This is a genomic window from Arthrobacter sp. MAHUQ-56, assembly GCF_019710585.1.
GTDB lineage: Bacteria > Actinomycetota > Actinomycetes > Actinomycetales > Micrococcaceae > Arthrobacter.
Genome location: NZ_JAIFZQ010000018.1, coordinates 55,911 through 113,581, shown reverse-complemented (window position 1 = coordinate 113,581; position 57,671 = coordinate 55,911). Strand labels below are relative to the sequence as shown.

Sequence of the window (57,671 nt, the reverse complement as noted above, 5' to 3'; positions counted from 1 at the left end):
TGAACTCGACGATGCTCACTTCGGCGGCGTCGTGGGCGTCGTCATCTTCGTCAATCGCGTCGTAGAACAGGTTGACGCCCTTGACAAGCTCGCGGATGTTGTCTCCCATCATCGATCCGCTCGTGTCGAGGCAAAGCGCGACGGGGACGCGCGGAGTCGGGTTCTCGACGAGGTCGTCGGCGCCGATGTTGAGTGCCATGGGATTACCTTTCATTTGATGTGCGCGCTTAATCGTGGATCAGGAGCTCAGCCACGTGACGAGGCGCTGCCAGAAGCTCTTCTTCGGCGGCGCGGCTGAGTTAGCGGAGGAGGGCGACGAACCCGGGGCTGTGCGCGGCGGGCGCGAAGCAGTCGATCGCAGTGGACATGGTTTCTTTGTCGCGGTCTGATGAGACTTTGGAATATCGAGCCCTTTGGATCGGAACCACCGCTCGTGATCGAAAGTGATGAAGGGCTGGTGACACTCGGCACAAAGCCGCGCCGGGTTGAGTTCCGCTGCCTTCTTGACGCACGCAGCGCAGCGCCCGTAAGAGAGTCCGGTCCTCGCTGTCAACGTCTTGCAGTCCTTGCACGGAACCGCTTGACAGTTTGAGCATCGACCATCGACCAGGTACGTCTGGGCAACTTCCCTGTTGCAGTTCTCGCACGTCGCGTAGTTGCGCTTGCGGTTGCAGTCCCAGCAACGACCGTCCTTCAGTACGTCAGCAGGCCTTGGTTTGCCGCAGTCGGCGCATCTAGATTTGCTCTGATTGCAGTCGTAGCAAAGGCTGGGTGCGTGGTAGGACTGGCTCTCTTCGTCCCACCTGCCGACGATTGCGCTCGGCCGCTTACACTGCGGACAGACGCAGATGGGTGTGTCAGGACGGAATGCACGGAATCGAAAAGGGTAGACATCGTTCGACATAGGGTCGAAATCGTCGTTGCCACCGAAGAAGTCGCGGTATTCGCGGAATGCCGCGAGCCACTCGTTCGCTGTCGGGCGACGATCGAAGCGCGAGCCGCCCTGGCGCTGGAACGTGTGCCAGAACAGGCGTTTGATTTGAAAAGGGAGGTGGCTCCACATGAACTTCCAGTTCCCCTCGGGCTGGTCCTGGTCGGACGCTCCCTGGAACTGGAATGCGAACTTTCCTTCCTTGATTAGGGGTGCAAAGTCGCCACCATCAGCTCCGGCGCGCGCGTAGGGGAACTGACCCGTGATGAGAATCATGAAGAGCATCGTTGCGATCGCAAAACGTTCCTCCTCGACGGTGCGCAGCGCGTCAGCGTAGTCGCCCGTGATCGTGGACGCCGTGAACATCGCGGTTCCCACGGGGCAGGGGTACCCTTCCACTTGCCATGAGTCCGCATCGATGATCCAAACGTTCTTATGCTCGTCAACCATGAGATTCTTCGGATTGATATCACCGAGGAGGATGTTCAGCGAATGCAGGTAGGCAACCTTTTCCAGGAATGAGACGCAAACATCTACGAGGTCTGCTTTGGTCCAAGTCGGATACATCCTTTTGAACCGAGCAGGACGCATGATCGTCGCCTGGAGCTCCTTCCCAGTCGCTCGGGGCATGGCGTAGCCAACGAAGTCACCGTCACCATTTGTGATGATGTGCGAGGGAAAGCCAATGCCTTGCGTTTCAAGTTCGTGCGAAAGAAGAAGTTCGAGCTTTGCCTTGCGATGTTCGGTTCGATGGTCCTTATCGAAGATCTTGACAACCTGACTGGGATTATCTCGCACGGCATAGACCGACCCCTCACCGCCCTCGCCAACCAAGTCGCCCAAGACGAGCGCATGACGCGAATGCAGTGACACTGCGATCACCTGGTCACCCGACTTGGGGATGACGGCGTCTCCAAGCAGCTGATCCTTCGGCTTGAGCGTCGTCACACGCTTGAAAGCTCCGTCCGCTCGTTGCGAAGCGGGCCTCGTTGCCGCCCTGGTGTCGCGCCTGCCTCCAGGCCTCGCGTCGATGTCGGCGACGCCAAACGTGTGCTTGAACTTGTCCAGCAGAGGCGCCAGCGCCTCCACTTCGGCATAGTCTTTGGCCTTCGCAAGCCCCTCATCGACGTGCCGCGTAATCCGCGCGAGCTTTCTAGCGCCACGTTCGTACAAGTCCTGGTCGGTATCCACTGCAATCCGACCATTCACATCTACCGTGCCTGCCACAAGCTGACGCTTCGCCTCGGCCGCGAGCAGTCGGATGCGCAGCCGCAATGTGATGTCGTTGGTCAGCAGGCACATGTCGTACCGGTCGCTGAAGTGCGTGAAGAGATCGACGAATAGGTCGTCTGCATAAGGGTTCGATCCGTCACCAAGGTCCTTGCGAATGAGTCCGTGGGCTGCCGCGGACTCCAGCGCCGTGAGCCATTGGCCAGCACGACGCACTGCGGCCGCGCGCTCCTCAGTGAACAGCGAGGCATCCAGGCTGCTCTGCTTGGAGAGTTCATCGATCACCTTGGACGGGACGACGATGCCGTTGCCCTTTCGGATGGCGACATCCTTGCAATGCTCGAAGAGCATCTTCAGACCCGCTGAGCGTGCAGTATCGGTGTCCATGAAAACGTTCGTATCGATGAAGAGCCGGCGGCCGGTCTCGACGAAATCCTCAGGCGCAAGAACGGATGCGACGAGGTGTTCCGCAGAGCGTCGAGTCGGGGTTTCACCAATCGGTGGGCGTGGTGTTGGCAGATGTCCTGTCGCGGGCACCAGTGACCGTGGATTCGCCACCTCACTCCTCTCCTTGACCGCTAGCGCGGAACGTAACGTTACTGTGGAAGCCGGCGGCCGAACGAGAAGAGAACTCGGTGAGCAGTTCTGCCGCCCTTTCCTGGCTCACCTGACGGGCACGCTGGAATGCAACCAATTCTTCGGCGGGGATGCGGTGGTGCGTCCCAACTTTCACAGCTTCGATGCTGCCTGATTCGATGAGCTTCATGAGCGTCGCGCGAGAGACACCGAGCAAGGTCGAAGCTTCTGTGGTCGTGTATAGCTCCTTGACGGGAACGACGACGGCACCCGATCCATGCTCCGATTCAAGGAGTCGCAGAATATTCTCTGCACTCCCGCGCGAGATCGTAAGGGTTACTTGTACGTGATCGCTAGTCCCTCGGAGCGCGCGGCGTAGCACGTCGATCGAGTCTTCTTCCTGCCCGGTCATGCCGCCTCCATTGCCATAACTGCCGCTAACTGCTGTAACCGTAACATATGTGCTGCATCTGCAAAGGGCGCGGCGACAAAGTCTGCGAAGCATCGCGCACTTACTTTGCATGAGCAATCGCAACGCCAGAGAAACCCCACCCGAAGCGCTAGTCACCCTTCCGCGTCATGTGGACGTCTACAACGACAGGGACGTGGACCTGGTGGCCGCCAAGTGGGTGGCCCAGCGCAACCACAACGGCCTGTACTCGCACCTGAAGCCGGCCGCGGATGTGTTCAGGGAACGCATGAAGCAGGCCGTGCTCACCCAACTACGCCCTGAAGAAGCAGGAAGCCGCGGACCTTAAGCTCACCGACGGGGACGGACCCGGGCTCAAGGGCGTCACCGCCGCCGGGTCCGGGGTCGTGCGGGAGAAGAAGAAGGGCACCTTCGGGGAACTCATCGAGCACATCAACAAGCTCTTCGAAGGCGTCGGGATCAGCGACGAGGACCAGATCAACGTCATCTCCTCCGTCATGCGCCACGCCGAAAACAACGAACAGCTCCAGCGCGAGGCCATCGCCAACGGACCCGTCGCCTTCGCCGCCTCCCCCACCCTGCACGAGGCCATCAAGGAAATCGTCTACGTCGCCGGCGAAGGCCACCAGAAGGCCATCAACGCCCTGCTCGAGATGGCCGACAACGGCGGGCTCGTCCACGTCCTCCTCCGCGGCGGGCTCCAGCAACGCCTCCGCGATCGAGCCCAGCAGGAAGCCGCCGAGGTCGGCTGAGTCTCCCACAGTGCAGGAAGGCCCCGGCTCCAAAAGGAGCCGGGGCCTTCCTGCGTCGAGCCCAGTGCAGACAAGTGTGAAATCTCTTTGGCCAACTATCTTGGAATCTCACAGCAGGTGCGCGCCATGACATGGATAAACCAGATGGTCCTTTATGCTCCCGTCGTGGTTCCGGATCCGCCTCCTTTTGCTCGCCCTGAGATTTAGAGGCGGCCCAGTCGTGACACTAGGGGCTCGATTCTCCAACTGCCCCGCACTGTACGGCCGGAACGTCTCGCGATGCCGAGGGTTTATGTCCCACGTCGGTAGCGAGCCGCCGATGACCTGACACAGGCTGGGCCGTGCTCCAATTCCGGCCAGAACGGAATGAAGGTGCAGGGTGGAAATGGGGGCGCTCCATCCCCCTCACATGTAGCTGTCACCTCTAAGTAGCTCAGATGTTCCCGGGTCTGGCAGGGCATCGAGAGCGAGCTGCAACCTCGAGCGACGTTCAACCGCACTCCGGGTTTCTAGATCGGAGCGGCTCATGCCGCAGAGCGACTGCTTCGTTCGTCGTTTGCCCAATGTGAGCTAAGGGCTGCAACTGCTAGTTCGCGTTGACAGGTTCTTCTTCCGCAGGAGCTCCGGTCTCTGACGTTGCGTCCGCGAAAGGCCACTCGTCTCGTTTCATATAACCGAGAACCACCGGCGGCAGGCCGAGTGCTGCAGTCATTTGAGTGAAGAACTGACGGATGTAGGGGTAAGCGATGAAATAGACATTGGTCTCAATCCAAGCCGAAACTGTTGCGGCATGGACATTTAGCTCCCCAAGAACATTGAACGCCACGATGTGGTTGGCCCGGATAGTTGTCGCGTTGTCTTCGTCCTGGCCAGCAAAGCAGCTCAGGATGTGTTCCAGTCGAACCAACAGGACGTCCGCTGCGGGATCGTAGGCGAAGCCGGGCTCGCCGCGAACTAGCCTCACGGTCATGTCAGCGGCAGCGCTTTGGACAGGCCCGGCATGGACTTCATCCAGACGGACTTCCACTGGTTCGGTCGCGGCTACGAGGGCAGCTACGTCAGAGGGGTTTACGGCAGCGTCCTCCGGCTCAGCGTGGATCCGCAGCAAGGTCACAATATCTCCGATTCAATTTGCTAGACATGGGCGGCCGCCCCCACAAGGTCGTAAACAGCTGTTACGGCCTTCTGGGCACGGCCGCCCGCGCTAACGCGGACGGCTGGCAAAACGGTTTGGAACTTCGGCTGAACCGAAGGCAACTTGATCGAGGCTTGATGCCATTCAACAGTTGTGTGATCAGGATTGCGCATCAAGCAATTCTCAATCTGGGTCATCAGCTCAAGGCTTGGAAGATCTTCTTCCAAGTCAAGTGCGCGGGCAGACTTGAGCCAGGCGGCAATTTCCGTCCACGCCCATATCTTCATCGAGCCGGCACCGATGTAGTCAAAGGGCACCGGAAAATCCTTGGCCATCGTCCACTTTCGCGCCCCTTCGCGGCTGACGCCGGCGCGTAGAGCGATGTCCGATATACCGACCAAGTCGCGGTGCACACCCACGACTTTAAGACCGTTCAACTGCTTTTCCAGGCGGTGGGCGACATCGATGATGTCGGCGACCGCACCGTTGCGCTCAACGAAAGCAGTCACCGTGATCATGCCATCAATCGTTTCCCAGATCGTGTCGGGGAATTGTTCGGCCAGGACGTTTTCAGTGGCTTCAGAGTCTAGATCGATACCGGATACGCGCAGAGTTACTTCAACCATTTTCGCTCCCCAGATCTATAGCTTTCCCTAACTATCGCACAGGGAGTTGGCAACTGCCAACCGACTATCCGCCATCCTTGCGTACAGTCCCGTAACGATTCATCCGTACTCGAAGTGCGTCACGTTGTGTCTTCAACGCACCCAGCCGGGCACCCAGCCGCTCAACTGTTGCATCCTTTGGGGGCAGATCCCTGAGCGTGAGCTCGGCTGTCCGAAGTTGAGAACTTGCGCTTCCTAGCAGCTGGGAGGAGGCGACGTCGGCGCCATCGGCGCCCAAAAGCTCACCAACCAGATCTTTAGCATGGTCGAAGCTCCGGTTGGCCTCATCGAAGGCCGCCTCCGCCTCGGCAAGCTGCTCGGAGGCGAGCTCCAAGATTTCAAGCATGTGCTGCTCTGCGTCGTCCCGGTCCAGAAGAGCGCTGGCCGCCTTGAGGAGCCTCGCAGCGTCCTCCAGCGCGGTCTCTGCCCGACCGAGAGGGCCGCTGAGGTCACCATGTTCACACCGCTTGACCTTCTTGCGGGATGTACGCGCTACGTCTTCCGCGCCCTTGCCGGTCGAAAATACCCGAATCTTGTGGTTCGGATCAGCGCCCGGGCAAATCAAGGTCAAGCCACCGTGACTTGTCGCCTTCTCACTGGACCACCCGAGACGCCGGGCCAGGTCCAATGTCTCCTCCCACTCCTTATTCGGATGGGTCCAAACGGACTCTGCCACTCCGCCCCCTCCGGTGGTCCAATGAAACTTGTACATCCTGGTTTTGGCATAAGCCGCGACTTTCCTGGCCGCCGTGAGTTATCACGGATGCCACGTCAATTGCCAACCTAACTTGTCATACATGCCGACTATCTTGGCAACTAGAAACCGAGGACCAACTAGGTTGTCCAAAGGACCAAATAGGTTGTCCATCTACAGGAATACTAGAAGTCCCAGTCCTCATCCTCGGTGTTGACGGCCTTGCCGATCACGTAGGACGAACCGGAGCCCGAGAAGAAGTCGTGGTTCTCGTCCGCGTTCGGGGAGAGCGCCGAAAGGATGGCCGGGTTCACGTCGGTGACGGACGCCGGGAACATCGCCTCGTAGCCCAGGTTCATCAGCGCCTTGTTGGCGTTGTAGTGCAGGAACTTCTTGACGTCCTCGGCCAGCCCCACGCCGTCGTACAGGTCGTGGGTGTACTGGACCTCGTTCTCGTACAGCTCGAAGAGCAGCTCGAACGTGTAGTCCTTGATCTCCTGGCGGCGCTCCTCGGACACGGTCTCCAGTCCGCGCTGGAACTTGTAGCCGATGTAGTAGCCGTGCACTGCCTCGTCGCGGATGATCAGGCGGATCAGGTCGGCCGTGTTCGTGAGTTTGGCGCGTGAAGACCAGTACATGGGCAGGTAGAAGCCCGAGTAGAACAGGAAGCTCTCCAGCAGCGTGGATGCAACCTTGCGCTTCAGGGGGTCGTCGCCCTGGTAGTAGTCCATAACGATCTGCGCCTTCTTCTGAAGGTTCTCGTTCTCGGTGGACCAGCGGAACGCCTCGTCGATCTCCTTGGTGGAGGCCAGCGTGGAGAAGATGGAGGAGTAGCTCTTGGCATGGACCGACTCCATGAATGCGATGTTCGTGTAGACGGCTTCCTCGTGCGGGGTCAGCGCATCCGGGATCAGGGAGACAGCCCCGACGGTACCCTGGATGGTGTCCAGCAGGGTCAGCCCGGTGAACACGCGCATGGTGAGCTGCTGCTCGGCAGGCGTCAGCGTGTTCCAGGACTGCACGTCGTTGGACAGCGGCACCTTCTCCGGCAGCCAGAAGTTGTTGACCAGGCGGTTCCAGACCTCCACGTCCTTGTCGTCCTGGATGCGGTTCCAGTTGATGGCCTCGACGTGGCTCAGAAGCTTGACCTTTTCGGTCATGTCATCCCCTCATTGTTGGGTGGTTCTCTAAGTTAAAGCGTACGACGGCGGGCGGTCGCCCGCCGTCGTACAGGCAAGATTTAGTTGAAGATTAAAGTGCGCAGGAGACGCAACCCTCAACCTCGGTCCCTTCCAGCGCGAGCTGGCGGAGGCGGATGTAGTAGAGGGTCTTGATGCCCTTGCGCCATGCGTAGATCTGGGCCTTGTTGATGTCGCGGGTGGTGGCGGTGTCCTTGAAGAACAGCGTCAGGGACAGGCCCTGGTCCACGTGCTGGGTGGCAGCGGCGTAGGTGTCGATGATCTTCTCGTAGCCGATCTCGTACGCGTCCTGGTAGTAGTCCAGGTTGTCGTTGGTGAGGTACGGCGCCGGGTAGTAGACGCGGCCGATCTTGCCTTCCTTGCGGATCTCGATCTTGGCCGCCACCGGGTGGATGGAGGACGTCGAGTTGTTGATGTAGGAGATCGAGCCCGTGGGCGGGACGGCCTGCAGGTTCTGGTTGTAGATGCCGTGCTCCATGACGGAGGCCTTCAGCTCGAGCCAGTCATCCTGGGTAGGAATGTGGTGGCCGGCAAAGAGCTCGCGGACGCGCTCAGTCTCGGGCAGCCACTCCTGCTCGGTGTACTTGTCGAAGAACTCCCCCGACGCGTACTTCGAGTTCTCGAAGCCGCCGAACGTCTGGCCGGTTTCGATCGCGAGCCTGTTCGAAGCACGCAGGGCGTGGAACAGCACGGTGTAGAAGTAAATGTTGGTGAAGTCCAGGCCCTCTTCGGAACCGTAGTGGACCCGCTCCCGGGCCAGGTAGCCGTGCAGGTTCATCTGGCCCAGGCCGATGGCGTGCGACTTCGCATTGCCCTCGGCCACGGACGGCACCGAGTTGATGTAGGACATGTCCGACACCGCGCTCAGTGCGCGGATGGCCGTCTCAATGGAAGCACCGAAGTTCGGCGAATCCATCGTCTTGGCAATGTTCATGGACCCGAGGTTGCAGGAGATGTCCTTGCCAACGGTCTGGTAGGTGAGGTCCTCGTTGTAGATCGAGGGCGTGGAAACCTGCAGGATCTCCGAGCACAGGTTGCTCATGGTGATCTTGCCGGCAATCGGGTTGGCCCGGTTCACGGTGTCCTCGAACATGATGTACGGGTAGCCGGACTCGAACTGGATCTCCGCGAGGGTCTGGAAGAACTCGCGGGCGCTGATCTTGGTCTTCTTGATCCGGGAATCGTCCACCATCTCGTAGTACTTCTCGGTGACCGAGACGTCAGAGAACGGCATGCCATAGACGCGTTCGACGTCGTACGGCGAGAAGAGGTACATGTCCTCGTTCTTCTTGGCCAGCTCGAACGTGATGTCCGGGATGACGACGCCCAGGGAGAGCGTCTTGATGCGGATCTTCTCGTCGGCGTTCTCCCGCTTGGTGTCCAGGAACCGGTAGATGTCCGGGTGGTGGGCGTGCAGGTACACGGCACCGGCGCCCTGGCGGGCACCGAGCTGGTTGGCGTAGGAGAAGCTGTCTTCGAGGAGCTTCATCACGGGGATGACGCCGGAGGACTGGTTTTCGATCTGCTTGATCGGAGCGCCGTGCTCGCGGATGTTGGTCAGCGACAGGGCAACACCGCCGCCGCGCTTGGAGAGCTGCAGCGCGGAGTTGATGCCGCGGGCGATCGACTCCATGTTGTCTTCGATGCGGAGCAGGAAGCACGAGACGAGTTCGCCGCGCTGGGCCTTTCCGGCGTTGAGGAACGTGGGCGTTGCCGGCTGGAAGCGGCCGTCGATGATCTCGTCCACCAGGTGGGTGGCAAGCTCCTCGTTGCCGCGGGCCAGGTGCATGGCCACCATGCAGACGCGGTCCTCGTAGCGCTCCAGGTAGCGCTTGCCGTCAAACGTCTTCAGCGTGTAGGAGGTGTAGAACTTGAACGCGCCCAGGAAGGTCTCGAACCGGAACTTCTTTTTGTAGGCGCGGTTGAACAGGTCACGGATGAAGTTCATCGTGTACTGGTCCAGCGTCTCGCGCTCGTAGTACTGGTTCTTCACCAGGTAGTCGAGCTTCTCCTCCAGGTCGTGGAAGAACACGGTGTTGTTGTTCACGTGCTGCAGGAAGTACTGGTGGGCTGCCTCGCGGTCGGCGCCGAACTGGATCTCGCCGTTGGGACCGTACAGGTTCAGCATGGCGTTCAGCTCATGGTAGCCAAGGCCCTTGAAGGCGGCCGGCATCTCGGGCTTCTGGGCCCTGGTTACTTCTGTGTCTGCGACAGTCGTGTCCAAAACGTGTCCAATCCCTTGTTTACGCGGGCCACGTCTTCTGGCGTGCCCATTAGTTCAAATCGATAAAGGTGGGGCACCTGGCATTTGGCGGCGATGATGTCCGCTGCCAGGCAGTAGTTGTCCCCGAAATTCGTGTTGCCGGCCCCGATGACCCCGCGGAGCAACTCCCTGTTCTGCGGGTTGTTCAGGAACCGGATGACCTGCTTGGGAACGGATCCCTCTCCCCCGGTGCCGCCATACGTCGGCACCACCAGCACGAACGGCCGGGTGGCAAGAAGGGGTGCGTCCTTCGCATAGAGCGGGATCCGGGCCACCTCGCGGCCCAGCTTCGAGACGAAGCGGCTGGTGTTCTCGGATGCCGAGGAAAAGTAGATGAGCCGGCTGCTGGTTCGGACCGGTTCCGGGTCACTTTGCGGACTGGCCGGCTGTGACACACCCACGCGCTGAGCCGCGTGCAGTGAAGCCGCCTGTAGTGAAGCCACGTGGTCCTGCTGCGCTGTGGGTGATGCCATGGGAGTCACCTCAGCTGGTTGACGGTTGCCGGATGGAAAAATGTGGCTCCTAGGCCACGGAGGTGACAGCGGAGAGGGCAAGTTCCTCGATCTTGTCGGGGCGGAAGCCTGACCAGTGGTCCTGGTCCGTGACCACAACGGGTGCCTGCATGTAGCCAAGTGCCTTCAGGCGCTCGAGGGCCTCGGCGTCCTGGGAGATGTCCACGCTCTGGTAGGTGATGCCCTTTTTGTCGAGAGCACGGTAGGTGGCGTTGCACTGAACACAAGCAGGCTTCGTGTAAACCGTTACGGTCATTGTCGCTGTCCCCTTAGTCGAAATCTTCGCTGGTTCGGTGTCCCCGTCCAAGCTGTATGTAGATACTACATGTAGTGCAGGCGCCTCTTCGGAACCCCAAGATGATGTATTACAAGTATGTCATTTAATGCACCTTTAATCCACAGGGAGTAGCCTTCAAAATGTCCGGAATCCCGGCGTTTTTGCGGACGGAATCCACATCCTGTGGAGTACTTAGCCACATTTAACGGCCAGCGTGTCGCGGAAAAGACGGCGTGTCGCGCCTCGGCCTGGGCGCCCCGCAGGCACCAAAAAGGGGCCCCGGAGTGACCTCCGGAACCCCCATGGGTGACTAAACGCACGCCCGGGCGAAGATGCCAAGGCGGCAGGGCCCGCTAGAGCGGGGCGGGCCTGCTGCAGAGGATCTGCTCCACCCCCATCCGCCCCTCGGCAAAGCTCCGGAGGGCACCCACCAGGTACAGCCGCCACACCCGGACGACTTCCGGACCCATCATGGCCTCGGCGCGTTCCTGGTTTTCCTCGAACGTGGCGTACCAGGCTTCCAGGGTGTGCACGTAGTGCCTGCGCATTCCCTCGACGCCCTCCACCTCAAGGCCTGCGCCTTCCAGGAAGTCCAGTGTCTCCCCCACGGGACGCATGTGCATGTCCGGGGCGATGAAGGACTCGATGAAGGGGCCGCCGCCGGGGTGCCGGCCGCGGCGCGACATTTGCTGGACCAGGACTCTGCCGCCCGGCACCAGGTTGTCGAACAGCGCCCTGGCATAGATGGGGTAGTTTTTCTGCCCCACATGCTCCCCCATTTCCAGGGAGGCGACGGCGTCGAAGGGTCCGTCCGGGATCTCGCGGTAATCCTGCACCCGGATCTCCACCCGGTCCTCCAGTCCGTGCTCCCTGATCCGGCCGTCAATGAAGGCCTTCTGTTCCGCGGACAGCGTGACACCCACAACTGTGGCGCCGTAGTGCCGTGCGGCGTGCAGGCTCAGGGAACCCCAGCCGCAGCCGACATCCAGCATCCGCATGCCGGGTGTGAGGCCGATCTTCCGGCACACCAGGTCCAGCTTGTCGCGCTGGGCATCCTCGACGCCGTATCCAGGCCCCGGAGCCTCGGTCCAGTAGCCGCTGGAGTAGGCCATCTGCGGGTCCAGGATCAATCCGTAGAAATCGTTGCTGAGGTCATAGTGGTGGCTGATCGCCGCACGGTCGCGGATCAGGCTGTGCAGGCGTCCGGAGACTTTGGCCTGCGTGGCCGGCGGCGCGGGCGGGGTGCCCAGTGCGCCGGCGGCCCGGGCGATCCTTCCGATGCCGGCGATTACCGCGGGGGTGGGCCGGATCCCGGACAGGCGGCGCCGGCGCACCACCTCCCACAGCTGCTGCAGGGCCGAATTGAGGTCGCCGTCGATGTCCAGCTCACCGGTAACGTACGCCTGGGCTGCGCCCAGTTCCCCCGGGGCCCACAGGAGGCGCCGGATGGCGTCGGGGCTGTTGAGCCGGACCACGGGAGCGTCGGCGGGTCCTGCCTCGGAGCCGTCCCAGACCTTCAGGCGGACGGGCAGGTCCCCGCCGACCACGGGCCGGAGGGCATCGGCGATGGTCTCCGCCAGGGCGGCCGTCACAGCGCGGCCCCGCGCCCGGGTGCGCTTCTCTTCCGGTCCAGCACGATCTGCTGGACATCCAGGTAGCCGGACGCGAAACCTGCCCTGGAGTAGCAGAGGTAGAACAGCCACATGCGCTGGAAGACTGCATCGAAGCCCAGCTCCGAAACCTCTTCCTGCCTCTCCATGAAGCGCTCCTCCCACAGCCGCAGGGTCTCGGCGTAATGCTCCCCGAAGGCCAGCCGTTCGCGCACCTGCAGCCCGGTCTGTTGCTCGGTGACTTCCTCGATGGCCCGCACCGAGGGGATCACCCCGCCCGGGAAGATGTACTTGTGCACCCAGGTGTATCCGGTGCGGGTGGCCAGGAGGCGGTCGTGGGCGATGGTGATGGCCTGGATGGCCACCTTGCCGCCCGGCGCCAGGAGCCGTTCGATGGTCTGGAAATAGGTGGCCCAGTACTGGTAGCCCACGGCTTCGATCATTTCGACCGAGACCACTGCGTCGTACTCGCCTTCAACGGCGCGGTAGTCCTTGAGCTCGATCGTGACGGCGTCGGTATACCCGGCCTCGGCGACCCGTTTCCGGGCGAGTTCCTGCTGTTCGCTGGACAGCGTCACCGAATAGACGGTGGCGCCGCGGGCGGCGGCGCGCAGGGCCAGCTCGCCCCAGCCGGTGCCGATCTCCAGGAGCCGGGTTCCGGGCCCGACGGCGGCCTTGTCCAGCAGGCGGTCGATCTTCGCCTGCTGGGCGGCGGCGAAGCCGTCCCGGTCGGAGTTGCGGACGGCACCTTCCGCGGACGGGAACAGTGCGCTGGAGTACGACATGGTGGGGTCGAGGAACGTGGCGAACAGTTCGTTGGAGAGGTCGTAGTGCCTGGAGATGTTGGAACGCGTGTTCTCCAGGGAATTGCGTTCGCTGCGTGGCTGGCGCGGCAGGAACAGGGCGCGCAGTTTCTGCAGCGGCTCCGGGACCAGGGTCCCGGCCCGGGCAGCAAAGACTTCAAGGAAAGCGGTGAGGTTGTCCGCGTCCCAGTCGCCTGCCATATAGGACTCGCCGAATCCGATCAGGCCCCCGTCGCCGAGGCGGCGGGCGAAGTCACCGGGCCGGTGGATGGTCATAACGGGCGCGCCGGCGGGCGCGGATCCCAGGACCTCGCCGTCGGGGTACCTTACCTCCAGCGGAAGATGGCGGACCGCGGCCTTGAAGATGCCGGCGGCAATGCGCGCCGCAACGTCGGCCCTGAATCCGGCCGGAAGCGCTGCGATGCCCGGCCAGACCGCAGCATCGATGACCGCGGGAGGGCGCGGCACTGTGTACGGGACGCTCCCGGAGGCGGCCGCCGTCGTGGTTCCGTTGTCGTCCGTCATTGTCATTGAACTGCCTCCTGTGAAGGGTGGTGTGGTCTTGCGACGACGGGCAGGCGCCGTGCCCAGAGTTTAACGCCCTGCACCCTGATCAGGGCGGATACCAGCAGTGGCGCGGCCGGCACGGCGCATGCCGCAGCCAGGATGTTGCGGACCGTGGCCGGCCGGCGCGTGCCATCCATGGTGGCGACGAACGGCCGGTGCCCAACACGTTCCAGGACGATCGAGACGGCGAGCCGTTCGCCGGGGGCGGGCAGCTTCATCCGGTAGTGCCCGTCGACGTCGTTGAAGGGCGACACGTAGAACGCTTTCGGAACGGAGGCGCGCCCCGCGGGGTCCGTCTGCAGCAGGTAGCAGTGCCGCTCGCCGTAGGTGTTGTGGACCTCGGCCACCACACACTGGAGCTCGCCGCTGGAGCGGTAGCACCAGAACAGGGTCAGCGGGTTGAAGACGTAGCCGAACACCCGTGCGCTGGCCAGCATGTGGATGGGACCGCCGTCGGGCTCGATGCCCTGGGTTCGCAGGTATCGCTCCACGTTGGACCGGATGCTGGCGTCCGGATCGCCGAGATGGTCGGCGGCGCGGAAGACCGCCAGGGGCCGGAGCGGGAGCGGCAGGCGCGGCAGGCGGTCGACGTCGACAAACCAGCTGTAGCTGCGGTAGGTGAAGGCGTTCTTCAGCGGGGAGTGCCGCACGTGGGCGATCGAGGTGCGGTAGATGGCTGCACTGGTGGACATGGTGCGCCCGCTGCTCATGCAGCCTCCCCTGCGGACAACAGTTCCCGTTCGCCGTCGCCGGAGCTGTGCTGCGGGTCTTGCGGCCTGGCGGCCGGCCAGGTGCGTCCAAGCTTTTCGGCCGCCCGGACACCGGAGAGCGCGCCGTCCTCATGGAAACCCCAGCCCAGGTAGGCCCCCGCGTACGCGATCCGGCCGTCGCTGAGGGCGGTGATGGCCTGCTGGGCCTTCAGTGATTCCGGGGTGTACTGCGGGTGCTCGTACACCATTCGTTCGAGGACAGCGTCATCGGAGATCAGCTCCGACTCCCCCAGGCTCACCAAATAGCGCCGGCCGTCGCCGGGCACCAGCCGTTGCAGCCGGGTCAGGTCGTAGCTGACCAGGACCTTGTCCGGGCGGGCGTCGCAGGATGGCAGCCGGTAGTTCCACGAGGCCTTGGCGTTGTCCGCTGCGGGCAGGACAGCCGGGTCCTGGTGGAACACCGTGTGGTTCACCGAGTACGGCATCCCGCCGAGCGCTTCCTTCTCTCCGGGCGTCGCGTCGGCCAGGAACCCGAGTGCCTGGGCGGGATGGGTGGCAATCACGACGGCGTCAAAGTGTTCCAGCCCGTCCGCGGTTGCCAGCTCCACTCCTTCGGGAAGCCGCCGGATGGCGGTAACGGAAGCGTTGAGCCGGACGTCGTTCAGCGTTGCGGCGAGCTTCTCCACGTACCGGGCCGAGCCGCCGGTGACTGTTCGCCACTGGGGAGAGCCCTTGATACCCAGCAGGCCGTGGTGGCCGAGGAACGTGAAAAGGTACCGGGCCGGATAGGCCAGGGCGGTGGTGGGATCGCAGGACCAGACCGCACTCACCACGGGGGTCATGAAGTGGGAGATGAAGTACGGGCTGAATTTTTCCCGTTCCAGAAACTCGCCAAGCGTCAGTTCCGGGACCTCCACCTCAGTGCTGATGGCCGACGGCGGCGCCGCCTTGAGCAGTTCGCGCGCCTTGCGGTAGAAACGGGTGACTTCCAGCAGCATCAGCAGGTAGCGGCCACGCAGCAGGCTGGACGGCCGGGCGATGATCCCGCGGGCGCCCCCTCGTGCACCGGCGTACTCCAGCCCGCAGCCGTCGCAGCGGATGGACATGCTCATCTCGGAGTCCTGGGTCTCCACGCCGAGCTCGGCAAACAGCCGCAGCAGGGTGGGGTACGTGCGCTCGTTGTGCACGATAAACCCGGTGTCGACGCCGAGGACAGTCCCGTCAGGCTGCGGCATGTCGTGCGTGTGGGCATGGCCGCCCAGCCGGGAATCGGCTTCGAAAAGGGTGACGTCGTCCTCCCGGTTGAGCACGTAGGCCGCCGTTAGTCCTGCCACGCCGCTGCCGATCACGGCGATGCGCCGGCGTCCTCCTGCACTTGCTGCTGGATTGGATGACAACTGATGCTCCTCTGCTGAACATTTGCCAGTGATGGTTATACAGAGGGCAATTCGGCACACGGTGGCCACCGGATGGGTGCGGGTTGCAGCTTCTTCGCCGGAAGGCGGCGGAGTACTGTGGGCTGGTGGTGAATCCGGTGCATCTGAAAACCCTGCTGGAAGTGACACGGCTGGGAACGTTCGCGGCGGCGGCCGCGACGCTTGGTTATACGGCCTCCGCTGTTTCCCAACAGATGACGGCGCTGGAACGGGAGACGGGCGTAACCCTCTTCCAGCGTTCGGCGCGCAGCGTGGTCCCCACGGAAGCCGCCGTCGTCATGACCCGCCATGCCGCCAAAGTGCTCACGGACATCGAGGCGCTGATGGCCGCCGCGTCCAGGGCGAAGGACACCGAAAGCCAGGAACTGCGGCTGGGGATCTTTCCCAGCCTGGCCACCTACGTCCTGCCCCGCATTTTGAAGAACCCCGCGTGGAAGAACCTGGGCATCGACCTGCGGGTGTCCGTGGCCGAGCCCGGCCAGACCATCCAGGGCCTGCGCACGGGCGGTGACCTGGACCTGGCCGTCGTGTTCCAGGTGGGACAGACCGGGTTCGCCTGGCCCAACACCATCAACCGGCAATGGATCGGCGACGACGACTTCCGGGTGGTGCTGCCCGCGGGCTGGGGCTTCCGCGCCGATGCGAAGGTGGCCGCGGACCACCTCTCGGAGATGCCGTGGATCATGCACCACCCCGGCACCAGCGACGCGATGGTCATCGAACGGCTCTTCGCCGGCTGCAACCTGCATCCGCGGGTGGTGGCGCACAGCGACGATTTCCACGCGAGCCTGGAGATGGCCGCCGCGGGCCTGGGTGCCGCCCTTGTCCCGGAACTGGCACTGCGGAACAAACCGCAGGGAATCGTGGTGCTGGACGTGCCGGAAATCCGGTTGGCACGCAACGTCTTTGCCCTGCTGATCAACGACAGGAAGACGGCCAGGGTACAGCTGTTCGTGGATCTGCTGGCAGAAACACTCGCCGGGATGCGCACGGCGGTGAATTAGGCCGGAACGCTGGAATGGTCTGCACTTCGGGTCTATGTTGAGACTATGAACAAGGTAGCGAGCCAGCACTTTGGAGAGATCGAGCTCAACCACGGCCGGGATCACTTCATCGCCGCCAAGCACGAGCTGCGCGGCCACCCGCTGGAACTCGACCTGAACATCACCGCCCACGACCACTTCGATGAAGCCGCACTCCGCAAAGTGGACTACCGGCTGCGGTTCCTGCCCGAACTAGTGGACGAGGTGCGCGACATGATCGCCGAGGAACTGGAACAGGAAGGCACCAGCCCCCAGGAGTACCTGCACTTCCACTGCAATGCCCTCAAGGACGAGCACCTGCAGAAGGTCTTCGGTGTCCAGGACCGCAGCCAGCTCACCAACGAGGTCTTCCTGAAGGCGCTGAAGCTGGGCCACGTGGGCATCTACCCTGGCCAGCCGGAGCGCTACTTCGTCATGGACTTCACCCTGGGCGAGCACTTTACGGACGAGGTGCTGGTGGCTTCGGCGGATGAAGACGGCGTGGTGGACGACGAGATCGTCTGGGAGTCCTGAACCCGCCTTTTAAAGCACGACGCCGGCTGGTCACCGAGGTGACCAGCCGGCCTTCGTTTCTCTGCCTGCTTACTTCGCTGCTTCCAGCAGGCCCGCGCGGACTGCCTCGGTCGCCTTGACCAGGTTGCGCAGGGACTCTTCCGTCTCGGCGTAGCCGCGGGTCTTCAGGCCGCAGTCCGGGTTGACCCAGAGCTGGCGGGACGGAACGTGCTTCACCGCGGTGGCGAGCAGTTCCGTGACCTCGGCTTCGCCGGGCACACGCGGTGAGTGGATGTCGTAGACACCCGGACCGACGCCGCGGCCGAAGCCGTGGGACTCGAGGTCGTGGACGACCTCCATGCGGGACCGGGCCGCTTCGATCGAGGTCACGTCGGCGTCCAGGCCGTCGATCGCGTCGATGATCACGCCGAACTCCGAGTAGCAGAGGTGCGTGTGGATCTGGGTGGCGTCGGCGGCTCCGGCGGTGGCCAGGCGGAAGGAGTCCACGGACCACTTCAGGTAATCGGCGTGGTCTGCCTTGCGCAGCGGGAGCAGTTCACGCAGGGCGGGCTCGTCCACCTGGATGATCCTGATGCCGGCGGCTTCGAGGTCGGCGATCTCGTCACGCAGGGCCAGGCCAACCTGGTTCGCGGTCTCGCGCAGCGGCTGGTCGTCGCGGACGAAGGACCAGGCAAGGATGGTGACCGGACCGGTGAGCATGCCCTTCATCGGCTTGGCGGTCAGCGACTGTGCGTATTCGGCCCACTTGACCGTGATGGGGGCGCTGCGGGTCACGTCACCCCAGAGGATGGACGGACGCGTGCAGCGGGAGCCGTAGGACTGCACCCAGCCGTGGACGGTGACGTCGAAGCCTTCCAGGTTCTCGGCGAAGTACTGGACCATGTCGTTGCGCTCGGGCTCGCCGTGTACCAGGACGTCGTAGCCCAGCTCCTCCTGCAGGTCCACGACGCGCTTGATCTCGTCCTTCATGAGCTGCTCGTACTGTTCGTCGCTGAGCTCGCCCTTCGTGTTGCGGGCACGGGCGGAGCGGATCCCAGAGGTCTGCGGGAAGGAGCCGATGGTGGTGGTGGGCAGCGGCGGCAGGTGCAGTGCTTCCTCCTGCGCGGCTTCACGGACCGCGTACTCGGAGCGGGTGAAGTCGGCGGCGGTCAGGGCTTCGGTGCGGGCGCGCACGTCGGCCCGGCGCACGCCGTCGGCCGTGGCACGGGAAGCGATCACGGCGGTTGCCTCGTCGATGGCAGCCTTAGCGGAGGCAGGGTCCGCCAGGTAGGACGCCAGGGTCCTGACCTCAACGGCCTTCTGGTCCGAGAACGCCAGCCAGCTGCGGAGCTGCCCGGGCAGCTGGGTCTCCTCGGCGACGTCGTGCGGCACGTGCTGGGTTGAGGTGGAGGTGGAGACGGCGAGGTTGCCGGCCGCAGCTTTCAGGTGGTCCAGTTTGGCGGCGGAGGCTGCAAGGTCATTGCGCCAGATGTTGTGGCCGTCCACGACGCCGGCGACGAGGGTCTTGTTGCCCAGCCCCGCCAGTGCTGCAGCGGAGGGAACGGCGCCCTTGAAGACGTCGATGTGCAGGGCGTCGATATTGGTGGCGGCGAGGGTGCCCAGCTGCGCGTCGAGGGACCCGTACGGCGTGGAGACGAGGATCTGCGGGCGGTTGGCCGCACCGGCCAGGACCTCGTAGGCCCGGGCAACGGCGGCCTCGATGTCCGTTGCCGGGGTGTCCTGGTCAACAACCAGGGCCGGCTCATCGAGCTGGACCCAGCCGGCGCCGGCGGCGGCGAGCTTTTCGAGGAGCTGGACGTAGACGGGCAGGATGTCCTCGAGGCGGGACAGCGGCGCGAAACCGGCCGGGGCGTCGTCGGAAGCCTTGGACAGCAGCAGGTAGGTGACCGGGCCGACGATGTAGGGGCGGGTCTCGATGCCGTTTTCCAGGGCGAAGGTGAACTCGTCGACCTTGGTGGTGGAGGCCAGGGAGAATTCCGTCTCCGGGCCGATCTCCGGGACGAGGTAGTGGTAGTTGGTGTCGAACCACTTGGTCATTTCCAGCGGCTGCTGTTCGTTGGTGCCGCGGGCCAGGGTGAAGTAGCCGTCGATGTCCAGCTGTCCGTCAGCGTTGAGGAGCTTTCCGAACCGGGCCGGTACGGCGCCCAGGTGGGCTGTGGTGTCCAGGACCTGGTCATAGTAGGAAAACGTGCCGGGCACGGCGGCCGCTTCGGTCAGGCCGAGTTCCTGCAGGCGCCTGGCGGTGGCCAGCTGGATGTCCTTGGCGGCGGCATCGAGTTCGGCAGCGTCGATCCTGCCGGCCCAATAGGCCTCGACGGCCTTCTTGAGTTCGCGGCGGCGGCCGATGCGGGGGTAGCCGAGGAGTGAGGCGGACGGGAACGGGGTGTTTTTGGGTGCAGTCAGTTCAGGCATGGAAGATTCCTAGGTTTTTGGGCAGCCCTGACGTCGGGCTGGCGTGATGAGTACGGGCAGCTGGCGGGACAGTGCTTAGCTGGCCAGCTGGGGGGACGCGATGTCCCGGCGGGCGCTGGACCGGTGGTGCCGCGGGAGGGCGAGCTTGTCCAGCACCTCCAGCGCGCTCTGGTGCTCATTGAAGGTGTAGATGTGGATGCCGGGTGCGCCGGCGTCCAGGGCCGCGTTCGAAAGGTCGACGGTGGCGTTGACGCCGATGTGCAGGCGTTCCAGGTCGGAGTCGGCGGCAGCCAGTTTGGCCATCAGTTCCGGCGCGGGCTCCACACCGGTCAGCTCACCCAGGCGGTTGAGCCGGCGGAGGCTGGTCAGGGGCATCACGCCGGGAATAATGGGGATGGTGACCCCGGCCCGTCGTGCCCTGGTGAGGAGGTCGGCGTACTGGTCCGCGTGGAAGAACACCTGCGTGATGGCGAAGTCGGCGCCGGAACGCTGCTTGGCCAGCAGCACCTCGACGTCGTGCTCCTCGCTCGGCGATTCGGGATGCCGCGCAGGGTAAGCCGCGACGCCGACGGCGATTTTTCCCGCACACAGCAGTGCCGAACGCCGCTGCTCAACCCGGCGGATGAGCTCGATGAGGTCCTGGGCATAGCGGAGCGAGCCGTCGGTGACCTGGCCGTCCTTCGGCAGGTCGCCGCGGAGGGCAAGGATGCCGCGCACCCCGGTGTCCAGCAGCTGGCCGATGATCCCCGCCAGTTCCTGCGGCGTGTTGCCGACACAGGTCAGGTGGGCCAATGGCCGGAGCGTGGTTTCGAGCAGGAGCCGGTTGATGAGTTCGACGGCGGTGTCCCGGTTGGACCCGCTGGCGCCGTAGGTGATGGAGACATAGTCCGGCTCGGTGGTCTCGAGTTCACGGATGGTGGTCCACAGTGTCTCGGCCGCAGCCGGGGAACGGGGTGGGAACAACTCGTAGGACAGCGCCACGGGGGCGGCGTCGGAAAGATTTGGATGTGTCTCAATAAGGCTTGGTGGTGACATTTGCGTCCTTGGCTTTGGGCCATTGGGGTGCTGCCTGCCACGAAAGTGGCGGCAGTCCGGCAATGAATTTGAGTTTGGGGAACACGGAAGAACTCCACAGGACGCAGCCGCGACTGTTACGCCTGGAACGAAGTTTTCCGTGAGCAAATGTCAGGCCCACATGGGGGCACCCACACCCTCCGTAACGGAGGATCGCTGACACGTTACCGCGGTAACTTGTATAAGACTCTATGGGCAGTGGCAGGCGGTGTCCAACTCGGTTGCCGAATTAAGACACAGTTTTACGACCTGTTTTACCTGCAACGCAGAATTTTGTTCGCCCGGCGTGCCCTCACCATGGGCGTTCCGGCGCGGGGGCCGGATCCCTGTCCAGGTATTCCTCCCTTTCACGGCCACTGTTCCGCTGCCGCTCCGCCTGCCGCGCGCTGTCCTGGAGCTGTTCCAGCTGGCCCTGGTTGGCCTCCTTCGAAGGATCGCCGGGCGCCGGTTCCGCCGGCGGCGCCTGCTTCGGGGCAGTTGCCTGCCCGGCGGCGTCGAGCTTGCCCGCCAGCCGTTGGCTGGCATCCGCAAGGCGTCCGCCCGCCCCGGCAGGTGCGCCGGGGGCAAAGCAGCCCTCCGGGGACTGCCCGGCGACATCCAGCGCTTCCCGGAAGAGGGCAGCGGCCGACGCCGGATCCTCCGCCCGGAGCTTGTCGTCGCCGAGGCGTTCAATCACCAGGACCAGGTTGACCCGGACCAGGCATTCGTCCCCGGAACCCCGGGGAGCGCCGGCGAGCGCCTGCTCGAATCCCGCGCGGGCGGTGCCGAAATCCCCCGCGAGGACAGCGGCGTCCCCCGCGGCGAACGGCGCCTTGTACGGTTCGAGGACGTTGACGACGCCGAGCCCCGCCGCCGCGGAACCGACGGCGGCCGCGTCCCCGGCAGCAAAGGCATGCGCCGCACGGTCGGCCAGGATACCCGTGCTGAGGAGCTTGGCCGCCGCGCACAGGACCAGGAGTACCGGCAGCAGCGACCACAGCAGCAGGCGGCGCCGGCGGACTGGAGGCTTCACCGGAGGACCTCCCTGGCACGTCCAGGATCGGTGGCCGCGTTGCCCCGGGCGGCCGGCCCGGGCACGGCGGTTCCGGGCCGCGGGAGCCTGCGAAGCTGGCGGACGATGACCACGCCTTCCGGCAGGGCCAGCAGGAAGGCGCCGGCCGCAAGAATCCAGTAGAGCTCGGCATTCGTTGCGAGCGAACCGTCCTCCTGGGTGTGCACGGCAGCGGCGGGGTGCGCCTGCTGCATCATGGGCGATACGGCGTCTCCGGCGGCACGGTGGACGTAGGGCACGTTGAGCTGCCCGGCGATGGTCCGCAGCCTGCCTTCGTCGATGACCGACACAGCGGCCCCGCCCCCGGTGTCCTGCACGTACTGGCCGTCCCCGCCGTCCGCCGCGCCGGCGTCGTCCTCCATTCCAGTGTTCACCTTCATCCGGCCGCCGGCCGCGGTGCCGTAACCAAGCACTGCTCCCCCGTCCACCAGGCCGCCCCCGGGGTTGAGGGCCTCCGGTTCCCTGCCGCTGGTCTGTTCGCCGTCGCCCAGGTAGTAGACCAGCCGGGGCCTGCCGGGGTGGCTGTCGCGGGCTGCGGTCAGCCGTTCGGCTAGCACCTGGCGGGCTGCGGTGATGCTGCTCCCCTTTGCATAGGCGGTCACCTGCGGCTCAAGGACGTCCGTGATCGTTTGCAGCGCCAGGGTGTCAGTGCTGAGCGGCATACGGACATGCGCGCTGGTGTCGAAAGTGATCACGGAGAAGCGCGCTCCCGGCAGCTCTTTGGCAATGTCCATGATGTCCTTCCGGACGCCGTCCAGCCGCGGGGCGCCGGCGCCGTAGTCCTCGGCCACCATGCTGGTGGTGGTGTCCACCACAAAGAACACGTTAAGGTCCCTGCTGGCGGCCTCGGCGGTACCGCCGGGAAGGCCTGGGCGCAGGGCTGCCGCCAGGACCAGCAGGACAATGGCCGCACGGCGTGGCCAACTGAAATCCTTCGGCACCCGGGGCCTGTGCAGCTGGCGGAGTGAACGCGGGAAGCGCGCCCGTGCAGGATCCAGCCGCCAGGACGCCAGGCACAGCGCCAGGGCGGACAGGAGCGCAGTTACCAGCAGGACACCGGGCACGTCCGAGACGACGGCCCGCGGTGCGCCCTGGATGCCGGCAGTTTCGGTGTCCTCCACGGCGGCCACGATCCCGGCCACAGCGTCGGGACTGTCGAGGGAGTAGTACCGGCCGCCCGTGCCCTCCACGGCGGCCCGCAGCTGCGCGCCGGGCTGGTCCGGGTCGCGGCCGTAATCCAGGTCGCCCGGGTTCAGCGCGTAGACCCGGACGGCACGGTCCCTGGCCAGCCTGGCTGCCTGGTCCAGCGTCATGATCGGCTCACCGGAGAGGAGGTTGTCGGTGGCCAGCACTACGGACCGCGAGCGCTGGTGCTGGTCGCTGCTTTGCCCACTGCCTGGGCCGGTGCGCCGTGCCGCAGCGCCCGGAAAGCTGTTGAGGCACGAGGCCAGGCCGTCTCCGATCAGGGAGGAGCCGCGGCCGCTCCAGGTTCCGTCCAGGAAACCCGAGCTGCCGGGTTTGCCGTCGAAGGCGTCCCGTGCGAGCTTCAGCTGTTCCTGCGCATAGGCGTAGTCATCGGTCAGGGGGAAGACCTGGATGGCGGTGCTGTCGAAGACCGTCAGGCCGATCCGTTCGCCGTCGAACTTCCGGGCAAGTTCAGCAAAGGTGTCCACCACGGCGGCGTCGGCGCTGCTCATGGAACCGGAGGCGTCCAGGCAGAGCATGATGTCGCGGTTGTGCAGCCCGGGCGTGACGGTGGAGACGTCCACTGGGCGCGCGGCTGCCACAGCCGTGGTCACGAGCAGGACGGCACAGGCCGCGCCAGCCGCGGCCAGCCATGCCCGGTGCCGCCGCAGGGCCGCCTGGTATTCCGGCAGCGCGGTGAGCCGGTCGGCGTGTGCCACGGGCCGGCGTCGTTCGTTCCACGCCCGGCGCCGCAGCGCCGTCCACGCCGCGGCCGCTGCGGCGATGGCTGCCAGTGGCAGCATCCACCAGAACATCAGGTCCATGCCCGCACCGCCTCGCAGGCCAGTGCGGCGGAGGTTCCAACGTGGGGCAGCGGGTCCGGGCCGAACTCGGCCGGGTAGAGGACGGCTACGACGGCGGCCGCCGCCGGGAGGGGATGCCGCGCCAGGTCCTGCTGGGTCATCCTGGTGGCGTCCACCCCTGTGGCGTCCCGGACAAAGCCGCGCAGCAGCAGGCTCAGTTCCTGGTGTGCTTCGCGGGCAGTGAGGTGTCCCCCGGCCGCATCCACTTCCACGTCGTTGATCCGCTGCAGGTAGGCCGCTTTGAGCGCGGGGAGGTCTGTCAACGCGGTGTGGGTGCGCTTCGGTTTCGGATCCGGCCGGGTGGTGGCGAACACGAAGACGAACCAGCCTGCCACCAAGGCCAGCAGGGCAGCGCCGCACCACATCCACAGCGGGCTGTACGGGAGCGGGCCGTAGTAGGCCGGGTCAGCCTGCACGGCGGTGCCTTTCCAGGAGCGCGAACAGCGCACTGATGACATCATGGCTGCCGGCCACTTCGCCCTCGGTAATCCCGGCGCTGCGGAGCATTGTCTTCCGGCCTGCGTCGCGCAGTGCAGTGGCGTGTGCATAGGCGGCCGCAACAGCATCGGACAACGCTGGCTCCCCGACAAGCAGGGAGGAGTCGGCCACGCTGTAGGACTCCGTCCCCGGCGCGAGGTGCGCTGGTGCCAGCTCGGCGTCACGGATGGTCAGCCACAGGACCTCATGCTGCGCCCGGAGCCTGCGGAGGATCTGGGCCGTGGCGGCTGTGGCAGGAATTTCGTCCGCGACCACGAACAGGAGGTGGCGGCCCTTGATGATGCGCGCCAGGAAGTCGAGCTGGTCGTCGATGCTGCTCGGGGGCGCGTCCAGCCGGGTGTGGGAGTCGATGTGCCGAAGTAGCCGCTCCAGGTGGGCTTCCCCTCCCTTGGCGGGCAGCGTGCGCGTGCCGGAGGCGTCGCCGCAGACCAGCCCCACGGCGTCGCCGTGCCGGTGCGCCAGGTAGCCCAGGACGCCAAGGGCGAGGACGGCGATGTCCTTCTTCGTCTCCCCCGACCGGGACTGGGCGGCCATGTTCCGCCCCGTGTCTGTCACCAGGAGGACCGTCTGCCGGCGGACGGCCACGTAGCGCCTGATCAGGGGTGAGCCGTGGCGGGCCGTGGCCTTCCAGTCGATGTCACGGACTTCGTCGCCGGGCACGTAGGCGCGCAGGTCGTCGAAGTCGAGGCTGCGGCCCCGGAAGACCGAAGCATACTCGCCGTCGAGCATGCCGCGGGCTTTGCGGTGCGCGAAGATCGCCATCTTCGACTTCACGCGTTGGAGGAGGCTGGCCATTGGCAGCCTAGGGGGTCTGGACGGCGCCGACGACGGCATCGATCACCGACTCGACCGGCACCTGTTCCGCCACGGCGTCGAAGTTCAGGATCATCCGGTGCCGCAGCACCCGGTGCGCCAGGGACCTGACGTCCTCCGGGATGACGTGGTCGCGGCCGTTGAGCAGGGCCACTGCGCGGGCGGCCTGGCTGAAGGCGATGCTGGCACGGGGGCTGGCACCGAATTCGATGAACGCGGCCAGCCTGGCGTCAATGTACTGGTGGGCATTGCGGGTCACGTACACCAGCCCCACGATGTAGTTCACCACCGCGGGGTCGATGTAGATACGGCGGACCAGTTCCTGGATTTCGGTGATGGCGTCCAGTGATGCGGCCGCCGGGGGCTTCAGCCCTGGGTCGAACACCCCGGCATCGATCCGCCGGATGATCTCCGCTTCCTCCGCCGGTGAAGGGTAGTCCAGCACGTCCTTGAGCATGAAGCGGTCCATCTGGGCTTCGGGAAGCTGGTAGGTGCCCTCCTGCTCAATCGGGTTCTGGGTGGCAAGGACCAGGAACGGCGAGGGCAGCCGGTAGTCCTGGCCGCCGATGGAGGTCTGGCGCTCCTGCATCGCCTCAAGCATGGCGCTCTGCGTCTTGGCGCTGGACCGGTTGATCTCGTCCAGCAGCACGATGTTGGCGTGCACCGGTCCCAGCTGGGTCTGGAAGGTCCCTGTGGCGGCGTCGTAGATCTGGGTGCCGACGATGTCGCTGGGCAACAGGTCCGGGGTGCACTGGATCCGGCGGAACTCGGCACTGACGGCCTCCGCCACGGTTTGCGCCGCCGTGGTCTTGGCCAGTCCCGGGACGCTTTCGAGCAGGATGTGGCCGCCGGTGAGCAGGCCTACCAGGAGTGACTCCCGCAGCCTGGCCTGGCCCACCACCTTGGCGTCAAAGCTGCGCGAAATGTTGCCGACCACCTGCTGTGCCCGGGCCAGCTCCGCTGGTGTGATTCGTGCGGGCACGCTGGTCGAAAGCACTGTATTCCCCCTGGTGATGGTGATGGGCGCACGGGCCGGGTCCCGCCGCCATCCTATCCAAGCCGGGGACCGTCCGGTCCTGCAATGGGGACCCCTCCCCCTGCGGGGCCCGCAGGTCTATCCTTTTGCCATGATTGAGCTTCCAGCCAGCTACAAGGAGTTTCTCGCCGACAAGAGCCAGCTGTTCATCGACACGGTCAGGCCCGTGCTGATGCAGTCCGCGGCGGAAAAACTGCACGGCGTCCGGGTGGTCTACAACCCCGGGGCCACCGGCCACCAGGCCCACCTGGACGACAGCATTCCCTTCGGAGTGGTCGTCGAGGACATCGACTAGCCCCTGACCGCGCCGGACAAAGCCAGGGCAGCGCCGGACCCCCTCCCCACAATGACGTAGAGGGCCAGGACCGGCACTGAATACAGGATCGAAAATGCGGCCAGTTGTCCGTACGCAACTGCCCCATGCTGTCCAAAGAAGCTGAAGATGGACACCGCTGCCGGCTGCCGGGCCTCGGACAGGAGAAGAACGAAAGGAACAAAGAAGTTCCCCCAGGCCTGGATGAACACGAAGATGAACACCACACCCAGGCCGGGCCGCATGAGCGGCAGCACGATGGTGCGCAGGGCGGCCATTCTCGAGGCACCGTCCATCCAGGCTGCCTCCTCCAGCGCCAGCGGCACTGCGTCCATGAAATTCCGGGTCATCCAGATCGCCATGGGCAGGCTGGTGGCGGCGAGGAAGAGCACCGTCGCGGGCAGGGAGTCCAGGAGCTGCAACTGGACGAAGAGCCCGTACACCGGCACCATGATGGCCGTGACCGGCAGGCACGTGCCGAACAGGACGCCGTACATGAACGGGCTGTTGAACCGGGAACGGTACCGCGAAAGCGGGTAGGCGGCCAGCACGGCGGCGGCCAGGGTCACCGTCCCGGTGCCCGCGGACAGCAGCACGCTGTTCCACAGCGGACGGAACAGCAGGTCCGGGGTGAGGACGGCAGCGAAATTGTCCAGGACGGGTTGCTGTGGAACCCTGGTCCCGTGCCCGGCCGCCGCATCCAGGGAGCCGAAGACCAGCCACAGCAGCGGCAACAGGAAGCACGCACCTATGATCAGCAGTACCGCGTCCGCCATGGCACTGCCGCGCTGCCGGGCTCCGCGCGCCCTGGCCACCTGCGGGGAGACCTGTACGGGGGCGGTCACGGCCGCTGTTCCCGCAGCAGGCGCAGGTAGGCCACTCCGAACACCGCGCCGAGAAGGAGCAGCACAACGGCCACTGCGGTTCCGTACCCGATGTCGCCGAACCTGAAGGCCTCCTGGTAGGCCAGCACGGGCAGGGTGGTGCTGGCATTGGCCGGTCCGCCCGCCGTCATGACCCAGACCAGGGTGAAGACTGCCAGGGTCTGCAGCGTGACCAGCATCAGGTTCGTGGCAATGCTTCCCCTGATCACCGGCAGCGTGATGAACACCAGCCGCTGCCACGGGCCGGCGCCGTCCATGTGCGCGGCTTCGCTCAGTTCGGCCGGGACACCGCCCAGCGCCGCCCTGTAGACGAGCATCGAAAAGGCCGTGCCGCGCCAGACATTTGCCAGGACCAGGGCCACCATGGGGACCGCATACAGCCAGTCGGTTCCCGGCTGCCCCATGGCGCCCAGCAGCTGGTTCAGCGTCCCGTCCCGGCTGAAGAAGGCATAGGCGGCAAATGCCGCCACGATTTCCGGCAGGACCCAGGCGGCCACGACGGCGGTGCCCACGGTTGCAGCCACGGCAGGACGCGCGCGGCGCATCAGCACGGCCAGCGCCAGCCCCAGCAGGTTCTGGCCGAGTATCGCCGACCCGGCAACGAACACGACGGTCAACCCCACCGAGAACGGGAAGACCGGGTCCTGCAGCAGCCGCTGGTAGTTCTCCAGCCCCACCCATTGCGGGTTCCTGGCGTTCCGGCCGGTGAGCCCCGCATTGGTCAGCGACGCATGGAAGGCCCACAGCACGGGCCCCGCAAGGAACACGGCCAGCAGCAGGATGGCGGGGAGGACCGGCAGGTAGCGGGCCACCTGCCGTGCCCGGTGCGTTGCCGGCACCGGCTACTTCCGGACGGTTTTCTCGCCGCCCACGATTCCTGCGACCGCGGCATCGTAGTCAGCGGCTGCCTGTTCGGGGGTCTTGCTGCCCGTGATGACGGCCTCGGTGGCTTCCTGGACGGCGGCCGAGATCCGCGGATAGTCGCTCGTCGCGGGACGGTAGTGGGTGACGGAGACCAGTGCTGAAACGTCCTTCACGAACGGGTTGGCGGACTGGTAGCCGGCATCGGCCGCGACGTCATTGCGAACGGCGATCTGCGAGCTTGCCACGGTGAAGTCCAGCGAGTTCTTTGCGTTCAGCGCGGTGGTGAGGAAGCTGAAGGCAAGGTCCGCCTGCTTGGTTTCGGCACCAACCGCCAGCGTCCAGCCGCCGGACATGCTCACAGCTCCCGGAGCCTGCCCCTTCTGCGTGGGGAACGGGGCAACACCCATCTCCTCCGCATAGCCGGGCCACTCGTAGCTGCCGCCCTTTTGCCAGAACGACGGCGAGTAGGACCCTTCCACGGTGGCTCCCAGCTTCCCTTGCGGGAACCATTCACCGAAGACTTTCTTCCAGACGTTCGGGTCCAGGGCGTCCGCCGGGGCAACGGCAAGGTTCTCGCTGTACAGCGTCTTGAGGAACGTCAGCGAGTCCGTGAAGCCGGTGGAACCGACCACCCACTTCTTCGAGTCCTGGTCGTAGAGGCTGGCACCGGTGCCGTACAGCAGCTCATAGAACCCCTGCATGACCGTTCCCTCGCCGGTGCCCTTGCCGGCGTACATGTTGAACGGGATGACGGAGGGGTCACTGGCCTTGACCTTCCTGGCCGTGTCCAGGATGTCCTGCCAGGTGGCTGGACGCCAGGGCAGGGCGACGCCGGCCGCCTGCAGGACCTTCTTGTTGTACCAGATGGCCCGTGTGTCGGTGCCCAGCGGGACCGCGTACGTGCCGCCGTCGTCCGCCTTGCCCGCTTCCTTGGCCGCGTCGTCGAACTTCTCCCAGTCCGCCCACCCGCCAAGCCGGCTGTCCAGGTTCAGGAGGTAGCCGGCGTCGACGTCCGAGCGCACCTTGAAAGTGTCCTCGTAGAACACGTCGGGCGCCGTGGACGGCGAGCGCAGGGCCAGTGCGAGCTTGGTTCCGTAGTCGTCGTCGTTGGCCTGGATGGGCTGGAGCTCGACCGTGACGCCCTGGTGGGCGGCTTCGAACTCTTTCTTGGCGGACTGGAACATGGTGTCCAGGGCGGTGAACGCATCCGTCTTCTGGTAGGCCACCTTGATGGTCCTTGGGCCTTCAGCCGGGTTCCCGGGGGTGCAGGATGCCAGGGCCAGCACGGTGGCGGCCAGCAGGGACAGTACGGTCAGGGGCCTGCGTGCCATGGTGTCCTCAGCTTTCCAGGAGAAGCCGCTGTGCCCGCGGCGCGAGGGTATGTTCCAGGACCAGCGAGGCCGCGCCGATGGCGCCCACGTCCTCCCCCACCCCGGTCCCGACGACCTCGATGGGGTGGATGAGCCGTGCCGCGCTGTTGGCGTCAAGCAGGGCCGGGATCCTGTCCAGGTAGCGTTCTGCCAGGCCGCTCCAGAACGGGCCTCCGAAAACCACCCGCTCGACGTCCAGGGCGTTGGTCACCACTGACGCTGCCCTGGCCACCAGGACGGCTGACTTGTCCAGGATGGCGGCGGCCTTTTCGTTGCCCGCATCGGCGAGTTCGCACAGCCGGGAGAAGCTTTGCTGGACTTCGGCGCCGCTGCCCTCCGAGCCGGAGCCATCGAGGATCCCGGCGGCTTCAGCCTCGGCCACCAGGACCTGCGGGATAGCGGAGGACTTTACGCAGCCGTGCTGGCCGCAGTCGCACTCCGGCCCGTCCGGGTCCACCACGATGTGGCCGATCTCGCCGGCGTTGCCCGAGGTGCCGCGGACAACTTCATCGTTCAGGACGATGCCGCAGCCGATGCCGGTGCCCATGTACATGAAGACAAAGCTGCCGGCACCGCTGGGACCGCCGGCCCACGTTTCGGCAACGGCGGCGCTGGTCACGTCCTTGTCCACCAGCACGGAGTAGCCGGTTGCCCTGGCCAGGGCATCACGGAGTTCCACCCTGTCCCATCCGGGCAGCAGCGGCGGATCCACCACGGTGCCGTTGTCCAGGTCGATGGGGCCGGGGGCGGCGACGCCCAGGCCGGCGATCCGGTGGTGGTCCACTCCCGATTCCGCCACGAGTTGGGCGATTTCGGTGGCAATCGTGGTGATCACCGCGGACGGGTCGTTTCCGCCAGGGGTCTTGATCCGGGAATGCCGCACCACCGCGCCAACGAGGTCAAGGACCACAAAGGTGGTCACCGCGGGATCGAGGTGGACGCCCAGGGCGTACATGCCTCCGGGATTCAGGCGGAGGATGGTGCGCGGCTTGCCGGGGCCGCTGCCTTCCTTGCCGGCCTCGACGATCAGGTTCTGGTCCAGCAGGCGGCGGGAGATATTGGAGATGGTTTGCGGGGACAGGCCCACGATCTGCGCGAGCTCCACCCGGCTCAGGCCACCGGAGGTCCGGCGGATCGCATCCAGGATGACCGTGAGGTTGAAGTCCCCCATCCTGGGCAAGTTGGTTCCGCGCCTCGGAGAGGATTGGCGGATCTCAGTCACGGTGTCCCCTAAACGTCTTCGGCTACCTTTTACGGTGATGCTTTGAATCGTACGTTAAGGGTGCGCGCAGGCACACACATGTGCCGGAGGCGGCGCGGCGGTGTTTTCCCTGTTGGGTCCGCTTTCCGTGCCGAGGCGGCAGTGCCCGTCCCGGCCCGCGCGTGGCGGGCCGCCGCTCAGGCTCCGGGTCCCCGGCGCGTGCTGCGGGTGACGACGAATTTGGGGTTTTGTCCCTCCACCACGGTCGGGCCCACGTGCCGCTCCAACGCCTCCCGGTACTGCAGGTGCCGGTTGAAGACAGTCCACAGCTCGCCGCCGGGGGCCAGGACGCGGCCCGCCGCCTCGATCATCTTCAGTCCTGCCCCGGCGTGGACGCCGGCACCAACGTGGAAGGGCGGGTTGAGCAGCACGACATCTGCCGCCCCGCCGGGGAAGGTGCTGAGTGCGTCGTCCTGCATTACGCTGATCCGCCCTTCCAGCCCGTTCGCCTTCGCGGTGGCCAGCGCGGACTGCACGGCAGCGGCCGACTGGTCCGTGGCCGTGACCGCCGAGCCCGGAAACTGCCGCGCGTACATTGCGGCGAGGATCCCGGTGCCGCAGCCAAGGTCGACGGCGTGCCGCGCCGGCTTCATCGCGGGCAGGAACGTCAGCAGGAACCTGGTGCCGATGTCCAGCCGGGCCCCAGCGAACACCGCGCCGTGGGCGGCTACGTCAAGGTCCAGTTCCGCGAGGTGTTCCACCACAGGAAATCGGGCCGGGACCGTTCCGGGCCTGATGCCCCGGGCCAGGACCACCCGGGACTTCTGCCGGGCAAGCTGCGGCTGGACCGAGCGGAAGTACCGCTCCAGGACCGCGTTCATGCCCAGGGACATGTGCTTCACCCGGCCGCCGGCCACCAGCAGGACGTCGGGCGAGGCGTACTGGGCGATGGCGGCCGCAATCTCCTCCAGTTCGGCAAGGGTCTTGGGCAGCTGCAGGAGGATGGCATCTGCGCCGGACAGGAGTTCTGTCCCCAGGGGCAGCTGCACGAATCCGGCCGTGCCTTCCGCTGGCCCCGGGCCGGCCAGCCCGGCGGCGTTGAGCCGCAGCGCGCGTTCCCCGGTCACGAGGTCCTGGTGGACGCGCAGCGTTGCCGGGGCGAGCACGGCGAGGGCGCCCAGGGTCAGGGCCCCGTAGCGGTCGCCGATCACTGCGAGGCTGCGTCCCTGCACTCCCAGTCCAGCGGCCGTTTCCAGCAGCAGCCGGTCCGTGGCGTCCCAGGCCTGCAGGTTGGGCGCTTCGACATCGGGCCGCCGGCGCAGGACGCGGAACACGTCCTCAAGGGTGTTTGCTGCCACCGGTGTCCCGCCGCCTTCTGTTGTCATTCTTTGCCCGCCCGGATCAAACGGGTCAGCCCCACGTTACCGTTTCCGCCGCCGTCGCCATTCCCGGCAGTTCCAGCAGCGCGGCAACCGCCGCCCGCCCGGCCCGGTTGGCGCCAATGGTGGACGACGACGGCCCGTAACCCACCAGGTGCACGCGCGGCTCGGCGGCCACCCGGGTACCCTCCATCGCGATTCCCCCGCCGGGACCCCGAAGGTGGAGCGGCGCCAGGTGCTCGAGTTCGGCCCGGAATCCGGTGGCCCAGAGGATGGCGTCGGCCGCCAGGAAGCTCCCGTCCGCCCGCCGGACGCCGTCCGGTTCAATGGCGGTGAACATGGGCTGCCGCTCGAGGACGCCCCGCTCCTTGGCGGCCCGCAGGGCGGGAGTCCAGATGAGCCCGGTCACCGACACCACGCTTTGCGGCGGAAGCCCCTGGCGCACGCGTTCCTCCACCAGGGCCACGGCGTCATGCCCCGCCTTGGCGTCAAAGGGTTCGTCCCGCCACACCGGCTCCCTGCGGGTGAACCAGCTGGTGGACGTGACGCGGGAGATTTCATCCAGCAGGCCGACGGCGGAGATGCCGCCGCCCACCACGATGACATGCCTGCCCCTGAACTCATCAGCGGAGACGTAGTCAGCAACGTGCAGCTGCCGGCCGCGGAACGAGGACTGGCCCGGGTAGATGGGCCAGAACGGGCGCGTCCACGTGCCGGTGGCGTTGATGACCGCCTTGGCGCTCCAGGCACCGGCCGACGTGGTGATCCTCAACCGCCCGGCCGGGTTGTGGTCCTCCCGGCTGACGGCCCGGACTTTGACCGGCCGGTGGATGGGAAGGCGCAGTTCCGCCTCGTAGGTTCCGAAGTATCGGGCGAGGAATTCGGAGCTCGCTTCGGCAGGGTCAACGTCCGGCTTGGCGATGCCCGGCAGGTCGCTGATCCCGTTGACGGTGCCCATGCGCAGGCTCTTCCAGCGGTGCCGCCACGCACCTCCGGGACCTTTCTCGGCGTCGAGCACGGCGAAATCCAAGCCGCGGCGCCGCAAATGGTAGGCGGCCGACAAACCTGCCTGGCCCGCACCGATGACCACGACGTCGGCCAGCTCAGGATTCACTCCCCCATGATAGTCGCGGAGGGCCCCGCGGCTTTAGTGTTGGCGCATGGATACAGCGGAAGATTCACGGGCGGAACCGGGAACCACGGGACATGCGGCACGCCTGGCCAGGGCGCTGGCCGTCGTACTCGGGACCCCGCAGATACCCCTGCGGCTGCGGGCGTGGGACGGCTCCGAAGCCGGGCCCCCGGACGCACCGGTCCTGGAGTTCCGGTCCCGGAAGGCGCTGCGGCGGATGCTGTGGTCGCCGGGACAGCTGGGCCTGAGCCGCGCCTATGTAGCCGGCGAGATTGACGCGCCCGGAGACATTTTCGCCGCCTTTACGGCCCTGAGCTCGGCCGGCAAATTCGCCGAACCGGGTCCCTTCCGGCCGCCTGCGGCCGGGGAACTGTGGCTGCTGCTGCGAACCGCGGTACGGCTCGGGGCCGTGGGCCCCAATCCCGTTCCGCCGCCGGAGGAGTCCCGGGTCACGCGCAAGGGCAAGGTGCATTCCCGCCGCCGGGATGCCGCCGCGATCTCGCATCATTACGACGTCGGCAACGACTTCTATGCCCTGGTGCTGGGCCCGTCCATGGTCTATTCCTGCGCGGTGTGGCCGGACGGGACCACACCTGCAGGAGACGGCGGCCCGGCTGCCGGCCTCGATGCCGCGCAGGAAGCCAAGCTGGACCTGGTGTGCCGCAAGCTGGGCCTGGAACCGGGCATGCGCGTCCTGGACGTTGGGTGCGGCTGGGGCAGCCTTGCGCTCCACGCTGCCGCGAGGTACGGCGCCACGGTGGTGGGTGTCACCCTTTCGGCGGAGCAGGCCGCGCTGGCCCGGAAACGGGCGGCCGACGCCGGCCTGACGGACAAGGTGGAGATCCGCGTCCAGGACTACCGGGACGTGCAGGACGGGCCGTTCGACGCCATCAGCTCGATCGGCATGTCCGAACATGTGGGCCGCGAGCAGACCCCGGCGTATGCTGCGGCGCTTTTCGGGCTGCTCCGCCCCGGCGGCCGGCTGCTCAACCATGCCATCTCCTGGAACGCCGGCCCCACCAGCCCGGACCCCGATTCGTTCATCCCCCGGTACGTCTTCCCCGACGGCGAAATGATCAGCCTCGGTGAAGTGGTGGTGGCCCTGGAAACCGCAGGCTTCGAGGTCCTCGACGTCGAGGCCCTGCGGCGCCACTATGCGCTGACGCTCCGCGCCTGGGTGAGCCGGCTGGAGGAGAACTGGGAGCGTGCCGTCCATCTTGCCGGCGAGGGCCGCGCCCGGGTGTGGCGGTTGTACATGGCGTCCAGCGCACTGGGCTTCGAGAACGGGCTGACCGGTGTGAACCAGGTCCTGGTGCGGCGCCCGGGCCCCGGGGACCCGCCGCTGCGCCGTACCGGGTGGCTTTAAGGTGAGCGCCCTCCTGCCGGGACGTAACCCGGCAGGAGGGCGGCATAACCCGGGAGCTGCCCGGGATGGTCAGGCTACCGGTGAAGGTCCGCCCGGCTGGGTGTAACGCTGGGTCTTCTCGATCTCCACGACCTTGGGGTCCGTTTCGTCCGCGGCGTAGTCGGTGGGCCTGGTGAGGTCCTCGCCGGTCCGGACCTTCAGTGCACGCAGCACGAGGGTCAGGACGGCGGCGACCACCAGGTTCAGCGCGAACGCCGAAACGGCGATATAGACGCTGAAGTCCGTGCCGGGGATCGGCGCCACGGACCCGCCGAAGTGGGCCTTGGTCACGGGGTTGATCACATTGTAGGCCGACACTGTGCCGAAGACGATACCCGCCGCCCAGCCGGCCAGCAGCGCCCACCGGTCGAACCAGCGGGTGTACAGGCCGGCGACGACGGCCGGGAATGTCTGCAGGATCCAAATGCCGCCCAGCAGCTGCATGTTGATGGCGGTGGACTGGTCCATGGCGATGACGAAGACCAAGGCGCCGACCTTCACCACGAGGGAGACGATCTTGGAGACCTTCGCCTCGGTCTTGGGGTCAACGTCCGGCCGGATGAAGTCGCGGTAGACGTTGCGGGTGAACATGTTGGCCGCGGCGATGGACATGATGGCTGCCGGTACCAGGGCGCCGATGGCGATGGCCGCCAGCGCGATCCCGGCAAACCACGCCGGGAAATGGTCCAGGAACAGCTGCGGAACCACCAGCTGGGGGTTGACGGAACCGTCCAGGTCAACGGGCTTGGTACCTGCCTTGATGGCTGCGAATCCCAGCAGCGCCAGGAACCCGAGCATCAGCGAATACAGCGGCAGGATGGCCGCGTTCCGGCGGATGGTGTTCCGGGCCTTGGAGGCGAGCACCGCCGTGACCGAGTGCGGATACATGAACAGGGCCATGGCCGAGCCCAGCGCCAGCGACCAGTAGGCGGAATAGTTGGCCGTACCGGGGATGAAGACGCCGGCGGGTTTGCCCGTCGCCTGGTTCACGGTGCCCAGCTTCTGCTGCGCGGCACCGAAGATCGTGTCCCAGCCGCCGAATTTGATGGGCAGGTAGATGATGGCCACGATCACGGCGAGGTAGATCAGCAGGTCCTTGACGACGGCGATCATCGCCGGGGCCCGCAGACCCGACGTGTAGGTGTAGGCGGCCAGCACCACGAACGCCAGGATCAGCGGCAGGTCGGTCAGCAGCACGTTGTCCGGGCTGCCGAGGCCGAGGACGGTCAGTACCGCCTTGATGCCCACCAGCTGCAGGGCAATGTAGGGCATGGTGGCCACGATCCCGGTGACAGCGACGGCAAGGGACAGCCAGCGGCTTCCGTAACGGCCGCCCACGAAGTCCGCGGACGTCACGTAGCCGTGCCGGTGGGACACCGACCAGAGGCGGCTCATGATGATGAAGATGATGGGGTACAGCACGATGGTGTACGGCACGGCGAAGAAGCCGCTGACTGCGCCCGTAGCCCACATGGCCGCCGGCACCGCGACGAAAGTGTACGCGGTGTAAAGGTCCCCGCCCAGCAGGAACCAGGTGATCCAGGTCCCGAACCCGCGGCCGCCCAGGCCCCACTCGTCGAGGCTGTGGAGGCCTTCCTCGCCGGTCCGCCGCCACTTGGCCGCCAGGAACCCCATTACGGCCACCACCACGAACAGCAGCACCACGATGACCAGCGCGATCCAGTTGATGTCGCGCCCGCTCATGGCCGCTCGCCTCCCGGCCCTGCCTCGGCGGAGCCCTCGCCTGTCCACGGCGGGCCGCCGGCACGGACCGCTGCCCGCCGTCGTCGGTCCTCCCTGGTGACAAGCCAGTAGGCGGTGCCCGTCAATGCGGCGGAAACCGGCACCCAGAGCAGCTGGTACCAGTAGAAGAACGGCATGCCGCCAAGCCGCGGCGCATCAAACGAGTACAGCTGCGGCATCAGGGGAAACAGGATCGCGGCGGCCAGCAGGATGCCGGCACCGACATACGGGGCAGGCCTGGCCGGGCCGCGGATGGCGGTATCGCGCGTCAAGGGCGATCCGTTTGAAGAAGCTGCGCCGTTCGGGCTGTAGCCGGAACCATCTGCGTGGGACATCTGCGACCTCCTCGTCAGCACGTCCCGCGGCAGCCGCCTTGGGTGGAAGCGGTCCGGAGGCGGGACGATGTGCCCTCAATCACAGTTGTACCGCGCTTTGACCTGCGCCGGAAGGGTTTTGGTCCCTAACAGTTGCTGGCGGCAACAACAAAGGGAACCATCACGCGTGATGGTTCCCTTTGCCTACTACGGTGGAGCTGAGGGGACTCGAACCCCTGACCCCCTGCATGCCATGCAGGTGCGCTACCAGCTGCGCCACAGCCCCGTACTTTTGTTCCTTCCGGTCGAATTCCCCGGAGCAACCTGACCAGAGTAATGCACTTTCGTCCGGGATGCCAATCGGGACCACGCAGCCCCAAACACAACGCCCCATCACCTCCGGTGACGTCCGGTCCGGGGCCTGCCGCGGCAGGGCGCTTGCGCGCCGGCGGTGCAGCAGGACGGGATGGGGCGTCTGGGTAACTGCGTCGCGGGGTTCCAAAAAGGGAAATAAAAAAGTCCGCCGGAATCTCACGATTCCGGCGGACTATCCGGTGGAGCTGAGGGGACTCGAACCCCTGACCCCCTGCATGCCATGCAGGTGCGCTACCAGCTGCGCCACAGCCCCGGATTGTTGCTGCCCTTTCGAGCCTTCTTCGCGGTCTCCCCCGAAGCAACTCAAATATCTTAGAACAGCAATTCCGAAAATTCCAAATCGGGAATATTCCCTGCCGGCTACTCGGCTTCCGCAGCAGCGCCGGCCTTGGCCGTGGCGTCGTCGGGCAGCTGCAGGTCCACCACGGGGCAGTCCTTCCAGAGCCGCTCCAGGGCGTAGAAGACGCGGTCTTCCTCGTGCTGGACATGGATGACGATGTCCGAGTAGTCCAGCAGCACCCAGCGGCCCCCGGACCGGCCTTCGCGGCGCACCGGGTGGAGTCCCTGCTTGCCGAGTTCTTCCTCGATGCCGTCAACGATGGCGTTGACCTGGCGTTCGCTGTGTGCCGAGGCGATCAGGAAGACATCGGCGAGGGCGAGCCGCTCGCTTACGTCCAGGGCAACAATGTCCTGGGCGATTTTGTCCGCGGCGGCCTTGGCGGCTGCCCGGGCGAGGCTGATGGACGATTCTGATGCGGTCACGGGACTCCTTAGTGGGATTTAAGTATTGGTGGCTCGTTGAGCCGGTCAGCGGGACATGCCGCTGATGATCAGGATGATGCCCGAGACGAGGGCGACGATCCCGAAGGCGAGGATGCAGAATTGCAGGATCCGGTTCCGCCGGGCGCGCGCCAGTCCTGCCGTGGCTGCATCCAGAGGGTCGAGGCCGTGGGCGTCCCTCGCAGGGATCCGGGGCAGCTCCTCGAAAAGGTCGTCGGACTGGTCATCCGGCAGCACCACGGGCTTCGGCCGGCGCGCGGCCTTGGCGGCGGCCTCCGCCCGCGCAATCACCTGCGACCGGCCGTTGCCGGGATCGGCCGGGGTTGTCCCCGGCCTCGCGGCAGGCTTCCGCTTGCCGGCCCCGGGCGGAACTTTTGTCCCGGGCCGGGTGGTAACCGGCACATGCGAGGTTGCCGGCGGTTTCATCACGGGGCGGTCGACGCCCGGCACCTGGACGAATTCCAGCGGCGTCACCATGGCGAGGTTGTTCGCGGTGGACGGCCCGGGTGTGTCCTTGGCGGGAAAATCCTTGGGCGGGCTGGCAGTGCCGCCCGCCTGTTCTGCAAGTTTCTGCCGGGCCATGGCCCGGCGGTTCATGACGGCGGCACGCTCAGCCAGCGCGATCTGCTCGGCCAAGATCTCCGGATCCACCGCTTCCGGATCCAGGGAGGCGATGTGCTCCATCTTGGCGATCTGGTTCTTCGCCTGTTCGGCAATCAGTGCCCGCGCCGCGAGGGCCTGTTCAACCGTCATGCCCTGCGGTGCGGACGAAGCAGGAGGCTGCGCGCCGCCGGTGCCCGGCCCGCCCTGGCGGGATTCCCTGGGCTTTGGGGCGGCCGGGGCTTGTGCAGCCGCTGCGGGGCTCCCGGCGGGGGGAACCACGGGGTTGGCAGCTGTCAGCGTCTGTTCCTTGAGCTGCTGCAGCCGCAGCTGGCGCCTGGTGGGCGGTCCACCGGCATTCAGCTGTCCCTCCTTTTCCTCCAGCTCCTTGATGGCGCGCAGGGCGGCGCGGTCCCTCGCCCGGATCTGGGAGGAGCGCTGGGTGGCGGGCGCGGCATCGGCAGCGGGCCCGGGTTCCGCGCCAGGAGCGGCGCCGGCAGCGGGCGGGGCCTCAACGGCAGAGGTTGGGCGGGCAGGAGCATTCCCGGGGCGGGCGGGAGCAGCCGCGCCTGCTGCAGGCCGATCCGCCGCCGGGGGACGCTGCTCCGTGGCGGGCAGGGCTGCCTGCTGGGCGTCCCTGGCCTTCCGGAGTTCCCGGCGGCTGCGGATGGGGGGCTGTTCCTGACTCATTGAGAACTCATTCGGTACTGGCTGGTTCGCGTGCTTCGGAAGTTGGACCGTTGCCGTTGGCTGGCACCTCGGAGTAAAGGCCGTATTTGGCGATGTACTGGACCACTCCGTCCGGGACGAGGTACCAGACGGGGTCGTTGGCAGCCACCCGGGTTCGGCAGTCCGTCGATGAGATGGCCATGGCCGGGACTTCGAGGAGGCTGACGTCGTCGCGGCCCATGCCGTCCAGGACGTGGCCGGGCCGGGTGACCCCCACGAAGTGGGCCAGCGACCACAGTTCGTCGATGTCCTTCCACGACAGGATCTGCGCCAGGGCGTCCGCTCCCGTGATGAAGAACAGGTCGGCTTCGGGCCGTTGCGCCCGAAGGTCGCGCAGGGTGTCGATGGTGTAGGTGGGACCGGGGCGGTCCACATCGACGCGGCTGACGGTGAACCGGGGGTTGGAGGCCGTGGCGATGACGGTCATGAGGTACCGGTGCTCGGGCTCGCTGACCTGTTTATGGGACTTCTGCCATGGCTGGCCGGTAGGAACGAAAACCACCTCGTCGAGGTCGAATTCGGCCGCGACTTCGCTCGCAGCCACCAGGTGGCCGTGGTGGATGGGATCGAAAGTCCCGCCCATCACGCCCAGCCGCAGCCGCCCCCGGGCACCATTGCGGCGCAGATTGTGGGAAATCTTAGTGACCCTGCCCGCGATCGTGCTTGTTCGGGTGCTGGCGGTGCGGATCCGCGTGCTCCTCGGTGGCAGCGTGGCGGTTGCCCAGGTTGGTGTAGGAGAGCGTAATGAACATCAGCACCACGAAGATGGCGAACATGCTGACTCCGAAGACCCACGGTTCGGCCCACAGCGGAGCGAGCTCTTCGTGGCCTGCTTCACCTGCGGCGGCGACGGACGTGGCAATCTGCTGGAGCATTTTCTCCCCTATGGTCAATGATTACGGGGCAGCGGAACCCTCCGCTGCCTATGAGGTTCTGGTCTATGTTACCGCGTCGCTACCCGCGGACCTGGCCTTCGCCCTGGACGATCCACTTGGTGGTGGTGAGTTCCGTCAGCCCCATGGGACCGCGGGCGTGCAGCTTCTGGGTGGAGATGCCCACCTCCGCCCCCAGGCCGAGCTCCCCGCCGTCGGTGAACCGGGTGGAAGCGTTGACGATCACGGCCGCCGAATCCACCTCCGCGATGAACCTCTCGGCGTTGGCAAGACTGTTGGTGAGGATCGCCTCGGTGTGCCCCGTGGACCAGGTGCGGATGTGCTGGATCGCTTCATCCATGCTGTCCACCATGCCCACCGCCAGGTCCAGGTCCATGTACTCCGTGCCCCAGTCCTCGTCCGTGGCCGGCTGCGCCTCGATGCCGGCGGGCAGGGCGGCCCGAACGCGGTCGTCGGCGTGGAGCCGGACACCTGCGGCACCCAGGGCAGCAGCGACGGCGGGCAGCACGCTGGAGCCCGAGTGGACCAGTAGCGTCTCCACGGTGTTGCAGACGCTGGGGCGCTGGGTTTTGGCGTTGAGCAGGATCTCCACGGCCATGTTTTCGTCGGCGGATTCGTCGATGAAGATGTGCACGTTCCCCTCCCCCGTCTCGATGACCGGGACGGCGGAGTTGGTGACCACGGTCTGGATCAGCTCCCGGCCGCCGCGGGGAATCAGGACGTCCACGCGGCCGCGGGCCTTCATGAGGACGTTGGCGCCCGCACGGCCGTACTGGTCAATAGTCTGCACCGCGTCCGCGGGAAGTCCCACCGATTCCAGGGCTTCGCGCAGCACCCGGACCAGGACCTGGTTGGTTGCCTCCGCGGCGCTGCCCCCGCGCAGGATCACGGCGTTGCCGCTCTTGAGCGCCAGCCCGGCGATGTCCACGGTGACGTTGGGCCGTGCCTCGTAGATGGCGGCCACCACGCCCATGGGCACGTTGACCTGCCGCAGGCGGAGCCCGTTGGGGAGGGTCTGGCCGCGCACCACGTTGCCCACGGGGTCGGGGAGGCCGGCCAGGTTTTCGAGTGCGGCTACCAGGCCGGCGATGCGGGCTTCGTTCAGGGTGAGCCGGTCCAGGAGTGCCGCGGAGGTTCCGTTGGCTTTTCCGGCGGCAACATCCTGCGCGTTCGCGGTAAGGACCGCCTGGGTATTCTCCCGGAGTGCGGCTCCCACAGCCCGGAGCGCGCGGTCCTTCCATGCCCGGTTGGCCATGGCCATCCGGCGCGCTGCGTGGCGCGAACGGTCGGCGATGGCGTGGACTGCTGCCTCCACGCCGGCACCGGACGCCTCGGCTGATGCCTGGGCTGCGGAAGCCGCCGGTTGCGGCTGTGCCTCAGCGGCAGCGTCTCCGGGGTTTTCAGCAGTGTGGTGGATCAGGGCTTCAGTCATGGTCCAAGTTTAGGCGAGCCCCAGGCTCAGACCAGCACCAGGTCGTCAACATGAACAACTTCGCGGTCATAGCCGCTGCCAAGTTCCTCGGCCAGCTCGTGCGTGGACCGCCCCAGCATCCTGGGCAGTTCCTCGGATGAGTAGTTCACCAGTCCGCGGGCAATGACGGTTCCGTCGGCAGCAGCGAGCTCGACGGCGTCGCCCGCCTCGAAGTCGCCGTGCACCGCGGAGATTCCGGCCGGCAGCAGGGATGTGCGGTGGTGCCGCACGGCGCGCACGGCACCGTCGTCGAGGACCAGGCGCCCCTGGACCGAGGCGACATGGGCCAGCCACAGCAACCGGACGGGCTTGCGGGACCCGTTGACGGTGAACCAGGTGCCCACGTCCTCACCGTTCAGTGCTGCGGCCGCGTTCGGAGTGGATGTCACCAGGGCGTGGATCCCGGAGCCTGCAGCCATGCTGGCCGCCTCCACCTTGGTGAGCATGCCGCCGGTGCCGACGCCGGCCTTCCCGGCCTTGCCGATGGACACGCCCTCCAGGTCGTGCGCCCCGGTGACCAGGGGGATGCGCTTGGCACCCTGGGAGGGCGGTCCGTCGTACAGGGAGTCGACGTCGGACAGCAGCACAAGTGCATCCGCGCGGACCAGGTGGGCCACCAGCGCAGCAAGCCGGTCATTGTCGCCGAAGCGGATCTCGTGGGTTGCCACGGTGTCGTTCTCGTTGACCACCGGAACCACGCCGAGGTTGAGCAGCCGGTCCATGGCGCGCAGCGCGTTGCTGTGCTGGCTGCGGCGCATCAGGTCCTCGGCAGTGAGCAGCACCTGGCTGACGGTGACGCCGTGCGCGCCGAAAGCCTGGGTGTAACGGGCCATCAGCAGGCCCTGCCCCACGCTGGCGGCGGCCTGCTGGGTGGCGAGGTCGCGCGGCCGCTTGGCCAGGCCCAGCGGAGCGAGGCCGGCGGCGATGGCGCCCGAGGAGACCAGGATGATTTCGGTGCCTGCGTTGCGCTTGGCAGCCAACGCATCTGCGAGGGCGGTCAGGGCTTCCTCCGAAATGCCGCCCTTGATGCTGGTCAGCGACGACGAACCGACCTTCACCACGATGCGGCGGGCCCCTGCCAGCACGCTTCTGTCGGTGGGCGCCAGCGGTTCGGCCGCCATGGCCCTAGAAGTCATCGTCCGCTTCCGCTCCGCTCTCCCTGAGGGGCTGGGCGGCGCGGCGTCCACTGACGGACTCCGTCCAGATCCCGGCCTTCCGCTCCGCCTCAAGCTCGGCGCGGGCGGCAGCCTTGGCCTCGCGGCGCTCCAGCTGCTCCTCGCGCTTCTGGCTGCGGGTGGGGCGGTCGCCGATATCGGCAAACCGGACGTCGGTGCCGCGCGGCGAGGCCAGGAGCTCAGCCCCTGCCATCATGGTGGGCTCCCAGTCGAAGACGACGCCGTCATCCTCACCGATGACCACAGTGTCGCCCGGCTTGGCGCCCTGCTTGAAGAGTTCTGTTTCCACGCCGAGCTTGGCCAGCCGGTCGGCCAGGTAGCCGATGGCTTCCTCGTTGGTGAAGTCGGTCTGCTTGACCCAGCGCTCGGGCTTTTCACCCAGGACACGGAACAGCGGCTCCAGGTTCTTTTCCTCGCGCCGGATCTTGAACCCGGTTTCATTGACGGCGCGCGGCCGCAGCACTGCCGGCTGGACCTTGGGCGGTGCAGCTTCGACAGCGTCGCGCGCGGCCTTGACGATCTCGGCCATGGCAAAGCCCAGCTGGCGCAGGCCCTCGTGGCTTGTGGCCGACACCTCGAAGACGCGGTAACCGCGGGACTCCAGTTCGGGACGGACGAATTCGGCCATGTCCTTGCCGTCCGGCAGGTCCACCTTGTTCAAGGCCACCAGGCGGGGGCGGTGGTTCAGGGGAACCACCTTGCCGTCCTGGCCCGCGTAACTCATGTCCACGGCGTACTTCTCCAGCTCGGCCTCGATGATGGCGAGGTCCGAAAGGGGGTCCCGGTCCGATTCCAGGGTGCCGCAGTCGAGCACGTGGACCAGGGCCGCGCAGCGCTCGACATGGCGGAGGAAGTTGTGCCCCAGGCCCTTGCCTTCGCTGGCGCCTTCGATGAGGCCCGGAACGTCGGCGATGGTGAACCGGACGTCGCCGGCCTGCACGACGCCAAGGTTGGGGATCAGCGTGGTGAACGGGTAGTCCGCGATCTTGGGCCTGGCGGCGGACATGGCGGCGATCAGGCTGGATTTGCCCGCGGACGGGAAACCCACCAGCGCAATATCCGCGATGGACTTCAGTTCCAGCACGATGTCCCGGGAGTCGCCTTCGATTCCCAGGAGCGCGAAACCGGGTGCGCGGCGCTTCTGCGAGGAGAGGGCGGCGTTGCCGAGGCCGCCCAGGCCGCCGGCGGCCGCAACGTACTCGGTACCTTCGCCGACGAGGTCCGCCAGGACGGTGCCATCCTTGGATTTGACCACTGTGCCGTCCGGGACGGGCAGGACAAGGGTCTCGCCGTTCTTCCCGCCGCGCCAGTCCCCCATGCCCGGGCCGCCGTTGCTGGCGTGCCGGTGCGGTGCGTGGTGGTAGTCAAGCAGGGTGGTGGTCTGGTGGTCGACGCGCAGGATCACGTCGCCGCCGTTGCCGCCGTTGCCGCCGTCGGGCCCGCCCAGCGGCTTGAATTTCTCACGGTGGACGGAGACGCATCCATGGCCGCCGGTACCGCCGGATACGTGCAGTACTACCCGGTCTACAAAGCTGGCCACGTGGATCTCCTCAAAGCTGTTTATGCGGCGCCCGTGGACGCCACATCGATTGTAATGCGGTTAAAAGAACAGTGGAGCGGACCAACAGGCCCGCTCCACCACTTCAGAACTGGTTGTTACTCTGCAGCTGCAGCAGCAACGATGTTGACGACGCGGCGACCGCGGCGGGTGCCGAATTCAACGGCGCCCGGGGTCAGGGCGAACAGGGTGTCGTCGCCGCCACGGCCAACGCCGGCGCCCGGGTGGAAGTGGGTGCCACGCTGGCGGACGATGATCTCGCCTGCGGAAACTACCTGGCCACCGAAGCGCTTCACACCGAGGTACTGAGCGTTGGAGTCGCGGCCGTTGCGAGTGGAGCTCGCGCCCTTTTTATGTGCCATCTGAAATGCCTGCCTTTAAATTCTGGGGAATCTGTTGAAATACCTGAACAGTAACCGAAGGTTACTTGATGCCGGTGATCTTGACCTTGGTCAGTTCCTGGCGGTGACCCTGGCGCTTCTTGTAGCCGGTCTTGTTCTTGAACTTCTGGATGACAATCTTCGGACCACGGAGGTCCTGGAGGATTTCAGCCGTAACAGTAACCTTGGCCAGGTCGGCGGCGGCGGAGGTGACCTTGTCACCGTCAACCAGGAGCAGGGCGGGCAGCTCAATGGTGCTGCCGGCTCCACCGGCGACGCGGTTCAGGGTAACGAAGTCTCCAACGGAAACCTTCTCTTGGCGGCCGCCTGCGCGGACAATCGCGTACACCACTTGGGAACTCACTTCTCTCGACGTTTATAACAAAATTGCGTGCGGTACCGGCCACATAAGCCTGGCTTCTCGCTGTGCCTCAACGCCGTGGGGTCAGAAACCCAAGTGTTGGCGTAAGCACCGAAGATCAAGAATACGCTAGGTTCGTCTCCGGCCGCAAATGAGGCTGGTTCCGGCGGGTGGGTTGTGATAGCAACCACAAGCCCAAGGCTACGCCGTTACCGTGCCGTTCCATACTACCGGCGCCGCAGCCGGCGGAGTGTCAGGAATAGAGTCGCGGCGCGTCGAAGAAGTCGACTTCGAGCCGGCAGGACTGCCTGAAGGCCGTTACCATCGCGTCCCTCTCGTGCTCCGGGGCCGCCCGGCCGGCACCATCAACGATCGAAATGGCCTGGCGCGTGGCTTCGGCGAAGCCCTCGTCGGCGTAAGTGCGCAGCCAGTCCGCATAGGGGTGCCCGGCGGGCTCCCCTGCTGCAAGGAATTGCGCGTGCAGCTTTTCGCCCACCTCGGCGTAGAGCCAGAAGCAGGGCAGGACGGCCGCGGCCAGCACCGCGTAGCTGCCTGACGCCGAGGCAGCGGTGAGGTGGTCAACGTAGGACTTGGTCACGGGGCCGAGTCCGTCCTGCGCCGGGCGGGTGCTGAGCCACGACCGGTGCAGTTCCGACTCCACTTCGAGGCACTGCCGGGCCGATCCCGCCCAGAACAATTGCTCCGCCTCTGATGGAGCCAGTGCACTGGCCCGCGCAAGGACCCGCGAGTAGCCGTTCAGGTAGATCGCGTCCTGGGCGAGGTAGTAGGCGAACTCCTTTTCGGGAAGGTGGCCGCCGGCAAGGCCGCGGATGAATTCGAGCCCGTAGATCTCGGCCAGGTACTGTTCGGATTCCGCCCACAGCCGGGCAGCGAAGCCACCCTCCGGCAGTGCAGGCCGCATGTGGTGGAAGTGGTGGACGGGACCGTTTCCCTGCCCCACATCCAACTGTCCTGAGTTTTCGAGCGCCCCGGCCAGCCAGGGCTTGACCGTGCGCAGGGATGCTTCCCAGTCGCCCAGGCGCGCCTGTACCGTGGCCATCGCGGATGACAGCGAGCAGCCGGTCCCGTGGCTGTTGCGGGTGGGCACCCGGTGTCCGGGCACCTCCACCACCTCGCTGGAGAGCTGGCCGGAGGTGTTGACCAGCGCGTCAGGGCACGCCGTTCCCCCCAGGTGCCCGCCCTTCACCAGGACGGTTGCGCCGGTTGCATTTGCCAGGTGCCGCCCCTGGTTCAGTGCCGCCTCCCACGTTTGCGCCTGCTCCCCGCCCACCAGCATTGCGAGTTCGGGAAGGTTCGGTGTGATGAGGTGCGCCAGTGGCAGCAGTTCCCGGAGCGCAGCTTCTGCGGACTCCTTCAGCAGGCGGTCACCGCTGGTGGCCACCATCACCGGGTCAAGGACCACGACGGCGGGACGCACCGTGGCGAGCCATTCGCGGACAGTACGGATGACGGCGTCCTCACCGAGCATGCCAATCTTCACTGCGTCGATGCAGATGTCATCACTGACCGCATCAAGCTGCTGCGCCACGAAGGCGGCAGGCGGAACGTGCACAGCCTGGACGCCACGGGTGTTCTGCGCGGTGAGAGCGGTGATGGCCGCCATGCCATACCCGCCGTGCGCGGCGATGCTCTTGAGGTCGGCCTGGATGCCAGCGCCGCCGGAGGGATCGGACCCCGCGATGGAGAGGACCCGGGGAACAGCACGGCCCACGGTGGAAGCACCGGGCGCAGCAGGCAGGGGCAAGGAAAGGGTGGAAGACAACAGACATCCCTTCGCCGGTACTAGCCGGACAGGTTCAACGGGTGTGGATCTCAGCCGGCCCTGTGCGCGGCACCCCGTGTCGGTTCCCCAGCCTAGCTGCCCGGGTGCACCCGGGGGAAAGGTGACAGGGCCGGGCACGCAGAAAGTCCCCGCCATGTGGACAGTTCCCCCGCACTTCGCGGGGGAAACGTCCACGCAACGGGGACTTTCAGTGGCCGTGTTGGCCATGCCTTACGGGAGCTCCGGGGTTAGAGCTCCGAGGCCGGGACTCCGACGCCGAGGATGATGGGCTCCCCGGCAACCTTGCCCGGCTCCGCTGTGGCCGCCTGTGCCTTCACCGTATCCGGGGCCTTGGCCTCGTGCGAGTGGCCCCCGGCGGACGCCGGCGCGTTCTCGTGGTGCTGGACGGTGGTCTCGTTGGCAGCACCCTGGGCACGGCTGGCACCGCGGTGGCGCCGCGGCCGCCGCTGGCGGGACTGGTCCGGCGCCGCCTGTTCCGTTTCCGGTACGGCGGCGACAGGCTCCGGCTCCCGCAGCACGTCCGCAGGCTTGGCTTCCTGCGCTGCTTCCACCGGCTGGGCCGCTGCGGCTTCCGCCGGAGGAGCTGGCTGCCCGAGGTGCGCGAACGCTTCCGCGAGCCGGTCCAGCGTGAAGGCGGGCTGTGCCTGCTGCTCCCCCGCGTGCTCCACGAACGGCAGTGGCACCGTCTCGCCCCCGAAGGTGAGGACGGCAGCGGGCCGGGTGCCGGCGTCGTGCTTGTCGGCTTCAGCCGCGGCAGGCTGCTCCACCGCCGGCGGCGCGGGCGGCGCCTGCCGGGCGGCAGCGACCTCGTCGTCGTGCAGGTGCGCCGCATGGGCCGCTGCGGCGATGTTCGCGAGGGCCAGCCTTGTGGCTTCCGCCTTGGCGTGCCGCTCGGCGTCGGCGGGGTCCGGATGGACAGTGTGCACATGAACGGCCGGTGCCGGGGCGGGCTCCGGCTGCTGGCCGCCGCGTCCGCGCCGCCGTTTGCGCTCGGAACGTCCGGCGGGCTGGCTGTTGTCGGTCCGCTGGCCTTCGCTCCGGGAGGCTTCCCCCCGGCCCTCGGGCCGGCTCTCTGACCGCTGCACGTGGTGCTCAGCCGCCACGATGTTGGCACGGCGGTGCTCCACAGGATCGTCGTAGGTGACCACGCCGCGGCCGGCACACGCTTCACACTGTTCGCCGAAGACTTCGAGCAGCCCGGTACCCATGCGCTTGCGGGTCATCTGGACCAGGCCCAATGACGTGACCTCGGCAACCTGGTGCTTGGTGCGGTCCCGGCCAAGGCATTCCACCAGGCGGCGCAGGACCAGGTCGCGGTTGGATTCCAGGACCATGTCGATGAAGTCGATGACGATGATGCCGCCGATGTCGCGCAGGCGGAGCTGGCGCACCACTTCCTCGGCGGCTTCGAGGTTGTTCTTGGTCACCGTTTCTTCGAGGTTGCCGCCGCTGCCGGTGAACTTGCCGGTGTTGACGTCCACCACGGTCATGGCTTCGGTCCGGTCGATCACCAGCGAGCCGCCGGAGGGCAGGAAGACCTTGCGCTCCAGGGCTTTGTGGATCTGCTCATCGATCCGCCAGGCTGAGAAGATGTCCTGGTCCTTGGTCCACTTCTCCAGGCGCCCCACCAGGTCCGGTGCCACATAGGTGACGTAGGCCTCGATGGTGTCCCAGGCCTCTTCCCCGGACACGATCAGCTTGGAGAAGTCCTCGTTGAAGACGTCGCGGACCACCTTGATGGTGAGGTCCGGTTCGCCGTACAGCAGTTCGGGAGCGAGGATCTTGGTGGACTTCGACTGGCTTTCGATGCCCTCCCACTGGGCCCGCAGCCGGTTGATGTCGTGCGTCAGCTCTTCCTCGGACGCGCCTTCGGCAGCGGTCCGGACGATGACGCCGGCCTGCTCGGGGAGCCGGTCCTTGAGGATGCGCTTGAGCCGGTTGCGTTCGACGTCGGGCAGCTTGCGCGAAATGCCGGTCATGGAACCGCCGGGGACGTAGACCAGGTACCGGCCCGGCAGCGAGATCTGGCTGGTCAGGCGGGCACCCTTGTGGCCCACGGGGTCCTTGGTCACCTGGACCAGGACCGTGTCGCCGGACTTCAGGGCGTTTTCGATGCGCCGCTGCTTGCCCTCGAGGTTGACGGCCTCCCAGTTCACTTCGCCGGCGTACAGCACGGCGTTGCGGCCGCGGCCGATGTCCACGAACGCAGCTTCCATGGACGGCAGCACATTCTGCACCTTGCCCAGGTACACGTTGCCGATGAGGGAGTCCTGCTGGGTCTTCGAGACAAAGTGCTCGGCCAGCACGCCGTCTTCGAGGACGGCGATCTGGATCCTGTCGTCGCGCTGGCGGACGATCATCTGCCGGTCAACGGACTCCCGGCGCGCCAGGAACTCCGCCTCCGTGATGACGGTGCGGCGGCGTCCGGTGTCTCGTGACTCACGGCGGCGCTGCTTCTTGGCTTCCAGGCGCGTGGAACCCTTCACGCTGGCTACCCGGTTGCTGGCCGGCGCCTCGCTCACGGGACGCGGGGCGCGCACCCTCGTCACGGTGTTGGGCGGGTCGTCATCCCCGCCGCCGGTCAGTTCAAGGTCCTGGTCGCCACGGCGGCGGCGACGACGGCGACGGGACGTTACGCCGTCCTCCAGCTGTCCCCCGGCGTCCTCGTCGGTATCTTCAGCGCCTTCGGCGTCCGTGCCGGCGCCGCCCTCGGTGTCATCTTCGGTTCCGCCCAGGCGGCTGCGCCCGCGGCGGCCACGGCTGCGGCGCCGGCGGCGGCCTGAGGCGTCGTCCGTTTCGGCCTCTTCCTCGTCCTCTTCCGGCTCGGCCGCGGCGGCCGTGGGGCGCTGCACAGCACTGAGGTCCGGTGCCTGGAAGAGTACCGACGTCGGAGAGCCAGGCTCCATGAAAAGGGAAGCAAAGGGGCTGGCAGCCTCGGCGGCGGGCTTTCCTTCCTCCGCGGCTTCTGCTTCGTCCGCTGCCTGCGGAGCGTCGGCTTCGGCGGCCTGGGCATCGGTGGCCTGGGCATCGGCGGCATGGGCTTCCGTGCCCTGGACACCAGGGCTTTGGGCCTCGGCCGTCTGGTTGCCGGCGGCCTGGCCTTCGACCGTTTGGGGGTCGTTCCCCTGCTCCTGTGCAGGCTGCGTTTCGGCTGCGTCCTGAACGGCCGCTTCCTGGGCCGGGGCCGGAGCCGCTGCCTTGCGGGTGGCTACCCGGCGGCGGCGGACGGGCTTCGCCTCGCCTTCTGCCTCAGGGGCCGGCGCGGCGACGGGACCGGCACCAGTTGGGGCCTCCGGCGTTGCTGCATCCTGCATGGCGACGCCCTGCGTGGCGCCGTCGAGTGCGGCGACAGGGGAAGCCGCCGTATCCGGCGCGACTGCAGCGGAGTCACCGTCGCCGGCAGCGAAGGCCGGCAAGGGTTCGGTGGAGTCCGCCTTCTTCCGTGCCCGGGTCCGGCGCGCCGGCGCCTTGGGCTCGGCTGCCTGGGGCTCGGCTCCTTCAACACCGTCCACAGCGGCAGTGCCCTCCGGCGCAGCAACAGTACCTTCCGGCGTGGCAACAGTGTCTTCCGGTGCAGCGGCAGCGGCCGCCGCACCCTTGGGCGCCGCCTTGCGGCGGGTGCGCGTGGCCCTCTTCGGCGCCGCTGCGGCTTCTGTAGCCGCCGCATCTTCGTTAACGGCCAGTTCCAGCTCATTGTCCATATGTGGCAACACTCCTGCCCCTGACGTACCGCCACATCCGGCACCCATTGGGGCACATATTGTCAAAACCCGCAGGCGTTGACAGAAGTCAAGTGGATACTCCCAGGTTCGCACCGGCATGGAGGGTGCGGCAGCCCGTAGGAGCCGGTGATTGTTTCGAAAACCCGTTGTTCTACGTGCCACAACCAGGTGCCGCGCAATGGAGTCGCGGGAGTTGTCGGAAGCTTCCGAAGCCTGCCCTGCTCATCATTGGCGGTCTTGGGAACAAACCACCGGACCGGAGTCCGAATGTGGATCGGCTTCCAGCCACGTTCATTCTCTCATACCCGGGCTAAATCACGGCGGAAGCTGTGAGCCTGCTCCGCCAGCTGGGAAAGGCCTCCAGCCACCGGCGTTACAATCAGGCACAGGAGCACCGGACGAAAAGGACGCCACACCCATGCCCAGCATCTCCCCCGTCAGCGGCAGCCAGGCGCAGGAACGCGCCGCCAATTCCGTCAGCAGTGCTGCACGGACCGCCCCGGCCATGACCCGGAACCGCCCGTTCGGCTGGCTGTTGGTCGTTACCGGCGTGGTGGGCTGGCTTGCCTCCGGAACCCTGGTCCTGGAAAAGCTCGAAGTGCTCAAGGACCCCAACCACACCACCGTGTGCGATGTGAACCCGTGGATTTCCTGCGGGCAGGTGATGCAGACCTGGCAGAGCTCGTTGTTCGGCTTCCCCAACATGTTTATCGGCATCGTGGCCTTCGCCATCACCATCACCGTGGGCATGGCGCTGTTGTCCGGTGCCACCTTCGCCCGCTGGTACTGGCTGGGACTGCAGGCAGGCGTCACGCTTGGCTTCGCCTTCGTGGTGTGGCTGTGGTCCCAGGCCCTCTACGCCATCCACATCCTGTGCCCGTTCTGCATGATCGTGTGGGCGGCCATGATCCCGCTTTTCGTCTGGACCACCATCAGGAACATTTCCGCCGGCGTCATCCCCATGCCGACGGGCGCGGCCCGCGTCCTGTCCGATTCCGGCTGGATCATTACGGCGCTGCTCTACGTGGCCGTCATCGCCACCATCTTCTTCGCCTTCATCCAGGTCTTCGTGGGGACCTCCGGCTTCTAGGCGTTTCCGCGCCGGGCCAAATAGTTTCCGCTCCTGCCAGATAATGGATAAGGCCAATGTTCACGACGAACATTGGCCTTATCCATCACCCCGCACCCAAAGACGCGGGGCGGAGACGGGTTACTTGAACCAGATCTTGATCTCGCGCTCGGCGGAATCGGTGGAGTCGGACCCGTGCACCAGGTTCTGCTGCACCTTCAGGCCCCAGTCGCGGCCGAAGTCACCGCGGATGGTTCCGGGAGCCGCCGTCGTGGGATCGGTGGTGCCGGCCAGGGACCGGAAGCCCTCAATGACGCGGTGGCCTTCAAAGATGGCCGCAACCACCGGTCCGCTGAGCATGAACTCCACCAGCGGCTCGTAGAACGGCTTGCCTACGTGTTCTTCGTAGTGCTGCTCCAACAGCTCGCGGGTGGCATCAACCTTTTTCAGTTCGGCAAGGCTGTAGCCCTTGGCTTCGATCCGGGCCAGGATGGCGCCGGTGAGGTTGCGGGCGACGCCGTCGGGCTTGATCAGGACGAGGGTGCGCTCAGTAGTCACAACTGCTCCAATGCGTTGGTGGGGGTTTGGGATAAGTCTACGGGGACTGGCCTAGGGAGACTGCGGCTGGGGCCCGGCCGCCTGGTCCGGGTGGGCTGCTTCCCATGCGGCCTGTTCGCGTTCGCGCTGGGCTGCTTCGCGGTCCAGCCGGATGCCGGTGCGGATTCCGTACCACCAGGCCAGCGCGAACAACGCGCCCACCAGGAACATGGCCGGCTCGAAGACGCCCGTGAGGACCAGGACAACCTGCAGGATCCAGCCCAACGCCAGGCCCCACGGTTTGTTCAGGACCGCGCAGGCCAGGACCATCACCACGCTGAGGGCTATGCCCACGCCGAGGATCAGGGCGGGCGGGAACTCCCCGCGGCGCAGGCCGAAGACCACCAGGGTTGCGAAGAACATCACGAACGCTTCCAGCAGCAGCACCGTGGAGGCGAACATGACCTTGGTGGAGCGGCGCTTCTTTGGCATGCCCGGGCGCCATTCGCGCTGGGCTTTGGTGAGTCGTGCCACGGGCTAGGCCTCCGTCTTTCCGAGGAGGATGCGCGCTTCGGCAACAAGCGTGATGGAGCCCGTGACCAGCACTCCGCCGGACAGGTCCTCGTTCGCCTCGGCGCGCTCCACAGCCCATTCCAGTGCATCGTCAAGCTTTTCGGCGATGTGGACGTTGTCTTCGCCGAAGCCCAGGTCGATCGCGAGCTCGGCCAGCTCCCCGGCCGGGACGGCACGGGGCGAGTTGGACTGCGTGAAGCAGTACTCCTCGGCAACGCCGCCCAGGGATTCCTTGAGCTGGCGGAGGATCTCCTCGGCATCCTTCTCCTTGAGGACGCCCACCACGGGAACGAGCTTGGTGAAGGTGAACGCCTCCTGCAGGGCGGCGGCGGAAGCCTGGATGCCGCCGGGGTTGTGCGCAGCATCCACGATGATGGTGGGCGCGGTCCGGACCACTTCCAGCCGCCCGGGGGACGTCACCGCGGCGAAGCCTTCCTGCAGGACGTCGAACGGCAGTTCCTTGTCACCGCCGAAGAAGGCTTCCAGCGCAGCCACCGCCACAGCGGCGTTCTGCGCCTGGTGGGCACCGTGCAGCGGCACCAGCAGGTCCGGGTAGCGCCCGGCGATCCCCTGGATGGTGACCATCTGGCCGCCCACGGCCACGGCCCGGGATTCGACGCCGAACTCCACTCCTTCGAAGCGGAAGGGAACCCCCACCTCCCTGGCTTTCTCCAGCAGCACCTGCGCCGCGTCCACCGGCTGGGCGGCACTGATGAGGTAGCCGCCGGGCTTGATGATGCCTGCCTTCTCGTGGGCGATGTCCGCGGTGGTGTCCCCAAGCAGGTCCGTGTGGTCCAGCGAGATCGGGGTAATCACCGATACCTGTCCGTCCCCGACGTTGGTGGCATCGGTGATACCGCCCAGGCCCACCTCGATGATGGCCACGTTGACGGGCTGGTCCGCGAAGATGGCGAAGCCCAGGATGGTGAGGCATTCGAAGTACGTCAGGCGGGGCTGTCCCTCCGCCTCCAGTTCGGCGTCCACGATCTGCAGGTACGGCCTGATCTCGTCCCAGATCCGGACGAAGGTCTCGTCGGAGACCGGGTGGCCGTCAATGCTGATCCGCTCGGTGACCCTGGACAGGTGGGGGCTGGTGTAGCGTCCGGTGCTCAGGCCCTGGGCGCGCAGGACCGATTCGATCATGCGCGCCGTGGACGTCTTGCCGTTGGTTCCGGTCACGTGGATGATCGGGTACGCCTTGTTCGGCTCGCCGAGCACGTCCATTGCACGGAACAGCGGGGCCAGCCGCGGCTCCATCTTGTTCTCCGGCGCCCGGCCCAGGAGCTCGGCGTAGACGCTTTCCACGGAAAATTCGTCGGTCATGTCCTAGGCCTCCACTTTTTCGACCACGACGGCGGGCTCGGACACATCGGCAGGCTCAGCGGCCAGGTCGACAGTCAGCGTCTCGCCCTTGACCAGTTCAGCGTTGGCCAGCAGCGCGTCCACCACGTTCCGGGGTGCGGTCACGGTGGTACGGATCCGGTCGCTCACGTTGAGCCCGGCATCCTTGCGGGCCTGCTGGATGGCACGGACCATGTCGCGCGCCAGGCCTTCGGCCTCAAGCTCCGGCGTGACCTCGGTGTTGAGCACAACGAAGCCGCCGCCTGGCAGAACTGCCACGGCCTTCGATGCCCCTTCCCCGCCGTCGGAATCAGCCACGACGGTCTCCAGGGTGTACTCCTGGGGCTCCAGCTGCAGTCCCCCGGCGGTGACCACGCCGGCGTCGTCCACGCTCCAGTCACCGGACTTGGACCCCTTGATGGCAACCTGCACGTTCTTGCCCAGCCGGGGTCCGGCGGCGCGCGCGTTGACCACCAGCTTCTGCTGGATGCCGAACTCCCCGGGTGAGGCGCTTTCGGCGTCCAGCAGGCGCACGCTGCGGAGGTTGAGTTCATCGGCGACGACGGCGGCGAAGCCTTCCAGCGCACCGGCACCGGGTGCCACCACGGTGAGTTCCTGCAGGGGCAGGCGGACACGCAGGTTGGCTGCCTTCCGCAGCGACGAGCCGGTGGAGCAGATCTGCTGCACCCGGTCCATGGCTTCGACCAGGGAGGGGTTCGCCGGGAAGAGGTCCACGTCCGGCCAGTCGGCAAGGTGGACGGAGCGGCCGCCGGTCAGCCCGCGCCAGATCTCCTCGGTCACCAAAGGCAGCAGCGAGGCCGAGGCGCGGGTGACCGCCTCAAGCGCGGTGAACAGCGCGTCGAACGCGTCCTGGTCTTCGTCGAAGAAACGCTGGCGGCTGCGGCGGACGTACCAGTTGGTGAGCATGTCCAGGTAGCTGCGAAGGGAGTCGCAGGCGCCGGAGATGTCATAGGTATCCAGTTGCGCGGTCATGTCGCGGACCAGCTCGCCGGTGTTGGCGAGCAGGTACTGGTCCAGGGTGTCCCTGTAGCCGTCGTAGCGCAGTTTCGCGTCATAACCCGAACCGCTGTTTGCGGCGTTCGTGTACAGCGTGAAGAAGCTGTACACGTTCCAGAGCGGCAGGATCACTTGGCGGACGCCGTCGCGGATGCCCTGTTCGGTGACGATCAGGTTGCCGCCGCGCAGGATGGGGCTGGACATCAGGAACCAGCGCATCGCGTCGGACCCGTCGCGGTCCAAGACCTCGGAGACGTCCGGGTAGTTGCGCAGGCTCTTGGACATCTTCTGCCCGTCGGAGCCCAGCACGATGCCGTGGCTGATCACGTTCCGGAACGCGGGCCGGTCGAACAGCGCGGTGGACAGGATGTGCAGCATGTAGAACCAGCCGCGGGTCTGGCCGATGTACTCCACGATGAAGTCGGCCGGGTTGTGGGTGTTGAACCACGCCTCGTTCTCGAACGGGTAGTGCACCTGGCCGTAGGGCATGGAGCCGGAGTCGAACCAGACGTCCAGGACGTCCTCCACCCGGCGCATCACGGACTGGCCCTCTTCGGGGGTCCGCGGATCGTCGGGGTTGGGCCGGGTGAGCTCGTCGATGAACGGGCGGTGCAGGTCCACCTGGCCGTCCTTGTTCAGGGGCAGCCGGCCGAAGTCGGCCTCGATCTCCGCGAGGGAGCCGTACACGTCGGTGCGGGGGTACTCGGGATCGCTGGACTGCCACACCGGGATGGGGCTGCCCCAGAAGCGGTTGCGGCTGATGGACCAGTCGCGGGCGTTCTCGAGCCACTTGCCGAACTGGCCGTCCTTGACGTTGCCGGGGATCCAGTTGATCTCCTGGTTCAGCTCGGACATGCGGTCCTTGAACTTGGTGACCTCCACATACCAGGAGGAGACAGCGCGGTAGATCAGCGGATTGCGGCAGCGCCAGCAGTGCGGGTAGCTGTGCTCGTAGCTGGCCTGGCGGACCAGGCGGCCCTGGGCGCGGAGCACCTGGGTGATGGGCTTGTTGGCCTCAAACACCTGCAGGCCGGCGATGTCGTGCAGGTCGCCGTGCTTGAACAGGGGCAGGAACTTGGCGCCCTCGTCCACGGACAGCACCACGGGGATGCCGGCCTCCTCGCAGACCTTCTGGTCATCCTCACCGTAGGCGGGTGCCTGGTGCACAATGCCGGTGCCGTCGGTGGTGGTGACGTAGTCGGCAACCACGAACCGCCAGGCGTTCTCCATGCCGTACTTCTCGTTGTCGGCGAAGTCGTCCCAGAGCCGCTGGTACTCCAGGCCCTCCAGTTCAGCGCCGGTGTGGGTGGATACGACGGCGGCTTCAGCTTCCTCGAAGCTGTCGTACCCGAGGTCCTTGGCGTAGCCCGCTACCAGGTCGGCGGCGAGCAGGAAGCTGCCCGTCACAGGGGCGTCGGCCGAAGCCGCCTTGATGCCGTTGGGCCCGGCGGGCAGCACGGCATACGTGATGGAAGGCCCGACGGCGAGCGCGGCGTTGGTGGGCAGCGTCCAGGGGGTGGTGGTCCAGGCAAGCGCCTGCACCCCTGCCAGCTGCGTCGACAGTTCCGACTCCCCCGCCAGGATGGGGAACGTCACCGTGACGGTTTGGTCCTGGCGGTTCTTGTAGACGTCGTCGTCCATGCGCAGCTCATGGTTGGACAGCGGCGTCTCGTCCTTCCAGCAGTAGGGCAGGACGCGGTAGCCGTTGTACGTCAGGCCCTTGTCGTGGAGCTGCTTGAACGCCCAGAGGACCGATTCCATGTACTCGACGTTGAGCGTCTTGTAGTCGTTGTCGAAGTCCACCCAGCGGGCCTGGCGGGTAACGTAACTGCGCCATTCGTCGGCGTACTTCATAACGGATGCGCGGCAGGCGTCGTTGAACTTGTCGATGCCCATGGCTTCGATCTGGGTCTTGTCCGTCATGCCCAGCTGCTTCATGGCTTCGAGCTCGGCGGGCAGGCCGTGGGTGTCCCAGCCGAAGCGGCGCTCGACACGCTTGCCGCGCTGGGTCTGGTAGCGCCCCACGAGGTCCTTGGCGTAGCCGGTGAGCAGGTGGCCGTAGTGCGGCAGGCCGTTGGCGAAGGGGGGGCCGTCGTAGAACACGAACTCGTTGCTGCCCGGCTCCCCGCCGGGGACGTCGGCGCTGCGCTGGTCGATACTGGCCTGGAAAGTGCCGTCCTGGTCCCAGTACTTCAGGATGCGCTCTTCGATCTCCGGAAACTTCACGGAGGCGGAAACGCCTGCACTGCCGCTGGTGGAGGCTGAGGCCTTGGGGTAAAACGTCATTTTCGACATCCTGGGTTGAGCGTGGTGAGCCTCCGGCAGGGGCCGAAGATTCCGTTCAGGATGCGAGGACGGCGTCCGTGCCGTCCCTGGACTGCACGCTCACCGCGGTACCACCTC

The 57,671-nt window shown here is 66.3% G+C and carries 51 protein-coding genes, 2 tRNA genes and 1 riboswitch (1 of these 54 only partly in view); of the genes, 7 read left to right on the top strand and 46 right to left on the bottom strand.

Annotated features, from left to right (window positions below):
• The 3 genes in view from K4G53_RS11715 to K4G53_RS11705 are tightly spaced (at most 39 nt apart) and all read right to left on the bottom strand, a layout consistent with a single transcriptional unit that may run on beyond the window.
• Positions 1-199, bottom strand: partial view of a VWA domain-containing protein gene (locus tag K4G53_RS11715; protein WP_221385874.1) — the 5' end (the start) only. The gene continues 482 nt to the left of window position 1, outside the view; only the first 199 of its 681 coding nucleotides appear in the window; it begins with the start codon at positions 197-199; its stop codon lies beyond the left edge, outside the window.
• 39 nt (positions 200-238) lie between these two features.
• Entirely contained in the window at positions 239-2,719 is a 2,481-nt protein-coding gene (locus K4G53_RS11710) for a PIN domain-containing protein (protein ID WP_221385873.1), read from the bottom strand.
• Between the two features lies 1 nt (position 2,720).
• Positions 2,721-3,149: a helix-turn-helix domain-containing protein gene (locus K4G53_RS11705; protein WP_221385872.1), complete on the bottom strand. Its 429-nt coding sequence runs from the start codon at positions 3,147-3,149 to the stop codon at positions 2,721-2,723.
• Positions 3,150-3,258: 109 nt separating this feature from the next.
• Between K4G53_RS11705 and K4G53_RS11700 the strand changes: the two genes are divergently transcribed.
• A complete protein-coding gene (locus K4G53_RS11700; protein ID WP_221385871.1) occupies positions 3,259-3,495 on the top strand; it encodes a hypothetical protein in 237 nt (78 codons plus the stop codon).
• Between the two features lie 58 nt (positions 3,496-3,553).
• Positions 3,554-3,919: a hypothetical protein gene (locus K4G53_RS11695; RefSeq protein ID WP_221385870.1), complete on the top strand. Its 366-nt coding sequence runs from the start codon at positions 3,554-3,556 to the stop codon at positions 3,917-3,919.
• A 586-nt stretch (positions 3,920-4,505) separates the two neighbouring features.
• Here the strand turns inward: K4G53_RS11695 and K4G53_RS11690 are convergent.
• From K4G53_RS11690 to K4G53_RS11640, 11 genes are all read right to left on the bottom strand, one after another.
• Entirely contained in the window at positions 4,506-5,033 is a 528-nt protein-coding gene (locus tag K4G53_RS11690) for a hypothetical protein (protein ID WP_221385869.1), read from the bottom strand.
• Positions 5,034-5,053: 20 nt separating this feature from the next.
• Positions 5,054-5,680 carry an AlpA family transcriptional regulator gene (locus K4G53_RS11685; protein ID WP_221385868.1) on the bottom strand — a complete coding sequence of 209 codons (627 nt, stop codon included), beginning with the start codon at positions 5,678-5,680 and terminating at the stop codon, positions 5,054-5,056.
• A 64-nt stretch (positions 5,681-5,744) separates the two neighbouring features.
• A complete protein-coding gene (locus K4G53_RS11680; RefSeq protein ID WP_221385867.1) occupies positions 5,745-6,290 on the bottom strand; it encodes a hypothetical protein in 546 nt (181 codons plus the stop codon).
• 308 nt (positions 6,291-6,598) lie between these two features.
• Positions 6,599-7,573, bottom strand: a complete 975-nt coding sequence (nrdF, locus tag K4G53_RS11675) for a class 1b ribonucleoside-diphosphate reductase subunit beta (protein WP_043451063.1) — start codon at positions 7,571-7,573, stop codon at positions 6,599-6,601.
• A 91-nt stretch (positions 7,574-7,664) separates the two neighbouring features.
• Positions 7,665-9,785 (bottom strand): class 1b ribonucleoside-diphosphate reductase subunit alpha, encoded by a 2,121-nt coding sequence (gene nrdE, locus K4G53_RS11670; protein WP_221385866.1) that lies wholly within the window; start codon positions 9,783-9,785, stop codon positions 7,665-7,667.
• 20 nt (positions 9,786-9,805) lie between these two features.
• On the bottom strand, positions 9,806-10,276 hold the full coding sequence (gene nrdI, locus K4G53_RS11665) for a class Ib ribonucleoside-diphosphate reductase assembly flavoprotein NrdI (RefSeq protein ID WP_221385953.1): 471 nt from the start codon (positions 10,274-10,276) through the stop codon (positions 9,806-9,808).
• Between the two features lie 121 nt (positions 10,277-10,397).
• The gene (gene nrdH / locus K4G53_RS11660; RefSeq protein ID WP_043451057.1) at positions 10,398-10,643 is read right to left on the bottom strand and encodes a glutaredoxin-like protein NrdH; all 246 of its coding nucleotides are present in this window, start codon (positions 10,641-10,643) and stop codon (positions 10,398-10,400) included.
• A 374-nt stretch (positions 10,644-11,017) separates the two neighbouring features.
• Positions 11,018-12,256 (bottom strand): cyclopropane-fatty-acyl-phospholipid synthase family protein, encoded by a 1,239-nt coding sequence (locus K4G53_RS11655; protein ID WP_221385865.1) that lies wholly within the window; start codon positions 12,254-12,256, stop codon positions 11,018-11,020.
• A complete protein-coding gene (locus K4G53_RS11650) occupies positions 12,253-13,608 on the bottom strand; it encodes a cyclopropane-fatty-acyl-phospholipid synthase family protein (protein ID WP_221385864.1) in 1,356 nt (451 codons plus the stop codon). The genes K4G53_RS11655 and K4G53_RS11650 overlap by 4 nt, the downstream gene beginning before the upstream one ends.
• The gene (locus K4G53_RS11645; protein WP_221385952.1) at positions 13,605-14,336 is read right to left on the bottom strand and encodes a DUF1365 domain-containing protein; all 732 of its coding nucleotides are present in this window, start codon (positions 14,334-14,336) and stop codon (positions 13,605-13,607) included. Before K4G53_RS11645 ends, K4G53_RS11650 begins: the two co-directional genes overlap by 4 nt.
• Before the next feature lie 14 nt (positions 14,337-14,350).
• Positions 14,351-15,751 carry an NAD(P)/FAD-dependent oxidoreductase gene (locus tag K4G53_RS11640; RefSeq protein WP_221385863.1) on the bottom strand — a complete coding sequence of 467 codons (1,401 nt, stop codon included), beginning with the start codon at positions 15,749-15,751 and terminating at the stop codon, positions 14,351-14,353.
• A gap of 125 nt (positions 15,752-15,876) precedes the next feature.
• Here K4G53_RS11640 and K4G53_RS11635 point away from each other — a divergent pair, with 125 nt between their 5' ends.
• Entirely contained in the window at positions 15,877-16,794 is a 918-nt protein-coding gene (locus K4G53_RS11635; RefSeq protein ID WP_221385862.1) for a LysR family transcriptional regulator, read from the top strand.
• 45 nt (positions 16,795-16,839) lie between these two features.
• Positions 16,840-17,346, top strand: coding sequence for a DUF2004 domain-containing protein (locus tag K4G53_RS11630; RefSeq protein WP_221385861.1), 507 nt, complete (start codon positions 16,840-16,842; stop codon positions 17,344-17,346).
• Between the two features lie 69 nt (positions 17,347-17,415).
• Here the strand turns inward: K4G53_RS11630 and metE are convergent, their stop codons facing one another.
• The 7 genes from metE to K4G53_RS11595 all read right to left on the bottom strand — a co-directional run bounded on the left by metE (position 17,416) and on the right by K4G53_RS11595 (position 26,239).
• On the bottom strand, positions 17,416-19,758 hold the full coding sequence (metE, locus tag K4G53_RS11625) for a 5-methyltetrahydropteroyltriglutamate--homocysteine S-methyltransferase (RefSeq protein WP_221385860.1): 2,343 nt from the start codon (positions 19,756-19,758) through the stop codon (positions 17,416-17,418).
• 75 nt (positions 19,759-19,833) lie between these two features.
• Positions 19,834-20,793, bottom strand: coding sequence for a methylenetetrahydrofolate reductase (locus K4G53_RS11620; RefSeq protein WP_221385859.1), 960 nt, complete (start codon positions 20,791-20,793; stop codon positions 19,834-19,836).
• A 331-nt stretch (positions 20,794-21,124) separates the two neighbouring features.
• Complete coding sequence (locus K4G53_RS11615) at positions 21,125-21,844, bottom strand: hypothetical protein (RefSeq protein ID WP_221385858.1); 720 nt, start codon at positions 21,842-21,844, stop codon at positions 21,125-21,127.
• On the bottom strand, positions 21,841-23,892 hold the full coding sequence (locus K4G53_RS11610; protein WP_260323540.1) for a VWA domain-containing protein: 2,052 nt from the start codon (positions 23,890-23,892) through the stop codon (positions 21,841-21,843). Before K4G53_RS11610 ends, K4G53_RS11615 begins: the two co-directional genes overlap by 4 nt.
• A complete protein-coding gene (locus tag K4G53_RS11605; RefSeq protein ID WP_221385857.1) occupies positions 23,883-24,347 on the bottom strand; it encodes a hypothetical protein in 465 nt (154 codons plus the stop codon). Before K4G53_RS11605 ends, K4G53_RS11610 begins: the two co-directional genes overlap by 10 nt.
• Positions 24,337-25,224: a DUF58 domain-containing protein gene (locus K4G53_RS11600; protein ID WP_221385856.1), complete on the bottom strand. Its 888-nt coding sequence runs from the start codon at positions 25,222-25,224 to the stop codon at positions 24,337-24,339. The genes K4G53_RS11605 and K4G53_RS11600 overlap by 11 nt, the downstream gene beginning before the upstream one ends.
• Before the next feature lie 7 nt (positions 25,225-25,231).
• Positions 25,232-26,239 carry a MoxR family ATPase gene (locus K4G53_RS11595; RefSeq protein WP_221385855.1) on the bottom strand — a complete coding sequence of 336 codons (1,008 nt, stop codon included), beginning with the start codon at positions 26,237-26,239 and terminating at the stop codon, positions 25,232-25,234.
• Between the two features lie 130 nt (positions 26,240-26,369).
• On the opposite strand from K4G53_RS11595, the gene K4G53_RS11590 reads away from it, so the two are divergent.
• Entirely contained in the window at positions 26,370-26,573 is a 204-nt protein-coding gene (locus K4G53_RS11590; protein WP_221385854.1) for a hypothetical protein, read from the top strand.
• On the opposite strand, the gene K4G53_RS11585 is transcribed toward K4G53_RS11590, so the two are convergent.
• From K4G53_RS11585 to K4G53_RS11560, 6 genes are all read right to left on the bottom strand, one after another.
• Positions 26,570-27,367, bottom strand: coding sequence for a carbohydrate ABC transporter permease (locus tag K4G53_RS11585; protein WP_221385950.1), 798 nt, complete (start codon positions 27,365-27,367; stop codon positions 26,570-26,572). The genes K4G53_RS11590 and K4G53_RS11585 overlap by 4 nt on opposite strands.
• Positions 27,368-27,432: 65 nt before the next feature.
• A complete protein-coding gene (locus tag K4G53_RS11580; protein ID WP_221385853.1) occupies positions 27,433-28,314 on the bottom strand; it encodes a carbohydrate ABC transporter permease in 882 nt (293 codons plus the stop codon).
• A gap of 3 nt (positions 28,315-28,317) precedes the next feature.
• Entirely contained in the window at positions 28,318-29,670 is a 1,353-nt protein-coding gene (locus K4G53_RS11575) for an extracellular solute-binding protein (protein ID WP_221385852.1), read from the bottom strand.
• A 7-nt stretch (positions 29,671-29,677) separates the two neighbouring features.
• Positions 29,678-30,880: an ROK family transcriptional regulator gene (locus tag K4G53_RS11570; RefSeq protein WP_221385851.1), complete on the bottom strand. Its 1,203-nt coding sequence runs from the start codon at positions 30,878-30,880 to the stop codon at positions 29,678-29,680.
• 227 nt (positions 30,881-31,107) lie between these two features.
• Positions 31,108-32,268: a class I SAM-dependent methyltransferase gene (locus tag K4G53_RS11565; protein WP_374226165.1), complete on the bottom strand. Its 1,161-nt coding sequence runs from the start codon at positions 32,266-32,268 to the stop codon at positions 31,108-31,110.
• A 52-nt stretch (positions 32,269-32,320) separates the two neighbouring features.
• Entirely contained in the window at positions 32,321-33,403 is a 1,083-nt protein-coding gene (locus K4G53_RS11560; RefSeq protein WP_221385849.1) for an FAD-dependent oxidoreductase, read from the bottom strand.
• Between the two features lie 46 nt (positions 33,404-33,449).
• Between K4G53_RS11560 and K4G53_RS11555 the strand changes: the two genes are divergently transcribed.
• The gene (locus K4G53_RS11555; protein ID WP_221385848.1) at positions 33,450-34,787 is read left to right on the top strand and encodes a class I SAM-dependent methyltransferase; all 1,338 of its coding nucleotides are present in this window, start codon (positions 33,450-33,452) and stop codon (positions 34,785-34,787) included.
• A gap of 69 nt (positions 34,788-34,856) precedes the next feature.
• On the opposite strand, the gene mctP is transcribed toward K4G53_RS11555, so the two are convergent.
• From mctP to K4G53_RS11480, 15 genes are all read right to left on the bottom strand, one after another.
• Positions 34,857-36,530 carry a monocarboxylate uptake permease MctP gene (gene mctP / locus K4G53_RS11550; protein ID WP_221385847.1) on the bottom strand — a complete coding sequence of 558 codons (1,674 nt, stop codon included), beginning with the start codon at positions 36,528-36,530 and terminating at the stop codon, positions 34,857-34,859.
• Entirely contained in the window at positions 36,527-36,904 is a 378-nt protein-coding gene (locus K4G53_RS11545; RefSeq protein WP_221385846.1) for a DUF3311 domain-containing protein, read from the bottom strand. Before K4G53_RS11545 ends, mctP begins: the two co-directional genes overlap by 4 nt.
• Before the next feature lie 192 nt (positions 36,905-37,096).
• A tRNA-Ala gene (locus tag K4G53_RS11540) sits at positions 37,097-37,169 on the bottom strand.
• A gap of 269 nt (positions 37,170-37,438) precedes the next feature.
• Positions 37,439-37,511, bottom strand: a tRNA-Ala gene (locus K4G53_RS11535).
• A gap of 107 nt (positions 37,512-37,618) precedes the next feature.
• Positions 37,619-38,020 carry a ribosome silencing factor gene (gene rsfS / locus K4G53_RS11530; protein ID WP_221385845.1) on the bottom strand — a complete coding sequence of 134 codons (402 nt, stop codon included), beginning with the start codon at positions 38,018-38,020 and terminating at the stop codon, positions 37,619-37,621.
• 45 nt (positions 38,021-38,065) lie between these two features.
• Positions 38,066-39,328 (bottom strand): hypothetical protein, encoded by a 1,263-nt coding sequence (locus tag K4G53_RS11525; protein WP_221385844.1) that lies wholly within the window; start codon positions 39,326-39,328, stop codon positions 38,066-38,068.
• 7 nt (positions 39,329-39,335) lie between these two features.
• Entirely contained in the window at positions 39,336-39,965 is a 630-nt protein-coding gene (gene nadD, locus K4G53_RS11520) for a nicotinate-nucleotide adenylyltransferase (RefSeq protein ID WP_260323556.1), read from the bottom strand.
• A 40-nt stretch (positions 39,966-40,005) separates the two neighbouring features.
• Positions 40,006-40,242 carry a hypothetical protein gene (locus K4G53_RS11515; RefSeq protein ID WP_221385842.1) on the bottom strand — a complete coding sequence of 79 codons (237 nt, stop codon included), beginning with the start codon at positions 40,240-40,242 and terminating at the stop codon, positions 40,006-40,008.
• A 79-nt stretch (positions 40,243-40,321) separates the two neighbouring features.
• Positions 40,322-41,692 carry a glutamate-5-semialdehyde dehydrogenase gene (locus K4G53_RS11510; protein WP_221385841.1) on the bottom strand — a complete coding sequence of 457 codons (1,371 nt, stop codon included), beginning with the start codon at positions 41,690-41,692 and terminating at the stop codon, positions 40,322-40,324.
• Positions 41,693-41,718: 26 nt separating this feature from the next.
• Positions 41,719-42,867, bottom strand: a complete 1,149-nt coding sequence (proB, locus tag K4G53_RS11505; RefSeq protein ID WP_374226164.1) for a glutamate 5-kinase — start codon at positions 42,865-42,867, stop codon at positions 41,719-41,721.
• A complete protein-coding gene (gene obgE / locus K4G53_RS11500) occupies positions 42,857-44,446 on the bottom strand; it encodes a GTPase ObgE (RefSeq protein WP_221385840.1) in 1,590 nt (529 codons plus the stop codon). Before obgE ends, proB begins: the two co-directional genes overlap by 11 nt.
• Before the next feature lie 116 nt (positions 44,447-44,562).
• A complete protein-coding gene (rpmA, locus tag K4G53_RS11495) occupies positions 44,563-44,826 on the bottom strand; it encodes a 50S ribosomal protein L27 (RefSeq protein WP_009372867.1) in 264 nt (87 codons plus the stop codon).
• Positions 44,827-44,887: 61 nt separating this feature from the next.
• The gene (gene rplU, locus K4G53_RS11490) at positions 44,888-45,196 is read right to left on the bottom strand and encodes a 50S ribosomal protein L21 (RefSeq protein WP_003803420.1); all 309 of its coding nucleotides are present in this window, start codon (positions 45,194-45,196) and stop codon (positions 44,888-44,890) included.
• A 262-nt stretch (positions 45,197-45,458) separates the two neighbouring features.
• The gene (gene thiD, locus K4G53_RS11485; protein ID WP_374226163.1) at positions 45,459-46,988 is read right to left on the bottom strand and encodes a bifunctional hydroxymethylpyrimidine kinase/phosphomethylpyrimidine kinase; all 1,530 of its coding nucleotides are present in this window, start codon (positions 46,986-46,988) and stop codon (positions 45,459-45,461) included.
• Positions 46,978-47,075: riboswitch (TPP riboswitch) on the bottom strand. (Overlaps the previous gene by 11 nt.)
• 161 nt (positions 47,076-47,236) lie before the next feature.
• The gene (locus K4G53_RS11480; protein WP_260323539.1) at positions 47,237-50,710 is read right to left on the bottom strand and encodes a ribonuclease E/G; all 3,474 of its coding nucleotides are present in this window, start codon (positions 50,708-50,710) and stop codon (positions 47,237-47,239) included.
• A gap of 439 nt (positions 50,711-51,149) precedes the next feature.
• Between K4G53_RS11480 and K4G53_RS11475 the strand changes: the two genes are divergently transcribed.
• On the top strand, positions 51,150-51,821 hold the full coding sequence (locus K4G53_RS11475) for a vitamin K epoxide reductase family protein (protein ID WP_221385838.1): 672 nt from the start codon (positions 51,150-51,152) through the stop codon (positions 51,819-51,821).
• A 120-nt stretch (positions 51,822-51,941) separates the two neighbouring features.
• On the opposite strand, the gene ndk is transcribed toward K4G53_RS11475, so the two are convergent.
• Genes ndk through ileS form a run of 4 tightly spaced genes read right to left on the bottom strand, consistent with a single transcriptional unit; the run spans position 51,942 to position 57,554 of the window.
• On the bottom strand, positions 51,942-52,358 hold the full coding sequence (gene ndk / locus K4G53_RS11470; RefSeq protein WP_221385837.1) for a nucleoside-diphosphate kinase: 417 nt from the start codon (positions 52,356-52,358) through the stop codon (positions 51,942-51,944).
• 51 nt (positions 52,359-52,409) lie between these two features.
• Positions 52,410-52,871, bottom strand: a complete 462-nt coding sequence (locus K4G53_RS11465) for a DUF4233 domain-containing protein (protein ID WP_221385836.1) — start codon at positions 52,869-52,871, stop codon at positions 52,410-52,412.
• A gap of 3 nt (positions 52,872-52,874) precedes the next feature.
• Positions 52,875-54,233 (bottom strand): folylpolyglutamate synthase/dihydrofolate synthase family protein, encoded by a 1,359-nt coding sequence (locus K4G53_RS11460; protein WP_221385835.1) that lies wholly within the window; start codon positions 54,231-54,233, stop codon positions 52,875-52,877.
• Between the two features lie 3 nt (positions 54,234-54,236).
• Positions 54,237-57,554, bottom strand: a complete 3,318-nt coding sequence (ileS, locus tag K4G53_RS11455) for an isoleucine--tRNA ligase (RefSeq protein WP_221385834.1) — start codon at positions 57,552-57,554, stop codon at positions 54,237-54,239.
• Positions 57,555-57,671 lie beyond the last annotated feature (117 nt).

Bases quoted from the DNA above. Each gene is read 5' to 3' on its own strand.
- mctP (WP_221385847.1), bottom strand. From the start codon at position 36,530: ATGAGCGGGCGCGACATCAACTGGATCGCGCTGGTCATCGTGGTGCTG.
- nrdH (WP_043451057.1), bottom strand. From the start codon at position 10,643: ATGACCGTAACGGTTTACACGAAGCCTGCTTGTGTTCAGTGCAACGCC.
- K4G53_RS11475 (WP_221385838.1), top strand. From the start codon at position 51,150: ATGCCCAGCATCTCCCCCGTCAGCGGCAGCCAGGCGCAGGAACGCGCC.
- nrdE (WP_221385866.1), bottom strand. From the start codon at position 9,785: ATGCCGGCCGCCTTCAAGGGCCTTGGCTACCATGAGCTGAACGCCATG.
- K4G53_RS11575 (WP_221385852.1), bottom strand. From the start codon at position 29,670: ATGGCACGCAGGCCCCTGACCGTACTGTCCCTGCTGGCCGCCACCGTG.
- K4G53_RS11460 (WP_221385835.1), bottom strand. From the start codon at position 54,233: ATGACCGACGAATTTTCCGTGGAAAGCGTCTACGCCGAGCTCCTGGGC.
- proB (WP_374226164.1), bottom strand. From the start codon at position 42,867: ATGACTTCTAGGGCCATGGCGGCCGAACCGCTGGCGCCCACCGACAGA.
- nrdF (WP_043451063.1), bottom strand. From the start codon at position 7,573: ATGACCGAAAAGGTCAAGCTTCTGAGCCACGTCGAGGCCATCAACTGG.
- K4G53_RS11700 (WP_221385871.1), top strand. From the start codon at position 3,259: ATGAGCAATCGCAACGCCAGAGAAACCCCACCCGAAGCGCTAGTCACC.
- K4G53_RS11705 (WP_221385872.1), bottom strand. From the start codon at position 3,149: ATGACCGGGCAGGAAGAAGACTCGATCGACGTGCTACGCCGCGCGCTC.
- K4G53_RS11685 (WP_221385868.1), bottom strand. From the start codon at position 5,680: ATGGTTGAAGTAACTCTGCGCGTATCCGGTATCGATCTAGACTCTGAA.
- K4G53_RS11610 (WP_260323540.1), bottom strand. From the start codon at position 23,892: ATGGACCTGATGTTCTGGTGGATGCTGCCACTGGCAGCCATCGCCGCA.
- K4G53_RS11525 (WP_221385844.1), bottom strand. From the start codon at position 39,328: ATGAGTCAGGAACAGCCCCCCATCCGCAGCCGCCGGGAACTCCGGAAG.
- K4G53_RS11600 (WP_221385856.1), bottom strand. From the start codon at position 25,224: ATGGCCAGCCTCCTCCAACGCGTGAAGTCGAAGATGGCGATCTTCGCG.
- K4G53_RS11650 (WP_221385864.1), bottom strand. From the start codon at position 13,608: ATGACAATGACGGACGACAACGGAACCACGACGGCGGCCGCCTCCGGG.
- ileS (WP_221385834.1), bottom strand. From the start codon at position 57,554: ATGACGTTTTACCCCAAGGCCTCAGCCTCCACCAGCGGCAGTGCAGGC.
- metE (WP_221385860.1), bottom strand. From the start codon at position 19,758: ATGCCTGAACTGACTGCACCCAAAAACACCCCGTTCCCGTCCGCCTCA.
- K4G53_RS11620 (WP_221385859.1), bottom strand. From the start codon at position 20,793: ATGTCACCACCAAGCCTTATTGAGACACATCCAAATCTTTCCGACGCC.
- K4G53_RS11585 (WP_221385950.1), bottom strand. From the start codon at position 27,367: ATGGCGGACGCGGTACTGCTGATCATAGGTGCGTGCTTCCTGTTGCCG.
- rpmA (WP_009372867.1), bottom strand. From the start codon at position 44,826: ATGGCACATAAAAAGGGCGCGAGCTCCACTCGCAACGGCCGCGACTCC.
- K4G53_RS11645 (WP_221385952.1), bottom strand. From the start codon at position 14,336: ATGTCCACCAGTGCAGCCATCTACCGCACCTCGATCGCCCACGTGCGG.
- K4G53_RS11515 (WP_221385842.1), bottom strand. From the start codon at position 40,242: ATGCTCCAGCAGATTGCCACGTCCGTCGCCGCCGCAGGTGAAGCAGGC.
- K4G53_RS11480 (WP_260323539.1), bottom strand. From the start codon at position 50,710: ATGGACAATGAGCTGGAACTGGCCGTTAACGAAGATGCGGCGGCTACA.
- K4G53_RS11570 (WP_221385851.1), bottom strand. From the start codon at position 30,880: ATGGGGGACTTCAACCTCACGGTCATCCTGGATGCGATCCGCCGGACC.
- K4G53_RS11555 (WP_221385848.1), top strand. From the start codon at position 33,450: ATGGATACAGCGGAAGATTCACGGGCGGAACCGGGAACCACGGGACAT.
- K4G53_RS11545 (WP_221385846.1), bottom strand. From the start codon at position 36,904: ATGTCCCACGCAGATGGTTCCGGCTACAGCCCGAACGGCGCAGCTTCT.
- K4G53_RS11630 (WP_221385861.1), top strand. From the start codon at position 16,840: ATGAACAAGGTAGCGAGCCAGCACTTTGGAGAGATCGAGCTCAACCAC.
- K4G53_RS11510 (WP_221385841.1), bottom strand. From the start codon at position 41,692: ATGACTGAAGCCCTGATCCACCACACTGCTGAAAACCCCGGAGACGCT.
- K4G53_RS11590 (WP_221385854.1), top strand. From the start codon at position 26,370: ATGATTGAGCTTCCAGCCAGCTACAAGGAGTTTCTCGCCGACAAGAGC.